Source organism: Nonomuraea sp. NPDC049400, assembly GCF_044466425.1.
In the GTDB taxonomy this organism is placed as follows: domain Bacteria; phylum Actinomycetota; class Actinomycetes; order Streptosporangiales; family Streptosporangiaceae; genus Nonomuraea.
In genome coordinates, this window is record NZ_JBITMP010000043.1 from 1 (window position 1) to 56,167 (window position 56,167).

The 56,167-nt window shown below is 69.5% G+C and carries 54 protein-coding genes and 1 riboswitch (1 of these 55 cut by a window edge); of the genes, 31 read left to right on the plus strand and 23 right to left on the minus strand.

The window, feature by feature from the left end; genetic code table 11:
* The first annotated feature begins 235 nt into the window (after positions 1-235).
* The gene (locus ACIBVN_RS44395; RefSeq protein WP_397146325.1) at positions 236-2,332 is read left to right on the plus strand and encodes a S9 family peptidase; all 2,097 of its coding nucleotides are present in this window, start codon (positions 236-238) and stop codon (positions 2,330-2,332) included.
* On the plus strand, positions 2,329-3,327 hold the full coding sequence (gene mgrA, locus ACIBVN_RS44400) for an L-glyceraldehyde 3-phosphate reductase (protein WP_397146326.1): 999 nt from the start codon (positions 2,329-2,331) through the stop codon (positions 3,325-3,327). The genes ACIBVN_RS44395 and mgrA overlap by 4 nt, the downstream gene beginning before the upstream one ends.
* On the opposite strand, the gene ACIBVN_RS44405 is transcribed toward mgrA, so the two are convergent.
* Entirely contained in the window at positions 3,296-5,671 is a 2,376-nt protein-coding gene (locus ACIBVN_RS44405) for a flippase-like domain-containing protein (RefSeq protein ID WP_397146327.1), read from the minus strand. The genes mgrA and ACIBVN_RS44405 overlap by 32 nt on opposite strands.
* 181 nt (positions 5,672-5,852) lie before the next feature.
* On the opposite strand from ACIBVN_RS44405, the gene ACIBVN_RS44410 reads away from it, so the two are divergent.
* Positions 5,853-7,868: a molybdopterin-dependent oxidoreductase gene (locus tag ACIBVN_RS44410; protein ID WP_397146328.1), complete on the plus strand. Its 2,016-nt coding sequence runs from the start codon at positions 5,853-5,855 to the stop codon at positions 7,866-7,868.
* On the opposite strand, the gene ACIBVN_RS44415 is transcribed toward ACIBVN_RS44410, so the two are convergent.
* Entirely contained in the window at positions 7,846-8,595 is a 750-nt protein-coding gene (locus ACIBVN_RS44415) for an alpha/beta fold hydrolase (protein WP_397146329.1), read from the minus strand. The genes ACIBVN_RS44410 and ACIBVN_RS44415 overlap by 23 nt on opposite strands.
* A 71-nt stretch (positions 8,596-8,666) precedes the next feature.
* Between ACIBVN_RS44415 and ACIBVN_RS44420 the strand changes: the two genes are divergently transcribed.
* Positions 8,667-9,209, plus strand: a complete 543-nt coding sequence (locus tag ACIBVN_RS44420) for a PadR family transcriptional regulator (RefSeq protein ID WP_397146330.1) — start codon at positions 8,667-8,669, stop codon at positions 9,207-9,209.
* On the opposite strand, the gene ACIBVN_RS44425 is transcribed toward ACIBVN_RS44420, so the two are convergent.
* Entirely contained in the window at positions 9,188-9,652 is a 465-nt protein-coding gene (locus ACIBVN_RS44425; protein ID WP_397146331.1) for a GNAT family N-acetyltransferase, read from the minus strand. The two genes, ACIBVN_RS44420 and ACIBVN_RS44425, sit on opposite strands and share 22 nt — an antisense overlap.
* A gap of 75 nt (positions 9,653-9,727) precedes the next feature.
* Here ACIBVN_RS44425 and ACIBVN_RS44430 point away from each other — a divergent pair, with 75 nt between their 5' ends.
* Positions 9,728-10,177, plus strand: a complete 450-nt coding sequence (locus ACIBVN_RS44430) for a hypothetical protein (protein WP_397146332.1) — start codon at positions 9,728-9,730, stop codon at positions 10,175-10,177.
* Between the two features lie 2 nt (positions 10,178-10,179).
* Here the strand turns inward: ACIBVN_RS44430 and ACIBVN_RS44435 are convergent, their stop codons facing one another.
* The 3 genes from ACIBVN_RS44435 to ACIBVN_RS44445 form a co-directional block, all read right to left on the minus strand.
* Positions 10,180-10,575 carry a VOC family protein gene (locus ACIBVN_RS44435; protein WP_397146333.1) on the minus strand — a complete coding sequence of 132 codons (396 nt, stop codon included), beginning with the start codon at positions 10,573-10,575 and terminating at the stop codon, positions 10,180-10,182.
* A 31-nt stretch (positions 10,576-10,606) separates the two neighbouring features.
* A complete protein-coding gene (locus tag ACIBVN_RS44440) occupies positions 10,607-10,921 on the minus strand; it encodes a DMT family transporter (RefSeq protein ID WP_397146334.1) in 315 nt (104 codons plus the stop codon).
* A 32-nt stretch (positions 10,922-10,953) separates the two neighbouring features.
* Positions 10,954-11,012, minus strand: a riboswitch (guanidine-III (ykkC-III) riboswitch).
* 25 nt (positions 11,013-11,037) lie between these two features.
* On the minus strand, positions 11,038-11,847 hold the full coding sequence (locus tag ACIBVN_RS44445; RefSeq protein WP_397146335.1) for a class I SAM-dependent methyltransferase: 810 nt from the start codon (positions 11,845-11,847) through the stop codon (positions 11,038-11,040).
* Between the two features lie 90 nt (positions 11,848-11,937).
* On the opposite strand from ACIBVN_RS44445, the gene ACIBVN_RS44450 reads away from it, so the two are divergent.
* The 4 genes from ACIBVN_RS44450 (at position 11,938) to ACIBVN_RS44465 (ending at position 15,831) form a co-directional block, all read left to right on the plus strand.
* Complete coding sequence (locus ACIBVN_RS44450; RefSeq protein ID WP_397146336.1) at positions 11,938-13,743, plus strand: acyl-CoA dehydrogenase; 1,806 nt, start codon at positions 11,938-11,940, stop codon at positions 13,741-13,743.
* A 209-nt stretch (positions 13,744-13,952) separates the two neighbouring features.
* The gene (locus ACIBVN_RS44455) at positions 13,953-14,543 is read left to right on the plus strand and encodes a hypothetical protein (protein ID WP_397146337.1); all 591 of its coding nucleotides are present in this window, start codon (positions 13,953-13,955) and stop codon (positions 14,541-14,543) included.
* 53 nt (positions 14,544-14,596) lie between these two features.
* Positions 14,597-15,535 (plus strand): MBL fold metallo-hydrolase, encoded by a 939-nt coding sequence (locus ACIBVN_RS44460; RefSeq protein ID WP_397146338.1) that lies wholly within the window; start codon positions 14,597-14,599, stop codon positions 15,533-15,535.
* Positions 15,536-15,606: 71 nt separating this feature from the next.
* Positions 15,607-15,831, plus strand: a complete 225-nt coding sequence (locus tag ACIBVN_RS44465) for a hypothetical protein (protein ID WP_349454212.1) — start codon at positions 15,607-15,609, stop codon at positions 15,829-15,831.
* Here the strand turns inward: ACIBVN_RS44465 and ACIBVN_RS44470 are convergent.
* From ACIBVN_RS44470 to pdhA, 4 genes are all read right to left on the minus strand, one after another.
* Positions 15,828-16,121, minus strand: coding sequence for a Dabb family protein (locus tag ACIBVN_RS44470; protein ID WP_397146339.1), 294 nt, complete (start codon positions 16,119-16,121; stop codon positions 15,828-15,830). The two genes, ACIBVN_RS44465 and ACIBVN_RS44470, sit on opposite strands and share 4 nt — an antisense overlap.
* A 132-nt stretch (positions 16,122-16,253) precedes the next feature.
* A complete protein-coding gene (locus ACIBVN_RS44475; protein ID WP_397146340.1) occupies positions 16,254-17,615 on the minus strand; it encodes a dihydrolipoamide acetyltransferase family protein in 1,362 nt (453 codons plus the stop codon).
* Between the two features lie 13 nt (positions 17,616-17,628).
* Positions 17,629-18,609, minus strand: coding sequence for an alpha-ketoacid dehydrogenase subunit beta (locus ACIBVN_RS44480; protein ID WP_397146341.1), 981 nt, complete (start codon positions 18,607-18,609; stop codon positions 17,629-17,631).
* A complete protein-coding gene (gene pdhA, locus ACIBVN_RS44485) occupies positions 18,606-19,697 on the minus strand; it encodes a pyruvate dehydrogenase (acetyl-transferring) E1 component subunit alpha (protein ID WP_397146342.1) in 1,092 nt (363 codons plus the stop codon). Before pdhA ends, ACIBVN_RS44480 begins: the two co-directional genes overlap by 4 nt.
* Positions 19,698-19,927: 230 nt before the next feature.
* On the opposite strand from pdhA, the gene purS reads away from it, so the two are divergent.
* The 7 genes from purS to ACIBVN_RS44520 all read left to right on the plus strand — a co-directional run bounded on the left by purS (position 19,928) and on the right by ACIBVN_RS44520 (position 28,153).
* On the plus strand, positions 19,928-20,173 hold the full coding sequence (gene purS, locus ACIBVN_RS44490; RefSeq protein WP_349454222.1) for a phosphoribosylformylglycinamidine synthase subunit PurS: 246 nt from the start codon (positions 19,928-19,930) through the stop codon (positions 20,171-20,173).
* 219 nt (positions 20,174-20,392) lie between these two features.
* On the plus strand, positions 20,393-20,779 hold the full coding sequence (locus tag ACIBVN_RS44495) for an ATP-binding protein (RefSeq protein WP_397146406.1): 387 nt from the start codon (positions 20,393-20,395) through the stop codon (positions 20,777-20,779).
* A 126-nt stretch (positions 20,780-20,905) separates the two neighbouring features.
* Positions 20,906-21,586 carry a phosphoribosylformylglycinamidine synthase subunit PurQ gene (purQ, locus tag ACIBVN_RS44500; protein WP_397146343.1) on the plus strand — a complete coding sequence of 227 codons (681 nt, stop codon included), beginning with the start codon at positions 20,906-20,908 and terminating at the stop codon, positions 21,584-21,586.
* A complete protein-coding gene (gene purL, locus ACIBVN_RS44505) occupies positions 21,583-23,832 on the plus strand; it encodes a phosphoribosylformylglycinamidine synthase subunit PurL (protein ID WP_397146344.1) in 2,250 nt (749 codons plus the stop codon). Before purQ ends, purL begins: the two co-directional genes overlap by 4 nt.
* A 120-nt stretch (positions 23,833-23,952) precedes the next feature.
* Positions 23,953-25,965 carry an adenylate/guanylate cyclase domain-containing protein gene (locus tag ACIBVN_RS44510; RefSeq protein ID WP_397146345.1) on the plus strand — a complete coding sequence of 671 codons (2,013 nt, stop codon included), beginning with the start codon at positions 23,953-23,955 and terminating at the stop codon, positions 25,963-25,965.
* A 33-nt stretch (positions 25,966-25,998) separates the two neighbouring features.
* Positions 25,999-26,661, plus strand: a complete 663-nt coding sequence (locus ACIBVN_RS44515) for a Crp/Fnr family transcriptional regulator (protein ID WP_397146346.1) — start codon at positions 25,999-26,001, stop codon at positions 26,659-26,661.
* A gap of 34 nt (positions 26,662-26,695) precedes the next feature.
* On the plus strand, positions 26,696-28,153 hold the full coding sequence (locus ACIBVN_RS44520) for an MFS transporter (protein ID WP_397146347.1): 1,458 nt from the start codon (positions 26,696-26,698) through the stop codon (positions 28,151-28,153).
* Here ACIBVN_RS44520 and ACIBVN_RS44525 read toward each other — a convergent pair.
* Both ACIBVN_RS44525 and ACIBVN_RS44530 read right to left on the minus strand, forming a co-directional pair.
* Positions 28,114-28,860, minus strand: a complete 747-nt coding sequence (locus ACIBVN_RS44525) for a methylenetetrahydrofolate reductase (protein WP_397146348.1) — start codon at positions 28,858-28,860, stop codon at positions 28,114-28,116. The two genes, ACIBVN_RS44520 and ACIBVN_RS44525, sit on opposite strands and share 40 nt — an antisense overlap.
* Positions 28,861-28,870: 10 nt before the next feature.
* Positions 28,871-29,509: a TetR/AcrR family transcriptional regulator gene (locus tag ACIBVN_RS44530; protein ID WP_397146407.1), complete on the minus strand. Its 639-nt coding sequence runs from the start codon at positions 29,507-29,509 to the stop codon at positions 28,871-28,873.
* 72 nt (positions 29,510-29,581) lie between these two features.
* Here ACIBVN_RS44530 and ACIBVN_RS44535 point away from each other — a divergent pair, with 72 nt between their 5' ends.
* Positions 29,582-30,991 carry an MFS transporter gene (locus tag ACIBVN_RS44535; protein ID WP_397146349.1) on the plus strand — a complete coding sequence of 470 codons (1,410 nt, stop codon included), beginning with the start codon at positions 29,582-29,584 and terminating at the stop codon, positions 30,989-30,991.
* On the opposite strand, the gene ACIBVN_RS44540 is transcribed toward ACIBVN_RS44535, so the two are convergent.
* The gene (locus ACIBVN_RS44540) at positions 30,958-32,832 is read right to left on the minus strand and encodes an ABC transporter ATP-binding protein (protein ID WP_397146350.1); all 1,875 of its coding nucleotides are present in this window, start codon (positions 32,830-32,832) and stop codon (positions 30,958-30,960) included. The two genes, ACIBVN_RS44535 and ACIBVN_RS44540, sit on opposite strands and share 34 nt — an antisense overlap.
* Before the next feature lie 35 nt (positions 32,833-32,867).
* Positions 32,868-34,928: a PhoX family protein gene (locus ACIBVN_RS44545; protein WP_397146351.1), complete on the minus strand. Its 2,061-nt coding sequence runs from the start codon at positions 34,926-34,928 to the stop codon at positions 32,868-32,870.
* Positions 34,929-35,042: 114 nt separating this feature from the next.
* Between ACIBVN_RS44545 and ACIBVN_RS44550 the strand changes: the two genes are divergently transcribed.
* A complete protein-coding gene (locus tag ACIBVN_RS44550; RefSeq protein ID WP_397146352.1) occupies positions 35,043-35,480 on the plus strand; it encodes a sterol carrier family protein in 438 nt (145 codons plus the stop codon).
* Here ACIBVN_RS44550 and ACIBVN_RS44555 read toward each other — a convergent pair.
* Entirely contained in the window at positions 35,477-36,487 is a 1,011-nt protein-coding gene (locus tag ACIBVN_RS44555) for a hypothetical protein (protein WP_397146353.1), read from the minus strand. The genes ACIBVN_RS44550 and ACIBVN_RS44555 overlap by 4 nt on opposite strands.
* Before the next feature lie 225 nt (positions 36,488-36,712).
* Between ACIBVN_RS44555 and purF the strand changes: the two genes are divergently transcribed.
* On the plus strand, positions 36,713-38,149 hold the full coding sequence (gene purF / locus ACIBVN_RS44560; RefSeq protein ID WP_397146354.1) for an amidophosphoribosyltransferase: 1,437 nt from the start codon (positions 36,713-36,715) through the stop codon (positions 38,147-38,149).
* Positions 38,146-39,171: a phosphoribosylformylglycinamidine cyclo-ligase gene (gene purM / locus ACIBVN_RS44565; protein ID WP_397146355.1), complete on the plus strand. Its 1,026-nt coding sequence runs from the start codon at positions 38,146-38,148 to the stop codon at positions 39,169-39,171. Before purF ends, purM begins: the two co-directional genes overlap by 4 nt.
* A gap of 159 nt (positions 39,172-39,330) precedes the next feature.
* On the opposite strand, the gene ACIBVN_RS44570 is transcribed toward purM, so the two are convergent.
* Positions 39,331-39,561, minus strand: coding sequence for a DUF3073 domain-containing protein (locus ACIBVN_RS44570; RefSeq protein WP_397146356.1), 231 nt, complete (start codon positions 39,559-39,561; stop codon positions 39,331-39,333).
* A gap of 150 nt (positions 39,562-39,711) precedes the next feature.
* Positions 39,712-40,791, minus strand: a complete 1,080-nt coding sequence (locus ACIBVN_RS44575; protein ID WP_397146357.1) for a Glu/Leu/Phe/Val dehydrogenase — start codon at positions 40,789-40,791, stop codon at positions 39,712-39,714.
* A 107-nt stretch (positions 40,792-40,898) separates the two neighbouring features.
* Between ACIBVN_RS44575 and ACIBVN_RS44580 the strand changes: the two genes are divergently transcribed.
* Together ACIBVN_RS44580 and bldC are read left to right on the plus strand one after the other, a co-directional pair.
* The gene (locus ACIBVN_RS44580) at positions 40,899-41,762 is read left to right on the plus strand and encodes a hypothetical protein (RefSeq protein WP_397146358.1); all 864 of its coding nucleotides are present in this window, start codon (positions 40,899-40,901) and stop codon (positions 41,760-41,762) included.
* Positions 41,763-42,084: 322 nt separating this feature from the next.
* On the plus strand, positions 42,085-42,288 hold the full coding sequence (gene bldC / locus ACIBVN_RS44585; RefSeq protein ID WP_013133571.1) for a developmental transcriptional regulator BldC: 204 nt from the start codon (positions 42,085-42,087) through the stop codon (positions 42,286-42,288).
* A 121-nt stretch (positions 42,289-42,409) separates the two neighbouring features.
* On the opposite strand, the gene ACIBVN_RS44590 is transcribed toward bldC, so the two are convergent.
* Positions 42,410-43,060, minus strand: a complete 651-nt coding sequence (locus ACIBVN_RS44590) for a TetR/AcrR family transcriptional regulator (protein ID WP_397146359.1) — start codon at positions 43,058-43,060, stop codon at positions 42,410-42,412.
* Positions 43,061-43,215: 155 nt separating this feature from the next.
* On the opposite strand from ACIBVN_RS44590, the gene ACIBVN_RS44595 reads away from it, so the two are divergent.
* The 4 genes from ACIBVN_RS44595 (at position 43,216) to ACIBVN_RS44610 (ending at position 47,225) form a co-directional block, all read left to right on the plus strand.
* A complete protein-coding gene (locus tag ACIBVN_RS44595; RefSeq protein WP_397146360.1) occupies positions 43,216-44,265 on the plus strand; it encodes a LacI family DNA-binding transcriptional regulator in 1,050 nt (349 codons plus the stop codon).
* Positions 44,266-44,479: 214 nt separating this feature from the next.
* The gene (locus ACIBVN_RS44600) at positions 44,480-44,728 is read left to right on the plus strand and encodes a hypothetical protein (protein ID WP_349454252.1); all 249 of its coding nucleotides are present in this window, start codon (positions 44,480-44,482) and stop codon (positions 44,726-44,728) included.
* A 95-nt stretch (positions 44,729-44,823) separates the two neighbouring features.
* Positions 44,824-45,636 carry an N-acetylmuramoyl-L-alanine amidase gene (locus ACIBVN_RS44605; protein WP_397146361.1) on the plus strand — a complete coding sequence of 271 codons (813 nt, stop codon included), beginning with the start codon at positions 44,824-44,826 and terminating at the stop codon, positions 45,634-45,636.
* Positions 45,633-47,225, plus strand: a complete 1,593-nt coding sequence (locus ACIBVN_RS44610; protein ID WP_397146362.1) for a beta-N-acetylhexosaminidase — start codon at positions 45,633-45,635, stop codon at positions 47,223-47,225. Before ACIBVN_RS44605 ends, ACIBVN_RS44610 begins: the two co-directional genes overlap by 4 nt.
* A gap of 1 nt (position 47,226) precedes the next feature.
* On the opposite strand, the gene ACIBVN_RS44615 is transcribed toward ACIBVN_RS44610, so the two are convergent.
* From ACIBVN_RS44615 to ACIBVN_RS44625, 3 genes are read right to left on the minus strand one after another with little or no spacing between them, the layout of a single operon-like run.
* On the minus strand, positions 47,227-47,781 hold the full coding sequence (locus ACIBVN_RS44615) for a GNAT family N-acetyltransferase (RefSeq protein WP_397146363.1): 555 nt from the start codon (positions 47,779-47,781) through the stop codon (positions 47,227-47,229).
* A 9-nt stretch (positions 47,782-47,790) separates the two neighbouring features.
* Positions 47,791-48,843: a quinone-dependent dihydroorotate dehydrogenase gene (locus ACIBVN_RS44620; RefSeq protein WP_397146364.1), complete on the minus strand. Its 1,053-nt coding sequence runs from the start codon at positions 48,841-48,843 to the stop codon at positions 47,791-47,793.
* A gap of 6 nt (positions 48,844-48,849) precedes the next feature.
* Positions 48,850-49,500, minus strand: coding sequence for a response regulator (locus tag ACIBVN_RS44625; protein ID WP_397146365.1), 651 nt, complete (start codon positions 49,498-49,500; stop codon positions 48,850-48,852).
* A gap of 19 nt (positions 49,501-49,519) precedes the next feature.
* Between ACIBVN_RS44625 and ACIBVN_RS44630 the strand changes: the two genes are divergently transcribed.
* Together ACIBVN_RS44630 and lpdA are read left to right on the plus strand one after the other, a co-directional pair.
* Positions 49,520-49,894 (plus strand): tautomerase family protein, encoded by a 375-nt coding sequence (locus ACIBVN_RS44630; protein WP_397146366.1) that lies wholly within the window; start codon positions 49,520-49,522, stop codon positions 49,892-49,894.
* Between the two features lie 20 nt (positions 49,895-49,914).
* Complete coding sequence (lpdA, locus tag ACIBVN_RS44635; protein WP_397146367.1) at positions 49,915-51,294, plus strand: dihydrolipoyl dehydrogenase; 1,380 nt, start codon at positions 49,915-49,917, stop codon at positions 51,292-51,294.
* A 75-nt stretch (positions 51,295-51,369) separates the two neighbouring features.
* On the opposite strand, the gene ACIBVN_RS44640 is transcribed toward lpdA, so the two are convergent.
* On the minus strand, positions 51,370-51,834 hold the full coding sequence (locus ACIBVN_RS44640; protein WP_397146368.1) for a DUF1772 domain-containing protein: 465 nt from the start codon (positions 51,832-51,834) through the stop codon (positions 51,370-51,372).
* A 155-nt stretch (positions 51,835-51,989) separates the two neighbouring features.
* Here ACIBVN_RS44640 and ACIBVN_RS44645 point away from each other — a divergent pair, with 155 nt between their 5' ends.
* Both ACIBVN_RS44645 and ACIBVN_RS44650 read left to right on the plus strand, forming a co-directional pair.
* Positions 51,990-52,469, plus strand: a complete 480-nt coding sequence (locus ACIBVN_RS44645; protein ID WP_397146369.1) for a hypothetical protein — start codon at positions 51,990-51,992, stop codon at positions 52,467-52,469.
* Positions 52,470-52,595: 126 nt separating this feature from the next.
* Positions 52,596-53,324, plus strand: coding sequence for a hypothetical protein (locus ACIBVN_RS44650; RefSeq protein ID WP_397146370.1), 729 nt, complete (start codon positions 52,596-52,598; stop codon positions 53,322-53,324).
* Here ACIBVN_RS44650 and ACIBVN_RS44655 read toward each other — a convergent pair.
* Entirely contained in the window at positions 53,321-54,178 is an 858-nt protein-coding gene (locus ACIBVN_RS44655) for a fructosamine kinase family protein (protein WP_397146371.1), read from the minus strand. The genes ACIBVN_RS44650 and ACIBVN_RS44655 overlap by 4 nt on opposite strands.
* 114 nt (positions 54,179-54,292) lie before the next feature.
* Between ACIBVN_RS44655 and ACIBVN_RS44660 the strand changes: the two genes are divergently transcribed.
* Positions 54,293-56,167: the 5' portion of a cellulose binding domain-containing protein gene (locus tag ACIBVN_RS44660; RefSeq protein WP_397146372.1), read on the plus strand. 165 nt of this gene lie beyond the right edge of the window; only the first 1,875 of its 2,040 coding nucleotides appear in the window; the start codon lies at positions 54,293-54,295; the stop codon falls past the right edge of the window.

Here is a 56,167-nt window from a genome sequence, read left to right on the forward strand (position 1 = left end):
ATTGACCCGACTTGCTCGATCTGTGGGAATTAATCCGCGCCCCGCTTCCGGGACAACCCCTCTAACTTACCAGCCCATCCGGAGTGATACGAACATCCACCGGAGTGAAGGAGGAGGAAAAGGGTTGCGCCGTACCGCGTCGGCTCTTCAAGATTAGCAGCGCTCCCGACCCCTCGAGCCGGATCGCAGTCTTCAACGGACACAGATCGATCACGACCGAACATAGACTCCCCACGTGAGCAGCAACATGCCGCCAGAGGCGAAGAAGGTTCCGACGAAGCGCACCCACCACGGTGACACCGTCATCGACGAGTACGCCTGGCTGAGCAACAAGGAAGATCCAGATACCACCGCCTATCTGGAGGCGGAGAACGAATTCCTCAGACAGGAGACCGCTCACCTCTCCGATCTTCAGGAGCAGGTGTTCCAGGAGATCAAGGGCCGCACTCAGGAAACCGACCTGTCCGTGGCCAGCCGTAAGGGCGCCTGGTGGTACTTCTCGCGTACGGAGGAAGGCAAGCAGTACTCCGTCTCCTGCCGCGTCCCCGCGGAGGGCGACGCGCCACCGGTGATCACCCCAGGGGAAAGGCTCGACCGCGAGCAGGTGATTCTCGACGGCAACGAGCTCGCCGGCGACAGCCCGTTCTTCTCGATCGGCACCAGCTCCGTGACGCCCGACGGCACGATGCTGGCCTACTCTGCCGACTACAAGGGCGACGAGCGATTCACGCTCAGGTTCAAGAACCTGGAAACAGGCGAGGTGCTCCCCGACGTGATCGAGGACATCTTCTACGGAGGCGCCTGGTCGGCGGACGGCTCGACGTTCTTCTACACGCGCGTCGACGACGCCTGGCGTCCGTACCAGGTCTACCGGCACACCCTCGGCACCGAGGAGGACGTGCTGGTCTACGAGGAGACCGACGAGCGTTACTGGGTCGGCATCGGGCTCACGCGGAGCGAGAGATACCTGATGCTCGGCGCGGGCAGCAAGATCACCAGTGAGGTGCGCATTCTCGACGCCACCGACCCCACGGGTGAGTTCAAGGTGGTGCGCCCCAGGAAGACGGGCGTCGAATACGGCGTCGAGCACGCGGGCGACTTCTTCTACGTGCTCCACAACGAGGACGCCGAGAACTTCGAGCTGGCCACCGCGCCACTCGACGACCCCGGCAACTGGACCCCGCTGATCGCTCACCGGGACGACACCAGGCTCCTGGAGATCGACGCGTTCTCTGACCACGCCGTGGTGCACTTCCGCCGCGATGGCCTGACCGGTCTGCGGGTCCTCCCCTATCCGAACCTTCCCGGCGTGCAGGACTGGCGCGAGCGGGCGGAGACCGCCGACCGGAATGCGTACGAGATCGACTTCCCAGAGCCGCTCTACGACGTCGGCCCCGCGGGCAACCCCGAGTTCACCACGACCAGGCTCAGGCTGGCGTACACGAGCATGATCACCCCGCCCAGCGTGTACGACTACGAGCTCGACACGCACGTGCTGATCCTGCTCAAGCAACGTCCCGTGCTGGGCGGCTTCGACCCGGCCGACTACGAGCAGTTCCGCGAGTGGGCCACGGCCGAGGACGGCACGAGGATCCCCGTGTCCATCGTGAAGCGCAAGGACGCCGCCAAGCCCGCCCCGACCGTGCTGTACGGGTACGGGAGCTACGAGACCTCCCTCGACCCCGCCTTCTCGGTCCCGAGGCTCTCGCTGCTCGACCGCGGGTTCATCTTCGCCGTCGCCCACGTCAGGGGCGGCGGCGAGATGGGCCGCCGCTGGTACGAGGAGGGCAAGCTCACCAGGAAGCGCAACACGTTCACCGACTTCGTGGCCGTGGCCAGGCATCTGAAGGCGACCGGCTGGAGCGAGCGGATCATCGCCAGGGGCGGCTCCGCCGGCGGCCTGCTGATGGGCGCGGTGGCGAACCTGGCGCCGGAGGAGTTCGCGGGCGTGGTGGCCGAGGTGCCGTTCGTCGACGCACTGAACACCATCCTCGACCCGTCGCTCCCGCTGACCGTGATCGAGTGGGACGAGTGGGGCGACCCGCTGCACAACCCCGACGTCTACGCCTACATGAAGAGCTACACGCCGTACGAGAACGTGGACGACAGGCCGTACCCGCCGATCCTGGCGATCACCAGCCTCAACGACACCCGCGTGATGTATTACGAGCCGGCGAAGTGGATCGCCAGGCTGCGGGCGACGGCGAGCGGCGGGCCGTTCCTGCTCAAGACGGAGATGGGCGCCGGGCACGGCGGCCGCAGCGGGCGTTACGACGCCTGGCGCGAGGAGTCCTTCGCGCTGTCGTGGATCATCGAAAGGGGCACCTCATGACCTACCAGGCCGACGACGGGCGCTACGAGCGGCAGCCGTACAACCGCAGCGGGCGCAGCGGGCTGAAGCTGCCCGCGGTGTCGCTGGGCCTGTGGCACAACTTCGGCGACAACCGGCCGATCGAGAACTCGCGGGCGATCCTGCGGCGCGCCTTCGACCTCGGGGTGACGCACTTCGACCTGGCCAACAACTACGGCGTCCCGTACGGCTCGGCGGAGAAGAACTTCGGGCGCATCCTCCGCGAGGATTTCGCGAAATATCGGGATGAGCTGATCATCTCCACCAAGGCCGGGTACGACATGTGGCCGGGGCCGTACGGCGAGTGGGGCTCGCGCAAGTACGTCCTGGCCAGCCTCGACCAGTCGCTCCAGCGCATGGGCCTGGAGTACGTCGACATCTTCTACAGCCACCGTCCCGACCCGGAGACGCCGCTGGAGGAGACCATGGGGGCGCTCGACCGGGCCGTACGCTCGGGCAAGGCGCTCTACGCGGGCATCTCCAACTACTCGGCCGAGCAGACCACCCAGGCCGCGCGGATCATGCGCGAGCTGGGCACGCCGCTGCTCATCCACCAGCCGTCCTACTCGATGATCAACCGATGGATCGAGGACGGCCTGCTGGACGCGGTGGAGGAGGCGGGCATGGGCTGCATCGTGTTCTCGCCGCTGGCGCAGGGCCTGCTGACCGACCGCTACCTCGAAGGCGTGCCGGCCGACTCCCGGGCGGCCACGAGCCGCTTCCTGAGCGAGGACCGGATCGACCGCGAGCTGGCGCGCGACCTCAACGAGATCGCAAGGGGCCGGGGGCAGACGCTGGCCCAGATGGCGCTGTCGTGGACGCTCAGGGACCCGCGGGTGACGAGCGTGCTGATCGGGGCGAGCAGCGTGAAGCAGCTCGAGGACAACGTGGCCTGCGTGGACGGCCCCGCCTTCACTGAGGACGAGCTCCAGGCCATAGACAAAGTCACAGAGCTTCGTGCCGCTGGAGGTAGGTGAAGGAGGCCCAGCCGGGCAGCACCGGGAGCCAGAAGGTGAGGAGCCGGTGCAGCAGCACGGCCGAGGTGGCCAGCTCGGCCGGCACGCCCGCCACGGTCAGCCCCAGGGCGAGCGCGCCCTCGACCGCGCCCAGCCCGCCGGGAGTGGGTGCGGCAGAGCCGATCGCGTTGGCCGTGAGGTAGACGACGGCGACGGCGGTGAAGCTGATGTCACCGCCGAACGCCGCCACACAGGCGTCCAGGCAGACCACGAACGCGATAGTGATCATGAGCGTGCCCGTGCACGCCTCGATCACCTTGCGCGGCGACTGCAGCACGTCGAGCAGCCGCGGCAGCACGTTCGAGAAGAGTTTGCGCATCCGCGAGGTGACGATCCTGCGCAGCGGCGGCACCCCGAGCACCACCACGACCATCACCGCCACCGCCAGCAGCACCAGGACCAGCCCGCGCGACGGCGTGAACGAGGTGTTGGTGTTGGAGCCGGTGATGTAGGCGAACAGCGCCAGCAGCGCGATGTGGAAGACCAGCATGATCAGCTGCGAGGCCCCCACGCTGGCCACCGCGCTGGCCGGCGAGATGCCGCGTTTCTGCAGGTAGCGGGTGTTGATGGCGACGCCGCCGACGGCCGCGGGCGTGACGAGCTTGACGAACGAGGACGCGAACTGCACGAGCACCGTGCGCCAGAGCGGCAGGTGCTCGGGCACGAACCCTCTCAGCATCAGCGCGGCGGCCACGAAGCTGACGAACGACGCGACCAGCGCCAGCCCCGACCAGGCCCAGTTGGCCGTGGTGACGACCTGGTAGACGTTGACCTGGCTGAGCTGGGAGAGCAGGAAGTAGGCGGCCAGCGTGCTGGCGATGATCGTGATCAGGGTGCGCGGCCTGAACCGCTCGAGGCGTACCTCCTCGACCTTGCCCTGCGGCTTGAGCGCGACGATCTGCTCGCGGATGCCGGGCAGCACGTGCTTGGCCTTCGACAGGGCCGAGCGGGTCTCCCGGGTCAGCGCGATCTGCTGGAGCAGCGGCATGGCGGCGGCCAGCGTGTCCGGCCCCATGACGGCCGCCGCGGCGCGCACCGAGCGCTCGGGGCCGACCCGCAGCGCCAGGTAGGTGAGTAGCTGGGCGACGTCGAGCCTGAGCAGCAGGTCTCCGGCGGCGATCTCGCCGCTGCGCGCGTCGGTCAGCACGACGCGGCCCGCCCGGTCGAGATGGACGCTGTCGCCCGTGAGCCGCCGGTGCGCCAGGCGCTGCACGTGCAGCAGCTCGACCTGCTCCCAGATCTGGGCGAGCAGGTCGTCGTCGATCTGCTCGTCGGGCACCTCGTCGAGCGGGCGCGTCTCGATGTGCTCATATGCGAGCAGCGCGGCCTCGGTGCCGATCTCGCTGGTGCCGAGCAGCCGCGGAGTGCTGGCGCCGGCCGCCTGGGCCGCGTACGCCATGAGCGCCTCCCGTTCGAGCTCCGCGCGTAGCGACCTGATGGCCCTGCGCCGGGTCTCGGAGTGGAGCCTGATCCGCCGCCACAGCCGGTACGGCAGCCCGGCCACCTGCCGGTCACGGTCGAGCACGGTGACGTCGAGGCTGGCGCCGTCCTTGAGCCCGATGGCGTAGCGGCGGCTGCCCTGGTGGTCGTCCTCGATACGGCGGGCCGAGACCACCGGGAACGACAGCTTGCGGAGCGCGGCCACCACTGCGCTCCCCGCCGGCCTGGTGTTGGGGCTGCCGACGCCGTAGAGGGTGGCGTAGCCGATGGCCATGCCGACCAGCACGGTGACGATGGCGCTTGGCAGGGTGATCTGCCTGCCGGAGAAGAACGCGAGGATGTAGAGGGCGATCGTGGTCCACATCAGCATGCGCCACGTGGGCCGGCGCGAGATGCGGACGGCGGTGGCGTACGCGACGACCGAGGTGAGCAGCGTGTTCAGTGGCTCGATCGTCCTGTCGCCGGTCAGCAGCAGGCGCAGGTCGTCGGCGTTGCCCGAGACGAGCCACTGCCCGAGCAGGAACGATCCGGCCATGCCGACGATCGCGGCGATCAGCCCCTCCGCGACGCGCAGGCCGTCGCGGTGGAAGACCCGCTCGACCGCGAACGCGGCGGGCACGATGAGCACGGCCGCGCCGCCGAGGAACGCGGCGACCCTGCTGAGCAGGGGCACCAGCTGCGCGCCCTCCTTGACGTCCTGCTCGAGCCCGATGAGGGTCTGCTTGGCGACCAGCATGAGCAGGATGGCCGCGCCGAGCACGATGAGCGTGGCGAAGAAGCGCAGCAGGTCGGAGGGACGGCGTAGACGCTGGGGCAGCAGCGGCTCTACGACGTAGATGTCGCTTTCCGCGCGTGACTCAGCCACGGCTGGATCCCCCTCCGCGAGGTCCTCCGCGTCATCTCGTTCCCTGATTTCGGCCACCGACAGAGATTCTGCACCTTCCCGGCCCGACCGTACGATCTCCAGATTTCCAGTCTGCTAAATCGTCCCCGCAGTCGTCGCACCGGGCAGGCTACACGGATTTCCACAACATAGTCTGTGAGCCATGTCGGGCGAACTGAGAGTTTTGGGGGCGTGTCCGCTGGACTGCCCGGATACCTGCTCCTGGATAGTCACAGTGGAGAACGGCAAGGCCGTCAAACTACGCGGAAACCCCGACCAGCCCTACACCAGAGGCGCCCTCTGCGTGAAGGTCAACCGTTATCTGGAGCACACCCAGGCGGATGACCGCATCCTCTACCCGCTGCGCCGCACGGGCCCCAAGGGGTCCGGCCAGTTCGAGCGCATCACGTGGGACGAGGCGCTCGAAGAGATCTCCGTACGGCTGCGCGGCATCGTCGAGGAGCACGGCGGCGAGGCCATCTGGCCCTACCTGGGCACGGGCACGCTCGGCTACCTGCAGGGCTGCGAGGGCGTGGCCGGGCGGCGGTTCTGGAACGTGCTCGGCGCCTCCAAGCACTGGCTCAACATCTGCTCGGCGGCCGGCAGCAGCGGCCTGACCCGTACGAACGGCACCGCGGGCGGCATGGACCCGGAGAACTTCGCGCTGGCCAAGCTGATCCTGCTCTGGGGCACGAACACGCTGACCAGCGGCCACCATCTGTGGAAGTTCATCCAGGACGCGCGGGCGAACGGCGCGCATGTCGTGGCCATCGACCCGATCCGCACCAGGACTGCCGACCAGGCAGACGAGTACCTGGCGATCAGGCCGGGCACGGACGCGGCGCTCGCGCTCGGGCTGCTCAACGTCGTGCTGGCGGAGAACGCACAGGACGAGGAGTTCCTGGCCGAGCACACCGAGGGCTGGGAGGACTTCCGCCAGGAAATCCTGAAATATCCGGTCGAGACTGTGGCTGAAATCACCGGCATTCCCGCTGAGTCCATCCACAGCCTGGGGATGCGGCTCGCGCACACCCGCCCCACCGCCATCCGCGCCACCCAGGGCCTCCAGCGTCACGAGGGCGGCGGCACCGCGCTGCGCACGATCGCGGCGATCCCCGGCGTCACCGGCGACTGGCGCCACCCCGGGGGCGGCGTGGCGTACTCGACCAGCGGCCACGTCCACTTCGACATCGACACGCGCGACGACCTGCTGGCCAAGCCGGTCCGCACCCTGGTCATGACCAAGCTCGCGTCCCAGCTGGACGACGTGAAGTGCCTGTGGGTGTACGCGGCCAACCCGGCGGGCTCGAGCCCCGACGCGAACGCGATCAGGCGGCAGCTCGCCCGCGAGGACCTGTTCACGGTGGTCATGGAGCAGTTCCCGACCGACACCGTGGACTACGCCGACATCGTGCTGCCGGCGACCATGCAGACCGAGCACCATGACCTGCACGCCGGGTACGGGCACCTTTACCTGCTGTGGAACGAGCCCGCCGTGGCGCCGCCCGGCGAGTGCCTGTCCACGACGGAGACGTTCCGGCGGCTGGCGGCGCACATGGGGATGACCGAGCCGTCGCTGTTCGACTCGGACCTGGAGCTGGCCGAGCAGCTGCTCTCCAGCGGGCACCCGTCGCTGGAGGGCGTCACGCTCGACCGGCTGCGCAAGGAGGGCTGGGTGCGGATGAACTATCCCAAGCCCTTCACGCCGTTCGCCGAGGGCTTTCCGACGCGGTCCGGCAAGCTGCGCTTCCCTCCGGCGGGCAAGGCGTACACGCCGTCCCACACGACCCTTGCGCGGGGGCGCTCGCCGTACCCGCTGGCGCTGGTCACGCCCGCCTCGCACACGTTCCTCAACACCATCTTCGGCAACAACCCCGAGCTGCGGCGGCGCGCCAAGGACCCGGTGGTGCTGGTCAACCCGGCCGACGCGGCGGCGCGCGGTCTGGTGGGCGGGCAGCGCGTACGCGTGCACAACGACGGCGGGGAGTTCCTGGCGGACGTGGAGATCAGCGACCGGGTGGCCGCCGGGGTGGTGGCCTCGCCGAAGGGCCGCTGGCCGAAGCTCACCCCGGGCGGCGCCAACCCGAACGCGGTCGTGGCGGAGCGGGACGGGGACATGGGCAGGGGCCCCGGCTTCCACGACAACCTGGTCGAGATCAGCCCTTGTGCCGCGCCATGAAGGCATCGATCTTGTCGAGCACCTGCTTCGCGTGCGGGCCGGTCAGCAGGGCCGAGGCGTGCAGGCTCTCCCCCGGGATGACGAGCAGCTCGTTGTCCGGGGCCTCGGTGGCGGCGTCGTGCGCTCGCGTCAGGTCGCCGGCGCCGCCGTAACCGTCGTTCTGCGAGCCGATCTGGAGGAGCGGGACGGTCAGCCTGCCGGCGTTCTCCTGGCTGATCTGGCCTGAGACGGCCACGACGCCGGCCACCTCGGGGCCGAGGCTCAGGGCGGCGGGGACCGCCGTGGTGGCCCCGATCGAGCCGCCGACCAGGAAGACCCGCTCGACGCCCCGCTCCTTGAGCAGGCGTCGGGCCATGGCGACGGCGGTGTCCCCGGGGAAAGCCTGCGAGGACCTGGTGTAGACGAGCACGCGGTAGTGGGGGGCGAGGCGGTCGAAGAGCGGGCGCCAGGAGCACACGGTGCCGCGGCGCTCGTATGTGATCACCACGCCGACGGAACCGGTGCCCCCGATGATCCCGGGCATGCCGCCGTCATAGGTGAAGATCTTGCCGTCGTTCTCGTGATAGCACCCTGAGACGTTGGGGCCGGTGGGCGGCGGTGTGCTCACTAAGACGCTCGTACTGGGGACGGCGGAGCTGCTCGAAGCGGGGGCCGCCCCCGTGGTGCCCCCGCTCCCGCATGCGGTCAGCGCCACCATGAGTCCCAGGACACCGACGAACCCGCGCATGACCGCCCCCTTCCCGGCAAACTATGTCATAACTGACATAGTTGTAAAAGCACTTTATCCTTGGGCAAACCATGACCTCAACGCTCGGATTCGCGATCCTCGCTGTGCTCGCGCGCGGCGACCGCACGGGATACGACCTCGCCGCGGCCATGCGGCGACCGGTCGGCTACTTCTGGACGGCCGGACACAGCCAGATCCACGCCGAGCTGCAGAAGCTACGGACGGGCGGGCTGGTCGGTTTCGAGGCCGAGCATGGGCCTGGGCCGCAGGGCAGGAAGGTCTACCACCTGACGGCCGAGGGCATGCGGGCGCTGCGCGAGTGGGTCACGCAGCCGCCGCGCGAGCGGCCCGAGCGGGACGAGCTGGTGCTGAAGACGTACGCGTCGTGGCTGGCCGAGCCGGAGCTGGTCAGGCGGATGTTCGCCGACCAGCTCGCCGCACACGAGGCGCGGCTGGCCGAGTACGAGCGGCAGGAGGCGTCATTCGACGGGCCACCCGCGTTCGGCGATCCCCGGTTCGGCAACTACGCGACGTTGCGGTGCGGACTGAGCTACGAGCGGCACCGGGCCGACTGGTGCCGGTGGATGCTGGCTCAGCTCAGCGAGAGCTTGTAGCCCACGTGGGAGGCCGTGAAACCGAGGTTGTCGTAGAAGCGGTGCGCGTCCGTACGTGACTTGTCGGAGGTGAGCTGCACCATCGCGCAGCCGCGCTCCCGTGCCCTGTCCACGGCCCACTGGATCATCCGGCGGCCGAGGCCCTGGCCGCGGGCGGCGGCGGCGACCCTGACGGCCTCGATCTGGCACCGCTCCGCGCCCAGCCGCGACAGCCCGGCCAGGTACGTGAGCTGCATGGTGCCCACCACCTCGCCGTCCTGCTCGGCCACGATCAGCTCGTCGTACGGGTCGGCGTCGACCCGCTCGAACGCCGCCAGGTAACGCTCGTCATGCGGGTCGCCCTCGCGCGTGGCGCCGAGATGGTCGTCGGCGAGCATCGCCACGATCGCGGGCACGTCCTCCTTGCGGGCGGGGCGGAAGAGCACTTTGTCTGTTTGCTGCATGTCCGAATGATGTCAGGGACGGCTCAGGGTTCGTCCCCGATGCCCCCGGGTGTCCGGAAATGCAGCATGGATGACATGAACGAAATCAGCCGACGCGATGAGATCTCGCTGTCGGGTGCCGCGCTCCGCGGCGCCCCTTGGAAGGCCGCCGCCATCGGCGGCGGCGCCGTCACCGCGGCCAGCTTCGGCCTGGGCCTGATCACCGGCGGTGGTGATCTGGTGTGGGCGCTGGGCCTGGGCATCAGCCTGTTCGCCCTGATCGCCGCGATCGGCGCGGTCGCCAAGCCGGAGGAGGGCGACCGGGTGACCCGCCAGGCCAGGCTCTGGTCGTTGCGGCACCCGTGGCGGTTCGCGCTGTTGCCCGCGGGCATCACGGCCGTGCTGGACTATCCGGTGCAGCTCGTGCTCGACGGCGAGGGGGTCTTCGGCTCGGCCGTGCACGCCCTGTGGCACGGCGCGCTGGTCTACCTGATCGCCGGCGTCCTGACGCTCGTCATGCAGGGTCGCGCCCGATCCGCCCGGTGAAGTCAGTGCGTGGGGTCAGCCTGCGCCTCCCTCTCCGCCTGACTCCGGCACACGCAGAACTCGTTGCCCTCGGGGTCGCGCATGATCACCCAGCCGGTGCCGTCGGGCTGCCGCTGGTCGTCGAAGACGGTCGCGCCCAGCCCGATCAGCCGCTCGACCTCCTGATTACGGGTCCTGCCCGCGGTCCCGTTGACGTCGAAGTGCACCCGGTTCTTCACGGTCTTGCCCTCGGGCACGCGGACGAACAGCAGGAACGGGTCCTGCTCGGTGCGCAGCATGACCTCGTCGTCGCCCGGCTTGTCGCCCTCGCCGAGTGGCAGCCCGGTGGCCTTGCTCCACCAGCTGGCGATCTCGTACGGGTCGGCGGCGTCGATGGTGACGGCGTGGATTTCGATCACGCAGCCACCTAAGCCGGAGCGGCCCGCGACGTCAAGCGAGAACCCGCAGCCCGACGACCCCGACCAGGATCAGCGCGATCGAGATGAGGCGCGGCAACGAGACCTCGTCCCCCATGGCGATCATGCCGAGCACCGCGGTGCCCGCCGCGCCGACGCCGGTCCAGACGGCGTACGCGGTGCCGACCTCGAGGGTTCTGAGCGCGTACGAGAGCAGACCGAAGCTCAGCACGGCCGTCGCGAGGAACGACAGCACCCACCACACATTGCTGAACCCGTTGCTGAGCTTGAGCGAAAGGGCCATGGCGACCTCGAAGACGCCGGCCAGCACGAGGACGATCCACGCCATGATCGGAACTCCCTTGGGACGAGGCTGTTGCGGATGCGTCGTCTTGGCGTTCCGGGTACGGCGCGTCTCGTCCGGGAGCTGTCAGCTCATCAAGGAGAACGCGCCGCTCAACGGGGTCATTCCCACCAGATCGTGACCCACCGGTCGCGGGGCACCGGCCACATGCCCAGCTCCACCACGGTGTCCGCCACCTCCTGCGCCCTTGACGGGTCGAGGCACACCCGGCGGCACACGCTCGCCGCCAGCTCCTCCAGCGACGTGAATCGTTCCAGCGGGGCCTCCCGCTCCTCCACCTGCACCGCGAAGCCGAGCGCCGCCACCAGCGCCACGCAGTCCTCGGCGATGGGCCGCACCGGCCGGTCCACCCCGTGGAAGTGCTGCCACAGCGGCGTCATCCAGCTCATCGGATGGCGGTGGGGCAACTCCAGCACCACCCGCCCCTGCGTGCGGTCGTCGAGTGCGCGCAGGAAGTCGGCCAGGTCGGGGACGTTGTAGACCACGTGCGCGGCGACGGCGACGTCGACCACGGGCACCTGATCGGCCACGTCGGGCCAGCGGCCCTCGATCGCCGTGACCGGCACCCCGAGCTTCTCCGCCCTGGCCGTCAGCCCCTCCAGCATGGGGGCCGAGGTGTCGACCGCGTACAGGTGGCCGATGCGCTCGTGCAGCGGCAGGGACGCGGCGCCTGGACCCGAACCCACGTCGAGCAGCGTGCCCTTGTCCGGCAGCGCCTCGAAGAGCCGGGTCATGGTGGGGCCGTCGTCGGGCTCGGCAAGCGCTCTGTCGGTACGGGCGCCGAACCGCTCGGGCGAATGGCCCCATGGATCAACGGGGGCCTTGGCCATGATCGCGGGTGGAATGGCCCAGGAATCCAGGCGCTCTCGCCATCTTGCGGCGAGTTGTTCGGCGTCCATGGAGAGCAGCATGCCATGCATAGCACGGGTTACCCGCGGGTAGCATTTCAGAGTAAGGTTACTCGCCAGTACAGAAACCTCGGTTCAAGGAGATCGACACCCATGGGCCACTACAAGAGCAACGTGCGTGACCTGGAGTTCAACCTCTTCGAGGTGTTCGGTAGGCGCGAGATCCTCGGCACAGGGCCCTTTGCGGATGTGGACGAGGATGTCGCCCGCGGCATCCTGGACGAGGTCAGCAGGCTGGCCACCGGCGTCCTCGCCGAGTCCTTCGAGGAGGGCGACAGGCACCCGCCCGTGTTCGACGCGGCGACCGGCTCGGTGACCCTCCCTGATGGCTTCAAGAAGTCGTACAAGGCACTGGTCGACGGCGGCTGGGCGAACCTCGACCTGCCCGCCGAGCTGGGCGGCCCCGGCATCCCGAGGAGCCTGGCCTGGGCCACGGCCGAGCTGGTGCTCGGTGCGAACCCGGCGCTCTACATGTACGGGGCGGGACCCAACTTCGCCTACACGCTGTGGAAGGTCGGCACGCCCGAGCAGAAGCGCTTCGCGGAGCTGGCCATCGAGCGCGAGTGGGGCGCCACGATGGTGCTCACCGAGCCGGACGCCGGATCCGACGTGGGCACCGGGCGCACCAAGGCGGTGCGGCAGGAGGACGGCAGCTGGCACATCGAGGGCGTCAAGCGCTTCATCACCAGCGCCGAGCACGACATGGCCGAGAACATCTTCCACCTCGTCCTCGCCCGCCCCGAGGGCCACGGTCCCGGCACCAAGGGGCTGTCTATGTTCCTGGTGCCGAAGTTCCTCGTAAACCTGGAGACCGGCGAGCTCGGCGAGCGCAACGGCGTCTACGTCACGAACGTCGAGAAGAAGATGGGCCTGAAGGTCTCCACGACGTGCGAGCTCACCTTCGGCGACAAGCACCCGGCGGTCGGCTACCTCGTGGGCGACGTGCACGAGGGCATCAGGCAGATGTTCATGGTGATCGAGCACGCCCGCATGATGGTCGGCACCAAGGCCATCGCCACGCTCTCCACCGGCTACCTGAACGCGCTGGAGTACGCCAAGTCACGCGTGCAGGGCGCGGACCTGACGCGGATGGCCGACAAGACAGCCCCGCGCGTCACCGTGACACACCACCCGGACGTGCGGCGCGAGCTCATGCTGCAGAAGTCGTACGCCGAGGGCATGCGGGCCCTGGTGCTCTACACGGCCACGTTCCAGGACACCCTCCTCGTCAACTCGGACGACCGGCACGCCCACGACATGAACGACCTGCTGCTGCCCATCGTCAAGGGCGTCGGCTCCGAGCGGTCGTACGAGCTGCTCTCCCGCTCGCTGCAGACCCTCGGCGGCTCCGGCTACCTGCAGGACTACCCGATCGAGCAGTACATCCGCGACGCCAAGATCGACTCCCTGTACGAGGGCACGACCGCGATCCAGGGCCTCGACCTGTTCTTCCGGAAGATCCTGCGTAACCAGGGCGCAGCGGTCGGGTCGCTGCTGGCCGAGATCGGCGAGTTCGCCGCCTCGGAGGCGGGCAACGGCCGGCTGAAGGAGGAGCGCAAGCTGCTCGCCGAGGCCGCCGCCGAGGTCAAGGCCATGGGCGACACCATGGCGGGCTGGGCGCTGTCCTCGCTGGAGACGCCCACCGAGGTCTACAAGGTCGGACTGAACACCACCCGGCTCCTGCTCGCGCTGGGCGACCTGGTGATCGGCTGGCTGCTGCTGCGCCAGGCCGAGGTGGCGCTGGAGAAGCTGACCGAGGGCGAGGACCCGTTCTACCTGGGCAAGGTCGCCGCGGCCTCGTTCTTCGCCAAGACCGTGCTGCCCCGGCTGGCCGCCGAGCGGCGCGTGCTGGACGCCACCGGGCAGGAGCTCATGGAGCTCCCGGAGGAAGCCTTCTAGTGCCCTGAGTCAGGAATCTGATCGTCAGTCGCCGGCCCAGGCGGGGCTCATCCGCCAGGGCCGGCGGGCCCGTCGGACAGAAAGCGCAATCCGGCGTGTCCTTCCTGGACAGACGGCAGCCAGGGGCGATTACCTAGCGTTACTGTCTGGATGCGGATGGTTATCCTCCGCATCCAGACATTTCGCAACAGCCATCGAGGAGATCGCTCATGTTCAGGAAACCACTGCGCTCCCTGCCCGCTGACCTCGCGGCGGCCTCGCTCCTGGCCATGATGGCCCTATCTGTCGCGACGCCGGCATCCGCTTCTCCGTCGGAAAACAGGCGCGCGACCAATGTCACCGCGCTCGACTACAACAGCACCGGCTGGAGATTCCTTCAGGTGCCTGCCACGACCGACGTACCGGAGTTCGCCGGCCGGTACTTCGACGACAGTGCGTGGTCGACCGGACAGGCGGGCTTCGGCACTACCAACGGGACCTGCTCGTGGAACAACTCCATCAAGGTCAAGACACCATGGGCCCTGAACAGCGACATACTGCTGCGCCACTGGGTCCACCTGCCGCGGGATGCGCAAGAGGTCCGAATCCAAGGGACGGTGGACAACGATGCGCAGGTCTACCTGAACGGTCAGCTGCTGCAAACCGTCAAGAGCGGCAACTGCAACGCCGGCGCGATCGACGTCGTCGTTCCGGCGAAGTACCTGGACTGCAACAACCTGCTCGCCATCCGCGGACATGACTACGGCGTGGCGAGCTATTTGGACGTCCGCGTCACCTACGTCAAGCCCAGCCCGGCCTGATGCCCTAGGGTCCCTCGGTGCCGTGACGGGACCCGTACGGGTACCGTCACGGCATGAGCTCCAGTACTCATGACCACCCCCTGGCACCTCCTCGCGTCGAAGAGGTGTCCGACGGCGTCTACGCCTACGTCCAGCCCGACGGGAGCTGGTGGATCAACAACACCGGCTTCCTGGCCGGGCGGCGCGGCGTGATCTGCGTCGACGCCTGCTCGACCGAGCGCCGTACGCGGGCGTTCCGCGAGGCCATCAGGAAGGTCACCGACCGGCCGATCACCACGCTGATCAACACCCACCACCACGGCGACCACACGTTCGGCAACTGGCTCTTCCCCGAGGCCACGATCGTCGGCCACGAGGGCGTGCGCGAGCAGATCCTGGCCGAGGGCGTCCCCACGTACCTGCCCGCGTGGTCGCCCGAGGTCGAGTGGGGCGAGATGCAGGTGACGCCGCCGTTCCTCACCTTCACCGACCGGGTCACCGTGCACTCCGACGACCTGCGGTGCGAGGTCAGGCACGTCGGCCACGCCGCGCACACGACGAACGACTCGTACGTGTGGATTCCCGAGCGGCGGCTGCTGTTCTCCGGCGACCTCGTGTTCAACGGCGGCACGCCCTTCGTGCTCATGGGCTCGGTGGCCGGGGCGCTGGACGCCCTTGACCAGCTCAGGGCGCTGGGGGCGGAGACGGTCGTGCCGGGGCACGGAGAGGTGTGCGGGCCGGAGGTGTACGACCGGGTGGCGGCCTACCTGCGGTTCGTACAGGAGATCGCCGTGCGGGGCCGGGCGGCGGGGCTGTCGCCGCTGGACGCGGCCAGGGAGGCTGATCTGGGCGAGTGGGGCGGGCTGCTCGACTCCGAGCGCATCGTCGGCAACCTGCACCGTGCCTACGCCGAGCTCGACGGGCAGCCCCTCGGCGCCCCGATCGACCTGGCCACCGCCGTGCTCGACATGATCACCTACAACGGCGGCAAGCCGCTGTCATGCCTCGCCTGAGAAGGCACGGGTGTGATCGCTGATACCCGGGTATGACCGTGGCTGTACCAGCCGTTTGCGTGGAGGTCGTCATGGGTGTCGGGGTCAGCATCTTCTTCCTCACGCTTGGCGCCATCCTGAGGTTCGCGATCGAGCCCGATGTGTTCGGCAAGAGCGTCCACATGGACGTCGTCGGGCTCATCTTCATGATCGTCGGCGGCATCGGCGTGGTGTTGAGCATCGTGCTGGCGCCCAGGAGGGGGCGCACCTCCGATGACAGGCTGATGCGCCGCGAGAACAACCCGCCGGAGATCTAGAGGCTGAGCTGCACCGCGGCGCGCGTGGCCAGGATCGGCTTGATGTGCTGCGCGATGACCGCCTGGTGCTGCGGGTGGTCGCGGTAGACCAGGTAGTCCTCGACGCTGTCGAAGTCGGCCACCACCCCGTAGTCGTGGTTGCCCTGGTTGATGCCCGCGTCGGCGCCCACCGTGTACGAGCGGAGCTGGGGGATGACGCCGGGCAGCTTGCGCAGCTCGGCCGTCACCGTCTCCTTCTGCTCGTCGGTGGCGGCGTCGGTCCAGGTGAACAGCACGATGTGGCGAATCATGCGATCAACCTTAGCGGTGGTGTATCAAACCCGTCCGACGTGACTCTGTACGTGGTGGGTGCGGGTGTCCCGGGCCTACGGCGATCGCCGGGGGAGGGGTCCTCCCGGCGGTCGCCGTGGCTCTTTCCCCGGCTAGCTCCAGGCCAGCATGCGCAGCGGGTCCTCCAGCATGGCGCCCACGTCGCGCAGGAACATCGAGCCCAGCTCGCCGTCCACGATGCGGTGGTCGAACGAGAGGGCGAGGGTCGTCACCTTGCGCACCGCCAGCTCGCCGTCCACCACCCACGGCATGTCCCTGACCTGGCCGAAGGCGAGGATGGCCGCCTCGCCGGGGTTCAGGATGGGGGTGCCGGCGTCGACGCCGAAGACGCCCACGTTGGTGATGGTGAAGGTGCCGCCCGCCATCTCGGCGGGCTGGGTGCGGCCTGCCCTGGCCGTCTCCGTGAGCTGGGCCAGCTGCTTGGCCAGGTCGGGGAGTGACAGGGCGTGGGCGTCCTTGACGTTGGGCACCACCAGGCCCCTGGGGGTGGCGGCGGCTATCCCCAGATTGACGTAGCGCTTGACCACGATCTCCTGGGCGGCCTCGTCCCACGATGAGTTGATCATGGGGTGCCGTTTTACGGCGGTGAGGACCGCCTTGGCCACCAGGAGCAGCGGGGAGACCTTGACCTCCGCGAAGTCCTGGAAGGTGCGCAGGCGCTGGACCGTCTCCATCGTGTTCGTCATGTCGAGCTGGAGGAACTCGGTGACGTGGGGGGCGGTGAAGGCGCTGGCGACCATGGCCTGGGCGGTCATCTTGCGTACGCCCTTGATGGGGATGCGCTCCTCACGCCCGATCTCGGGCTGCTCGGGCGCTGCCACAGGCTCCTTGGCCTCCGCCGCGGCGTGGACGTCGTCGCGGGTGATGGAGCCCTGGGGGCCGGTGCCGGCGATGCCCGACAGGTCCACGCCGAGGTCCTTGGCCAGCTTCCGTACCGGTGGCTTGGCCAGGACGGATGTCCGGGTGGAGGACGGGGCCGGGTGGTCGTCCACCTCCACGCGGGCCGGGTTGGCCACCGGGGTGGCCGGGATGCCGGTCGTCTCGCGCTTGCGGGGACGGCGCTTGGTGGCGCCGGTCTTGACGCCGTAGCCGACCAGGACCGCCTGGCGCTCCTCCTTCGGGGCCGGGCTGCCGTGGGCGCCGGGCTCGACGGCTCCCTCCGCCGGCGGATTGGGCACCATGTCCTCGGCCGCGGCCTTGGCCTGCTCCGAGGGCTCGGAGGTGTCGACGGCGATGATGGGCGCGCCGACGTCGACCGTCTGGCCCTCGTCGGCCAGCAGATCCGACACCGCCCCGTCCCACGGGATGGGGAGCTCGACGATCGACTTGGCCGTCTCGATCTCCACGACGATCTGGTTGACCTTGACCGGGTCACCCGCCTTGACGTGCCAGCGGACGATCTCGGCCTCCGTCAGCCCCTCACCGACGTCGGGAAGCTTGAACTCGCGTCGCATGATCAAACCCCCCTCAGTATCCGAATGCCCGGTCGACGGCGTCGAGCACCCGGTCCAGGTCGGGCAGATAGTGCTCCTCCAGCCGCGACGGCGGGTAGGGGGTGGAGAAGCCGCCGACCCGGAGCACCGGCGACTCCAGGTGGTAGAAGCACTGCTCCGTGATCCTGGCCGCCAGCTCGGCGCCGAACCCGCTGTTGACCGGGGCCTCGTGGACGACCACCACCCGCCCGTTACGGCGGACGGAGTCCATCACGACCGGCTCGTCCAGCGGGTTGAGCGAGCGCAGATCGACCACCTCGATCGAGCGGCCGTCGTCCTCGGCGGCCGTGGCCGCCTCCAGGCATGTCTTGACCATGGGGCCGTAGGCCAGCAACGTGACGTCGCTCCCCTGGCGGACGACCTTGGCGGCGTGCAGCGGCGGCCACCAGTCCGTGGAGGAGGTGTCGATGTCGGCCTTCTCCCAGTAGCGGCGCTTGGGCTCGAAGAAGATCACCGGGTCGTCGCTGCGGATGGCCTGCTGGATCATGGTGTACGCGTCGGCCGGGTTGGAGCAGGCCACGACGCGCAGCCCGGCGGTGTGGGTGAAGTACGCCTCGGGCGACTCGCTGTGGTGCTCGACCGCGCCGATGCCGCCACCGCACGGGATGCGTACGACCACGGGGAGCTTGATCGCGCCCAGCGAGCGCATCGGCATCTTGGCGAGCTGCGTGATGATCTGGTCGGCGGCCGGGAAGACGAACCCGTCAAACTGGATCTCGCACACCGGCCGGTAGCCGCGCAGCGCCAGCCCGATCGCGGTGCCGATGATGCCCGACTCGGCCAGCGGCGTGTCGATGACGCGGTCCTCGCCGAAGTCCTTCTGCAGGCCGTCCGTGACGCGGAAGACGCCGCCCAGCTTGCCGACGTCCTCCCCCATGATGAGGACCTTGGAATCGTCCTCCATGGCCTTGCGCATGCCCTCGTTGAGCGCCTTGGACAGGCTCAGGATCGTCATTGGGCAAACCCCTCCAGGTACGCGGCGAACTGGGCGCGCTCCTGGTCCATCAAGGCGTGGGGCTCGCGATAGACGTGGTCGAAGATGTCCAGCGGCCCGGGGTCGGGCATGGCCAGGCAGCGCCTGCGCAGGTCGGCCCCGAGCTGGTCGGCCTCGGCGTCGACGGAGTCGAAGAACGACGGGTCGGCGTGCTCGTTCTTGAACAGGTAGGACCTGACCCGCTCGATCGGGTCCTTCAGCTTCCACGCCTCCAGCTCGCTGGCCACGCGATAGCGCGTCGGGTCGTCGGTGGTGGTGTGCGCGCCCATCCGGTACGTGAACGCCTCGATGAGCGTCGGCCCCTGGCCGGTGCGGGCGGCTTCCAGCGCCTTCCTGGTCACCGCCAGGCAGGCGAACACGTCGTTGCCGTCCACCCTGATCCCGGGGAAGCCGAAGCCCGAGGCACGGCGGTAGAGCGGGATGCGGGTCTGCTTCTCCAGGGGCTCGGAGATGGCCCACTGGTTGTTCTGGCAGAAGAACACGATCGGCGCGTTGAACACGCTGGCCCAGATGAACGACTCGTTCACGTCGCCCTGAGAGGTGGCCCCGTCGCCGAAGTAGGCGATCGTGGCCGCGTTCGCGTCGTCACGCTGGATGCCCATGGCGTAACCGACCGCGTGGAGGGTCTGGCTGCCGATCACGATCGTGTAGAGGTGGAAGTTGTGCTCGTTGGGGTCCCAGCCGCCGTGGTTCACGCCCCTGAACAGGCCGAGCAGCTTCAGCGGGTCCACGTCGCGGCACCACGCCACACCGTGCTCGCGGTAGGTGGGGAAGGCCATGTCGGTGTCGGTCAACGCGCGGCCCGAGCCGATCTGGGCCGCCTCCTGGCCCAGCAGTGAGGCCCAGATGCCCAGCTCACCCTGGCGCTGCAGCGCCACGGCCTCGAGGTCGATGCGCCGGACGAGGACCAGGTCGCGGTAGAGCGATCTGACCTCCTCGTCGGTCAGGTCGATGTCATAGTCGGGGTGCTCGACCCGCTCGCCCTCGGGGGTGAGCAGCTGCACGAGCTCCGGAGGTGCGTCTGCACCACGAGAGGCTTCAGCTGTCACTTGCCACTCCTGTGCGTCGTAGGGGCAGGTCTTCGATGGGGTTGCCACCTTAGGCCAGCCGTTCATGCGAGGAACCATATGGTGGTGGTTCGTACGCGTCTGGGGCCATGGTGGCAGACATCACAACCCTCCGCGCAAGCCCCATGTCCTCCCCGTTCCCGTTGTGTCGTCAGCCACACGCGCCGGTAGGCTGTGCTTCCCAGTCACCCACCGCATCCAGGAGGAACGCAGTGGCCCGCGTCATCGTGGACGTCATGTTGAAGCCCGAGATCCTCGACCCGCAGGGCCAGGCGATCGCCAGGGCACTGCCCAGGCTCGGCTTCTCCGGCGTCTCGGCCGTGCGCCAGGGCAAGCGCTTCGAGATCGAGCTCGACGGCCCGGCTGACGAGACGGCGCTCGCCGAAGTCCGTAAGATGGCCGAGACCCTGCTGGCCAACACGGTGATCGAGGACTACAGCGTCCGGGTTGAGGGGTAAGGGAGATAAGATCCCCAGGTTTCCCCCTGGTCGGTTAAAGCCGGGTTCGGGCATGCCACAATGCCACGGGCATGCCAACACTAAATAACAACAGGGTGATTTTGCGGTTAGCCCCGTTTTCACAGGGAAACCTACTCCAGGTGACATTCTGGCGCCCGGAGGAGTCCGGTGGATATTGAGTTCTCGTTGGCACTGCCTCGGGATGCGATCGGCATACCGATGGTCAGGCGAGTGCTGGGCGATGCCATGCGTTCACTGAACGTGAGCGAGACATGCATCGCCGACATGCTGCTCGCCGTCTCCGAGGCGTGCTCAAACGCGGTGCGGCACGGGGGTCCCGCCAACCGCTACGAGGTGACCGCGGCGATCGGCTACGGCCGTTGCGACGTACGCGTCGCGGACAACGGCGAGGGCCTGCCGACGATGCCGCTGCACTTCCCCCCGCCCGACACGGAGAACGGCCGCGGCCTGCTGATCATGCGCTCCGTGGTCGACGAGATCTCCTTCGGCATCACGCCCGGCCGGGGCACCACGGTCCACCTGCGCAAGCAGCTCGCCTGGGACGACGAGGCCAACGCCCGCCCCCGCGAGCTAGCAGCCGTCTGAGCTGGGCATCCGCCAGACCCACGAGCCGATGCGGACCACGCGACAGCACCCGATAACCTGAGTACACCGCCGCCGTTCGACAGACGGTGGCGCGTGCGCGCGCATTCCTCGGAGGGGACGACTGTCATGAGCGCTGCCCGTGTGGGCGTAGTCACGTTTCCAGGAACTCTCGACGACCAGGACGCCGCCAGAGCCGTGCGCCTCGTGGGCGCCGAGGCGGTCCCGCTGTGGCACGCCGACCACGACCTGAAGGGAGTCGACGCGGTCTTCCTGCCCGGCGGCTTCTCCTACGGCGACTACCTGCGCTGCGGCGCCATCTCGCGGTTCGCGCCGCTCATGGAGGAGCTCATCCCGGCGGCGAACGCCGGGCTGCCCGTGCTCGGCACCTGCAACGGCTTCCAGATCCTCTGCGAGGCCCACCTGCTGCCCGGCGCGCTGACCCGCAACGGCTCGCTCCACTACGTCTGCCGCGACCAGCAGCTCAGGATCGAGCAGACCGCGACCGCGTGGACCAACTCGTTCAGCGAGAGCCAGGAGATCGTGCTGCCGATCAAGCACGGCGAGGGCCGCTACGTGGCCTCCGACGACACGCTGGCGGCGCTTGAAGCGGGCGGTCACGTGGTCGTCCGCTACGTCGGCAACCCCAACGGCTCCCTCAATGACATCGCGGGCATCCGCAACGAGGCGGGCAACGTGGTCGGTCTCATGCCGCATCCGGAGCACGCGGTCGAGGAGCTGGTCGGCGCCCCGAGCACCGACGGGCTCGGGTTCTTCACCTCCATTCTCAAGAAGCTGGTGAACGCATGACCGATAGCGTCAAGCGGGCGGCGGAGACGCCCGACGAGCCGATGCCCTTCGCCGAGCTGGGGATGAAGCTGGACGAGTACGACCGGGTCAAGGAGATCCTCGGTCGCCGTCCCACCGGCTCCGAGCTCGCCATCTACAGCGTCATGTGGTCCGAGCACTGCTCGTACAAGTCGTCCAAGGTGCATCTCAAGCAGTTCGCCACCAAGGCGCCCAAGTCCGAGGCGCTGCTGGTGGGCATGGGCGAGAACGCGGGCGTGGTGGACATCGGCGACGGCTGGGCGGCCACGTTCAAGATCGAGTCGCACAACCACCCGTCCTACGTCGAGCCGCACCAGGGCGCGGCCACCGGCGTCGGCGGGATCGTGCGCGACATCATGTCGATGGGCGCGCGCCCGATCGCCGTCATGGACTCGCTGCGCTTCGGCGGCGCGGACGCCGTCGACACGCGCAGGGTGCTGCCCGGCGTGGTCGAGGGCATCAGCCACTACGGAAACTGCCTGGGCCTGCCCAACATCGGCGGCGAGGTCGTCTTCGACCCCTGCTACATCGGCAACCCGCTGGTCAACGCCCTGTGCGTCGGCCTGCTGCGGAAAGACCAGATCAAGCTGGCCACCGCGCCTGGGCCGGGCAACAAGGTCGTGCTGTTCGGCGCGTCCACCGGTCCCGACGGCATCGGCGGTGCTTCGGTGCTGGCGTCGGCGACGTTCGAGGACGAGTCGCACGCCAAGCGGCCCGCCGTGCAGGTGGGCGACCCGTTCATGGAGAAGCTGCTCATCGAGTGCTGCCTGGAGCTGTACGCGGCCGACGTCGTCGTCGGCATCCAGGACCTCGGCGCGGCCGGGGTGTCGTGCGCCACGACCGAGCTGGCCGCCAAGGGCACCGGCGGCATGCACGTCGACCTCAACCTCGTCCCGCTCCGCGACCCCTCGCTCAGGCCCGAGGAGATCCTGATGAGCGAGTCGCAGGAGCGGATGATGGCCGTCGTCAGGCCCGACGACATCCCGGCGTTCATGGCGATCTGCGAGAAGTGGGACGTCCCCGCCACCGTCATCGGCGAGGTCACCGACACCGGCCGCCTGGTCATGACCTGGGACGGCGAGGTCATCGTGGACATCCCGCCGGGCACCGCGGCCGACGAGGGGCCCGTCTACGAGCGCCCGTACCACGAGCCCTCCGGGCAGGCGGCGCTCAACGCCGACACGCCCGAGAAGCTTGAGCGGTCCGCCGACCTGCGGGCCACGCTGCTCCAGCTCCTCGGCTCGCCCAACCTGGCCTCCAAGGAGTGGGTGACCTCCCAGTACGACCGCTACGTCCGCTCCAACACCGTGCTGGCCCAGCCGGCGGACGCGGGCATGGTGCGGATCTCGGAGGCCATCGCCGGCGCTGAGCCGACGACCAGGGGCATCGCGCTGGCCACCGACGGCAACGGCCGCTACGCCAAGCTCGACCCGTACGCGGGGGCGCAGCTGGCGCTGGCCGAGGCGTACCGGAACGTGGCCGTGACCGGCGCCAAGCCCCTCGCCGTGACCAACTGCCTCAATTTCGGCTCCCCCGAGGACCCCGAGGTCATGTGGCAGTTCGCCGAGGCCGTGCGCGGCCTGGCCGACGCGTGCAGGACCCTTGGCGTGCCGGTGACCGGCGGAAACGTCTCCTTCTACAACCAGACCGGCTCGACCGCCATCAACCCCACGCCGGTCGTGGGCGTGCTCGGCGTCATCGACGACGTGGCCCGGCGGGTGCCGTCCGGGTTCACCGCCGAGGGGCTGAAGGTCGTGCTGCTCGGCGAGACGCGCGAGGAGTTCGGCGGCTCGGAGTGGGCGCACGTCGTGCACCGCCACCTGGGCGGGCTGCCGCCGCAGGCGGATCTGGCGGCGGAGCAGGCGCTGGCGACCGTGCTGGTGGAGGCCGCCAGGCGAGGGCTGCTCGAGGGCTCGCACGACCTGTCGGACGGCGGGCTGGCCGTCGCGCTGGCCGAGTCCTGCCTGGCGCGGGGCGTCGGCGCCTCGGTGGTGCTGAGCGGGGACGCGTTCACCGACCTGTTCAGCGAGTCCTCCGCGCGGGCGCTGGTCGCGGTTCGGCCGGAGGCCTACGAGGAGTTCGCGTCGCTGTGCGGGCGGCACGATGTGCCCTGCTACGGGCTGGGCACGACCGGTGGCACGTCGCTGGTGGTCGAGGGCGCGTTCGAGGTGCCGGTCGAGGAGCTGCGGGAGACGCACTCGGCGGCGCTGCCCGCGCTGTTCGGCTGACGATCGCGTAACGAGGGCCGGTACGGGGTTCCGTACCGGCCCTCGTCGCGTGTTGCTCGGTCACCTTTGTGCGTAAAACGACGCATTGGCGGCCGCGATCACCCGTGGATAATCGGGTCTGTGTCGACCCCCTACCTCCCTCCGGCCACTCATCCCGTGCGTGGCGTGGTCTGGGGCATCCACCTGGTGCTGCCGCTGCTGGGCCTCTGGCTCCTGCTGACGCACCCGGACGTCAACATCCCCTGGCAGCACAACCCCAGCCACTTCTGGATGATCATCACGGTGGCCGGGCTCAACGTGGTGCTGGGCGTCATGATCAGCGAGGCGTCGCGGCGGCGGCAGGACGCCCGGCTGTTCCTGGTCTCCATGGTCTTCCTGAGCAGTGCCGGCTTCTTCTTCCTGCACGGGATGGCCACCCCGAAGATCATCCTGTCGACCGGCTCGCTGGGCTTCGACCTGGGCCAGCAGGCGGGGCTCACGATCGCGGCGGCGTTCGCGTGCGCCTCCGCGCTGCCGCTGGGCGAGCGGGCGGCCAAGGCCGTGCTGGCTGCCCAGCACTTCGTCCGCGCCGTGCTCTTCGGCTTCATGGCCGTCTGGGGGCTGGTGTCGCTGATCCCGGGGCTGACGCCGCTCAGCGAGCCGCCGCCCGAGTCGCCGGTCCCCTGGCTGGCCTGGGCGTCCATTCCCGGCCTCCTGCTGTACGGCGCGGCGAGCGTGCTGATGTTCCTGCTGCATCGGCGGCGCCCGTCGGCCATGCTGATCAGCCTGATCACGGCGTACGCGCTGCTGGCCGAGGCCATGGTCGCGGGGATGTCCCAGCTCAACTGGCACCTGTCCTGGTGGATGTGGCACCTCCTGCTCACGCTGGCCTTCGTCTTCGTGGCCTACAGCGCCCACCTGCAGTTCAGGCGGGAGGGGTCGAGCGCGGGACTGTTCGACTCGGTGACGCTGTCGGCGACCGTGGCGCGCATCCAGCAGGACTACGACCGGGCGCTGGAGGAGCTGGTCGAGCACGTACGCCGGGGCGAGCCGCTGGCCGCGACCCGGCTGTCGGGCAAGTTCCGGCTGAACGAGGGCCAGGCGGCGGTGCTCGACCGGGCCGGCGAGGCGCTGGCCAACGAGCGCGAGCTGTCCGAGCGGCTGGCCTCCCTGGTGGCGGTGAGCGCCCAGACCAAGGTGGGGCTGCCCGAGGGCCAGCTGCTGGCCACGGCGCTGGAACGGGTGCGCCAGGCGTACGGTGACGTGAAGATCGGCCTGGTCGCGGAGGGCAAGACGCAGATCGGCTCCCGCGAGTACGAGTTCGCCGGCAACCAGCCCGTCAGGCGCAACAACCTGCTCGCCTTCCCCCTGACGGTCAAGGGCCACCTGGCGGGCGTGCTGGAGGTGCCCGTCGGCCGCACCCCGCAGGACGAGGCGCTGGCCGCCACTCTGGCCGGCCAGTTGTCCATCTCCCTGGAGAACGCCCGCCTCTACCAGGAGCTCGACACGCTCTTCCGGCAGTACATGTCACCCGACGTGGCCAACGCGCTGCTTGCCGACCCGGCGCAGGCGGCACTCGGCGGCGAGCTGAAGGAGCTGACCGCGCTCTTCGCCGACCTCAAGGGCTTCACGAGCTTCTCCGAGAAGGTCACGCCCGGCGAGATCGTCGAGATGCTCAACCGCTACCACACGGCCGCCGTCCCCTGCATCCTCAACAACGGCGGCACGATCGTGCAGTTCGTCGGCGACGCGCTGCTGGCCCTGTTCAACGCCCCCGCCACACAGGCGGGCCACGCCAGGGCCGCGTGCCGGGCCGCGCTGGACATGCAGCGGGCCGCCGCCGAGGTGGCCGAGGAGATGGCGTGGAAGCGGGTGGACGACGTCGAGTGGCCGACGTTCAGGGTGGGCGTCAACACGGGTCCCGCACTGGTCGGCAACATCGGCAGCCCCGAGCTGCGGGGCTTCAACGCGATGGGCGACTGCGTGAACGTGGCGGCCAGGCTGGAGGGCATCGCCGAGCCCGGCACGGTCGTCATCGGGGAGACGACGCTCAGGCAACTGGGGCGTGGCGCGTCGGTGAACCCCCTGGGCCGGCTCAGTCTCAAGGGCAAGGAGGAGCTCGTCGCCGCGTACGTTCTGACTGATTTGCAATAGAAGGGTGACTCTCGTACCGACATAATCGGGCGCATGGAGCCTGAGTCCGGCGAGTTCCTGTCCATGCTCACCGACGAGGAGGTCGCCGCCCTGCGCGCGGCCGGCCGCCTGCGGCGGTGGGATCGCGGCACGACCGTGATCAACGAGGGCGACACGTCCGACTGGGTGCTCGTGCTGCTGGAGGGCCGGGTCAAGTGCTCGTCGCACACGAGCGCCGGCACCGAGGTCGTGCTGGCCGTGCGCGGCCCCGGCGCGTTGCTCGGCGAGATGTCGGCCATCGACGGGTCGCCGCGCTCGGCCACGGTGACCGCGCTGGAGCCGATCTCGGGCATCGTGGTGCGGGACTTCTCCTCGTTCCTGGAGTCCCACGGGCGCATCGCCGTGCTGCTCATGCAGCTCCTCACCGCCAAGCTGCGGGACGCGGACAGGAAGCGCATCGAGTACGGCGCGTTCGACACCACGGGACGGGTCGCCACGCGCCTGCTCGAGCTGGCCGAACGCTACGGCGAGCAGACCAACAGCGGGGTACGCGTGGCGCTGCCGCTGTCGCAGGACGAGCTGGCCGGCTGGACGGGCGCCTCCCGCGAGGCCGTCAGCAAGGCGCTGCGCACGCTGCGCGACCGGGGACTGATCGAGACCGGACGGCGGCGCGTGGTGATCCACGACCTCGACGGACTGCGGAGGCGGGCGCGATGATGCCTGACGTACGCCGTACGTCATAGTGGAGGGCATGGTCGCCGAGGACAGTCGCTTACGTTACGCCTGGCGCGTGTGCGCGGTCACCAGCCTGGGGCTCGTCCTCATCGGCATCGCCGGCAGTACGCTCAACGTCGCGCTCCCGGCGGTCGTGCGGCACTTCCACGCCAGCGCGCTGGAGTCCGGCTGGATCCTGCTGGCGTTCCTGCTGGTCAACACCGCTTCGCTGGTGTTCTTCGGCCGGGTGGCCGACCTGCTCGGCAGGCGGGAGGTGTATCTGACGGGGTTCGCGCTGTTCACGGTAGCCTCGCTGCTGGCCGGGCTGTCGCCGGGCGTGTGGTTCCTGATCGCGATGCGCGTGCTGCAGGCGGTCGGAGCGGCGATGATCCTCGCGAACGGCACGGTGATCATCACGGACGCGTTCCCGCCCGACCGGCTCAGCCAGGGCATGGGCGTCTACATCGGCACGCTGTCGGTGGCGCAGCTGGCCGGGCCCACGCTGGGCGGCCTGATCGCGGAGACGGCCGGCTGGCAGTGGATCTTCTGGGTGAACGTGCCCGCCGGGCTGGTCGCGTTCGGCGTGGGTGCGGCGATCTTACGCAGGATGCCCAGGAGGCCGAAGGAGCCGGTGGACGCGCTGGGCAACGTGCTGTTGTTCGCGGCGCTGTCGGCGGCACTGCTGGCGCTGTCGGAGGCGGGCTCGGGCGGGCTGTCCAGCCCCGTGGTGCTGGCCGGCGCCGGGGTCTTCCTGGTGCTGCTGCCGCTGATCGCGCTGGCCGAGCGGCGCTCGGCCAACCCGGTGCTGGACTTGCGGCTCTTCGCGGGGCGGCTGCTGGCGTACGCGAACCTGGCCTCGTTCTGCAACGCGCTGGCGCGCTCTGCGCTGATCCTGGTGGTGGCGCTGTACTTCCAGGCGGCGAGAGGGCTGGACGCGTTCGCTGCGGGGCTGAGCGTGCTGCCCGTGCCCGTCGGGATCGGGCTGGCCTCGCCGATCACGGGGGTGCTGGGGCGGAGGGTGTCGCCGTACGCGCTGTCCATCGGCGGCGCGTCGATGAGCGCTCTGGGACTCGGCACGCTGATGCTGACGGCCGATCCCGCCACGCCGTACTGGGTGATCGGGATCGGGCTGTTCGTGGCGGGCTGCGGCAGCGGAACGTTCCTGACCGGCAACACCACCCAGGTCATGCGGGCGCTGCCGAGCGGGAGCCTCGGGGTGGTCAACGGCTTCCGCGTCATGATCATGAACATCGGCGTCGCGATCAGTGTCGGCCTGTCACTCAGCGTCCTGACCGCTTCCGTGGGACCCGACCTGCGCGCCCAGGTGTACGCGGGCACGCTGTCCAAGCTGTCGCCGGTGGCGGTGGGGCAGCTCATGGACGGGTTCCAGCACGCGTACGCGGTGCTGTTCGCGGTGGCGCTCACAGGCGCTCTGCTCGCGTCCCTGGCCCGTCCTCAGAGGGCGGCGGCCAGCCTGGACTCGACGTCGCGGTAGCGGGAGACCGGGATGAGGTGGACGCCGTCGAAGGCGCCCGAGTCGCGGATCGCGAGCACCTGCTCGCAGGCCGCCTCCACGCCGGCCATGCGGTCGGCGGCCACCTTGGCGATCAGCTCCTCCGGCAGGTCGATGTCGGGGATCGCGGTGGCCAGGGTGCGGGCGTGGCGCTCGCTGGCCAGGACCATGACGCCCGCGTAGACCGGCACGTCGACCGGGTGGGCGTCGCGCCAGCGCAGCTGCGCCTCCAGCGAGAAGCCGACCTGGAGGAACAGGAAGTCGGCCGTGCGCTTCCAGGCGGGCAGCGAGCGCATCGAGGCCGCCGCGCCCAGGCGGCAGCCCGGGGAGAACTCGCGAGCCTCGTCGATCATCGAGCGCACCGTGAGGTCGCTGGTGCGGTTGCCGCTGGTCGGCTTGTCGCCATAGACGAAGAGGAACTGGTCCACGCCGTACGCCGCCGCCGTCAGCAGGTCGCGCCGGAAGCCGAGCAGGTTGCGGTCGCGCGAGTTGAGGCAGGCGATGCCGCGCCCGCCCATCGCCTCCACCTCGTGGGCCACCGCCACGCTCGACACGGTCGCGCGGCCGATGTGGTTGTCGGGGATGAGGAACGAGTGGGCGATCTTGCTCATCGTGCCGATCTGGTGCCTGACGTGCTTGAGGTCGGGCTTGGTGGGAGGTTCGATCTCGCAGATCAGCTCGAAGGTCACGAGCACGACCCTAACGTCTGGCCGCCAGCGCCTCTATGCCGCTGAGCACGAGCTCGACGCCGAACGTGTCGTACAGCCCCGCGTCCATCCCGCCGACCAGCGGGGCGGCCATCTCCACCAGGTACGGATACTTCTCGGCGGGCAACGACTGCAGGCCCGCCCGCTTGGCCCGGACGATGTACTCCTCGCCGGGCCGGACGTGCACGGGGGCGTCGGCGATGGCGATGGCGCTCTGCAGCAGGTATTTGCTGATCAGGCAGCTCTCCTCCACGCTGAACCCCGCCGTGCGGGCCAGCCCCAGCGCCTGGTCCCAGACGGCCAGATAGTTCGACACCGCGATCACGTCGACCTGCTCGAACACGTGCTTGGCGCACGGATGCACGCGCAGCGTCCCGACGAGGCCCACCATGAGGTCGCGCAGCTGCTCCTGCCACGGGCGATCGTCGGCCGGCTTGGGGGCGAAGCCGGCGATCAGGTGGTCGGCCATGCCGACGAGCAGCAGCTCCTTGTTCTTGTAGTGCCAGTAGAGGGCCATCGGGGTCACGCCCAGGTCGGTGGCCAGGCGCCGGATCGTCACGGCGTCGAGCCCCTCGGCGTCGCCGATCTCCAGTGCCCGCTCCGCGATCGCCTGCGCGGTCAGTTTTCCCATCACGGTTGACAACTATACGCCGTACAAGTTCAACTATACGACGTACAAGTACGGCGTATAGGAGGAAATTTCGTGAGATGGTGGGCGCTGGTCGCGGTGACCTTGGGCACCTTCATGACCTACTTGGACAACAACGTGGGCAACGTCGCGTTGCCGACGATCCAGCGGGAGCTCGGGCTGACGATCTCCGGGCTTGAGTGGATCGTGAGCTCGTACATCCTGGTCTTCGCCGGGCTCATGCTGGTCGGCGGCCGGCTCGCGGACGTGTTCGGGGCCCGCAGGGTGTTCCTCGGCGGGCTGGCCGTCTTCACGCTGTCCTCGCTGGCCGCCGGGCTGGCCGGCTCGGGAGCGGCCCTGATCGCGGCGCGGGCCGCGCAGGGCGTCGGGGCGGCGCTGCTCACGCCCACCGCGCTGACGCTGATCACCCAGATCTTCCCCGACCCGGGCGAGCGCGGGAGGGCCGTGGGCATCTGGAGCGCCGCCGGGGCGCTGTCCATGGCGCTCGGGCCGATCACGGGCGGCTTCATCAGCCAGCACCTGCACTGGGGCTGGATCTACCTGATCAACCTCCCGATCGGGGTGGTGACCTTCGGCCTGGGGATGTGGGCGGTCAGACCCGCCTTCACCCGCGTACGGCACCGCATCGACCTGCCGGGCCTGGCCACCTCCGCCCTCGCCCTGTTCGCCCTGACCTACGCGCTCATCGAAGGCGAGGGCGCCGGCTGGACCTCGCCGGAGATCCTGGCCGCGTTCGGCGTGTTCGCGGCGGCGGCCGTGGCGTTCGTGCTGGTCGAGGCACGGGCCGCCGAGCCGATGATCGCGGTGTCGCTGTTCAGGGCCAAGGTGTTCACCGGCGGGCTGCTCACCAGCGGCATCTGGTCGTTCGGCGTCTTCGGGATCTACTTCTTCAGCGCGCTGTGGCTGCAGAACGTGCTGGGCTTCTCCCCCACCCAGGCGGGCGCGGCGTTCGTGCCGATGGCCCTGGTCATGGCCGTGATCGCGATGTTGTCGCAGCGGATCAGCGCGCGCATCGGCATCGGCCCCGCGGTGGCGCTCGGCATGGCGCTCATGGGGACGGCCATCTACCTGCTCTCCGGCCTGGGCGCCGACGCCGACTACGCGGACGTGGCGCCCTGGTTCCTGCTGTACGGGCTGGGCGGCGGCATGCTGGTGCCACTGACGGCCGCGATCCTCGGCGGCATGCCCAAGGGCAGGTCCGGCGTGGCCTCGGGCGTCCTGAACGTGTCACGCGAAGTGTTCGGGCTGCTCGGCGTCACCGTGCTGGGCGCGATCCTGAGCTCCAGGCAGGGCGGCAGCGACCAGCCGCCGCTGCTCGCCTTCCTGGACGCGTACCAGTTCACTCTGGTCATCGCGGCCGTCGTGGTGCTGGCGGCGATCCCGGTCGCGCTCTACTCCCTGCGAACCCGTGAACACGAGCAGGACGAGCCTCAGGCCGCCGCCACCGTGGGCTCGTCGAACTGAGTGCGGTACAGCTCCTCGTAGCGGCCCCCGGCGGCGAGCAGGTCGGCGTGCGTGCCGCGCTCGACCACGCGGCCGTCCTCGATCACCAGGATGAGGTCGGCGGCGCGGACCGTGGAGAGCCGGTGCGCGATCACCACGGCGGTCCTGCCTTCGAGCGCCTCCCCGAGCGCCGCCTGCACGGCCGCCTCGGAGGTGGAGTCGAGCGCCGCCGTGGCCTCGTCCAGGATCACCACCCTGGGCCTGGCCAGCAGCAGCCGGGCGATCGTCAGCCGCTGCCGCTCGCCGCCCGACAGGCGGTAGCCGCGCTCGCCCACCACCGTGTCGAGCCCGTCGGGCAGCGACTCGATCAGGGCGGCCAGCCTGGCCCTGGTGAGGGCGTCCCAGAGCTCCTCCTCGCTCGCCTCGGGCCTGGCCAGCAGCAGGTTGGCCCTGATCGTGTCGTGGAACAGGTGGCCGTCCTGAGTGACCATGCCGAGCGTGTCGCGGATCGAGTCGGCGGTCAGGTCGCGTACGTCCACGCCGCCGAGGCGTACCGCGCCCGAGTCGACGTCGTACAGCCTGGGCAGGAGCTGCGCGATCGTGGACTTGCCCGCGCCGGACGAACCGACCAGCGCCACCATCTGGCCGGGCTCGGCCGTGAACGAGACGCCGTGCAGCACCTCGACGCCGCCGCGCGAGTCGAGCGTGGCGACCTCCTCCAGCGAGGCGAGCGAGACCTTGTCGGCCGAGGGGTAGGCGAAGCGCACGTCGTCGAACTCGACCGACACCGGGCCGTCCGGCACCTCGCGGGCGCCGGGCCTGTCCTGGATGAGCGGCTTGAGATCGAGGACCTCGAAGACGCGCTCGAAGCTGACGACCGCGCTCATGACGTCAACGCGGGCGCTGGCCAGCGCGGTCAGGGGCGCGTAGAGGCGGGTGAGCAGCATGGCCATCGACACGACCGCGCCGGGCGCGAGCTGGTCGCGCAGGGCGTAGAAGCCGCCGAGCCCGTACACCAGTGCCAGGGCGAGCGCGGAGACCAGCGTCAGCGCGGTGACGAACGCCGACTGGGTCATGGCCGAGCGCACGCCGATGTCGCGCACCCGCCTGGCCCTGCGCGCGAACTCGGACGACTCGTGCGCGGGCCGGCCGAACAGCTTCACCAGCGTCGCGCCGGGCGCCGAGAAGCGCTCGGTCATCTGCGTGCCCATGGCCGCGTTGTGGTCGGCCGCCTCGCGCCGGAGCCTCGCGATCCTCGTGCCCATCCGCCGGGCGGGCAGCAGGAACACCGGGAGCAGCAGCAGCGCGAGCAGCGTGATCTGCCAGGAGATGCCGATCATCGCGATGAGCGTCAGCACGAGCGTCACGACGTTGCCCGCCACGCTGGACAGGGTGTCGGTGAAGGCCCGCTGCGCCCCGATCACGTCGTTGTTCAGGCGGCTGACCAGCGCTCCGGTGCGGGTTCTCATGAAGAACGCGATCGGCATCTTCTGCACGTGGTCGAAGACGGCCGTACGCAGGTCGAGGATCAGGTCCTCGCCCAGGCCCGCCGACAGCCACCGGTTCAGCAGCCCGAGCCCCGCCTCGGCGAGCGCCAGTCCCGCGATCGCCAGCGCCACCACGACGACCACGTCCAGGGGCTCGCCCCGGAAGATCGCGTCCACCACCCGGCCCGCGAGCAGCGGGGATCCCACCGCTAATCCCGCCATCACCACGCTGAGCAGCAGGAACAGAGTGATTCTCCGGCGGTGCGGCCGGGCGAAGCCGCCGATACGGCGGAGCGTCGCCCTGGTGACAGGGCGACGCTCCTTGTGGTTGTTCATCGAGTACAGCTGGTGCCAGGCGGTCGTCTCCATGCTCATGGCATGGAACGGTATTACCTCAAGTTAACTTGACGTCAAGCGCCGATCTTCTTGCCCTGGCCGTGCCAGACCACGGCGACCGACGGTCGCGGCTGGGCGCCGTCGGGCCAGCGGCTGGAGGGGTTGTCCGGGCTGGCGCCGTCGGTCTCGCCCGGGTGCTGCACCGCCACGAACACGCTGCGCTGGTCCTGGGTGACCAGCGGGCCGCAGGTCTCCGCCCCGACCGGGACGGTGAGGAACTGGCGCAGGTGGCCGCGCTCCCGCCCGCGCACCGGCATCACGAACATGCCGTCGTTGCTGCCGAGCTGGTTGCCGTCCGTGGAGATCCACAGGTTGCCGTCCCTGTCGAACGTCACGTTGTCCGGGCACGAGATCGGCGAGACCTTGGTCTTGTCGTAGCCGGCGAAGTAGGTGGTGGGGTCGTTCGGGTCGCCGCAGACCAGCGGGAGCGACCAGGCGAAGGTCTTCTCGCCCGCGTCGTTCCGCTTCTCGACGATCTCGAGGACGTGGCCGTGCTTGTTCGACGGGCGCGGGTTGGCCTCGTCCACCTGGGCCGCGGTGCGGTTGGTGTTGTTGGTCAGCGCCACGTACACGCCGCCGGTGACGGGGTTGCGCTCCATGTCCTCCGGGCGGTCCATCTTGGTCGCGCCCACCTTGTCGGCGGCCACGCGCGTGTAGACGAGGACCTCGGCGGCGGTCATGCCGTCCACGAACGACTTGTCGCCGGAGACCAGCGGGATCCACTCGCCGGAGCCGTCGAACTCGCCGTCGGAGGGCAGCTTGCCGCTCCCGTCGATCTCGGTCTTCGGGCTGTCGCCGGTGAACTTGGCCACGTACAGGGTGCCCTCGTCCAGCAGCGTCCGGTTGTGCCGGTCGAAGCCCGGGATGTAGCGGTCCTTCGAGACGAACTTGTAGATGTACTCGAAGCGCGAGTCGTCACCCATGTACACGACCAGGCGGCCGTCGCGGGCCAGCGTCGTGTTGGCGGCCTCGTGCTTGAACCGGCCGAGCGCGGTCCGCTTGATCGGCGTGGAGTCCGGGTCGAACGGGTCGATCTCCACGATCCAGCCGAACCTGTTGGCCTCGTTCGGGTGCTTGGCCAGGTCGAAGCGCTCCTCGACCCGGTCGAACCTGCGGTTGCCCGACGGCGTGCCGGTGGTGATCGTGTAGCGGGAGATGTACGGCTTCTGCGCCGCGGGCACCTTGTCGCCGTTGACGAAGTACTGGTCGAAGTTCTCCTCGGCGGTCAGCACGGTCCCCCACGGGGTGGTGCCGCCCGCGCAGTTGTTCAGCATGCCGATGGGCTTGCGGCCCTGGGGGTCGGCGGCCGTCTTGAGCAGGTCGCCGCCGGCCGCGGGGCCGGAGAAGGTCATGGAGGTCTGGGCGGTGATGCGGCGGTTGTAGCGGCGGCGTCCCTTGGTGACCAGCTTCCACTCGCCGGCGCCGTTCGCCCGCTCGATCTCCACGATCGAGCCGCCGTGCGCGGCCAGCCCGATCTTGATCTGCTCCTCGGTCGCGGCGGCGCCGCCGGCGTAACCGCGGAACATCAGGCTCTCGTCGGTGTACTCGTGGTTCACCCAGAGCAGGGCGCGGTCGCGGCCCATCGGGAAGAGCGTGACGTAGTCGCAGTTGTAGCCGAACTGCTTGTTCTGCGCGTCGGCGCTCTGGTTGTCGAAGTCGAACGCGGGCGCGTCGGGCAGCACGGGGTCGCCCCAGCGCACGACCACGGAAGAGCGGTAGCCGTCGGGGATGGTCAGAGCGTCATCGGTGTTCGGCGCCACCGGGGTGAAGCGGATGTCGCCGGTCTGCCAGCCCCTGGCCGCGGCCGCCGCCTCCGGCTCGTCGGCCATGGCCGGCGTGGCCCCCGCGATGCCGGCGCCGGCCACGAGGGCGCCGAGCGCGCCGGCGCGCAGCACGCCGCGCCGCGACAGCGCCTCCTTCACCACATCGCCGAAGTAGGCGTTGCCGGTCGTGTTGGCCACGTCATGCGCGCACGCGTTGCCGCAGCGGAACTGACAGGTCAGCGCGGAGCGACCGCCTTTGTGCGGGGTCGAGAGCAACGGCAGCAGCCGCCCGCCCGCGTTGGGGTTCGCCACAGGTCCTCCATCTTTGTGCGCGGTTGTACCGCCGGGAGGTTACGGTCACTGGCGAAACCTGAGGTGAACGACGACCTCCGTCTTGATGAACGCTTCCAGGGAGACAATGGTGGGGTGCCATCACGCAAACCGGATCTGGAAAAGCTGAGATCAGCGCTCGACGGCCAGCTCGTCGCCCTTGACGAGCCGCCCTACGACGGTCCCGCGTCATCGCTCCCCGACGCGCTCGTGGCCGCCGTGCTGGCCGCCTACGACCGCGGGATCCAGCCCGAGCGCGACGCGGCCAGGCAGGCTGTGCGCCATCTGCTCGACAGGCTGGCGACCGCCGCGCCGGGCAGGACCGTCGAGGTACGCGTCCCGCCGTACGCCGCCGTCCAGGCCATCGAGGGCCCCCGCCACACCCGGGGCACGCCGCCGAACGTGGTCGAGACGGACGGGCGCACCTGGATCGAGCTGGCCCTGGGCCGGCTGACCTGGGCAGAGGCCATGGCGAAAGGCCTGGTGTCGGCCAGCGGGGCGCGGGCGGACCTGTCGGAGCATCTGCCGCTCTAGCGGTTGCCGGTCATCCAGGGGAACTTCTGCTCGAAGCACCTGTCGGCGAGCTGGCCGGGCAACTGCGCGCATTCCTGGACGACGTTCCAGAACCAGATGGCCACGATCGCGAAGAGGACGAGCGAGAGCGCGCTGATCACGATGCCGGCTATGGCGCGGCCCTTGCCGGCGCGCTTGGCGAGCGCCACGCAGCCGAAGACGATCGACAGGATGGCGGTGATCAGTCCGGTGAAGCAGACGAACACCAGGAACGGGCTGGCCACGCCGAGCACCAGCGACGCGGTGGCCAGGCCGCTGCCGGGCTGTGCCTGCTGGTACGGGGCGCCGTAGGGCGCTCCCGCGGGTGGCGGGCCGTAGCCGGGCGGGCCGCCGTACGGGCTGGAGGGCATGGTGCCGGGGACGGTCGGCTGCTGGTCCTGTGGCGTGCCGTACGCGCCGTGGTACGGCTCTCCGCCGGGCATGCCCTGGCCGGGCGGCTGGCCTCCCCCTGGCGGCGGAGTGACGCCCCCGGGCGGGGTCGCCCCGGACGGCGCGCCTTGTCCCGGTGGGGTGCCTTGTCCCGGTGGGGTGAAGGACGGCTGCTCGCCCTCCTCGTAGCGCGACGGCGTCGGCTTGGCCGGCGGCTCCCCCTCGCCGGGGGCGCCTCCCCAGCCGGGGTACGCCGGCGTGGCCCCGGGGACCGGGAACGCCTGGGTCTTCTCGGCGTCGCCACCGACGGGCGGCGGGGTCTCGGGCGAAGTCGGCAGATCGGGATGGGCCGGCTCACCGCCCGGTCTCGGCTCGTGCGTCGGCGGCACGTCAGGCGGCGGGACCACGGGCGGCACGGGGGCGATCGGCTCCTCACCCTCCTCAGGGCGCTCTCCGCCCTGCCCAGGACGCTCGTCCTCAGCAGGCTCCCCCTCGCGCCACCAGTCAGGCGCGTGCTGGCCGGGCTCTTCCTCTTCCCGACGGCCTTCGCGCGGGTCCTGCCCCGGGCGGGGCTCGTTCGGGTCCCCAGATGTGGTCACGTCTGCGTCTCCCCGACGGGTCTGCATGCCGGATACTTCACCCTTTCGCGGAGGGGGTCGGCTAAACCAGGCGACACGGTAAAAGGCCGCCCATACTTCCGTCTCCATCCGCCAAAACGGCAGGCGACGGCCGTCCGCCTGTACCTGGGATCCGCCGCGAACCACAGCCGCTGATATCGCCCCCGGGTGTGCGAGCACAGAAGCCGTCAACCTAGACTGAGGCATGTGCTGAAGGGCGACGGCCGGCTCGGCCATGACCTGGACCCCCATGACCGCGCTCCCAAGGACGCCTGTGGCGTCTTCGGCGTCTGGGCTCCGGGCGAGGAAGTTTCCAAACTCACCTACTACGGGCTGTACGCGTTGCAGCACCGCGGCCAGGAGTCCGCGGGCATCGCGGTCAGCGAGGGCAGCCGTATTCTCGTCTACAAGGACATGGGCCTGGTCTCCCAGGTCTTCGACGAGTCGGTGCTCAGCACCCTGCGCGGCCACCTGGCCATCGGCCACTGCCGCTACTCCACCACCGGGTCGAGCGTGTGGGAGAACGCGCAGCCCACGCTGAGCTCCACCGAGGTCGGCGGGCTCGCGCTCGCCCACAACGGCAACCTCATCAACACCCCCGAGCTGGCCCAGCGCCTGGCTCCGGGCTCCATCCGCGCGACGACCGACACCGAGGTCCTGACCACGCTGCTCGCGCAGGACCGCAGCCGTTCCGTCGAGGACACGGCGGCGGAGCTGCTGCCGCAGGTCAAGGGTGCCTACTCGCTCGTGTTCATGGACGAGAAGACCCTCTACGCCGCCCGCGACCCGCAGGGCATCCGCCCGCTGGTCCTGGGCCGGTTGGAGCGGGGCTGGGTGGTGGCCTCCGAGACGGCCGCGCTCGACATCGTGGGCGCCACGTTCATCCGCGAGATCGAGCCGGGCGAGCTGCTCACCATCGACGAGAGCGGTGTCAGGTCGCGCAAGTTCGCCCTGGCCGAGCCGAAGGGCTGCCTCTTCGAGTACGTCTACCTCGCCCGCCCCGACACCACCATCGCCGGGCGTGGCGTGCAGGTCACCCGGGTCGAGGTCGGCCGCGTGCTGGCCCGCGAGCACCCGGTCGAGGCCGACCTGGTCATCCCCACGCCGGAGTCCGGCACCCCCGCCGCCGTGGGCTACGCCCAGGAGAGCGGGATCCCGTACGGGCAGGGGCTGGTCAAGAACTCCTACGTGGGCCGCACGTTCATCCAGCCCTCGCAGACCATCCGCCAGCTCGGCATCCGGCTGAAGCTCAACCCGCTGCGCGAGGTGGTCGAGGGCAAGCGGCTGGTGGTCGTGGACGACTCGATCGTGCGCGGCAACACGCAGCGGGCCATCGTCCGCATGCTGCGCGAGGCCGGCGCGCGGGAGGTGCACGTACGCATCTCCTCGCCGCCCGTGGCCTGGCCGTGCTTCTACGGCATCGACTTCGCCACCAGGGCGGAGCTGATCGCGGGGTCGCTGACCGTCGAGGAGATCCGGGCCTCGCTCGGCGCCGACACGCTCGGCTACATCTCCCTGGAGGGCCTGACCAAGGCCACCACCATCCCCGCGGAGCGCCTGTGCAGGGCCTGCTTCGACGGCTCCTACCCCATTCCCATCGACCAGGACAATGTGGGCAAGTTCGTGCTGGAGAGCAAAGCGTGAGTACCTATGAGGCCGCCGGAGTGGACATCGCCGCGGGCGAGCGCGCCGTCGACCTGATGAAGGACAAGGTGGCCGCCTCGCGGCGGCCCGAGGTCGTCGACGACGCCAGCGGGTTCGCCGGGCTGTTCGACGCCTCGGCGCTGCTGCTCTACCGGCGGCCGCTGCTCGCCACCTCCACCGACGGCGTGGGCACCAAGGTCATGATCGCCCAGCGGTACGGCAAGCACGACACGATCGGCATCGACCTGGTCGGCATGGTCCTCGACGACCTGGTGGTGTGCGGGGCCGAGCCGCTGTTCATGACCGACTACATCGCCTGCGGGAAGGTGGTGCCCGAGCGCGTCGCCGAGATCGTCGGCGGCGTGGCCGAGGGCTGCCGCCTGGCGGGAGCCGCGCTGGTGGGCGGCGAGACGGCCGAGCACCCGGGTGCGATGGGGCCGGACGAGTACGACCTGGCCGGGGCGGGCACGGGCGTGGTCGAGGCCGACGCCATGCTGGGGCCCTCGCGGGTCCAGGCGGGCGACGCCGTGCTGGGGCTGGCCTCCTCCGGGATCCACTCGAACGGCTACTCGCTGGTGCGCCACGTGCTGCGCGAGGCCTCGCTCTCCCTCGACGCGGTGCTGCCCGAGCTGGGCCGGCCGCTGGGCGAGGAGCTGCTCGAGCCCACCAGGATCTACTCGCTCCACTGCCTGGAGCTGGCCAAGGCCGTCGACGTGCACGCCTACGCGCACATCACGGGCGGCGGCATCGAGGGCAACCTGTCGCGTTCGCTGCCGGGGCATCTGGACGCCGTGCTGGACCGGTCCTCGTGGACGCCGCCGGCCGTCTTCGGCGTGCTGGCCGGGCACGGCGACATCGCGCAGGCGGACCTGGACCGCACGTTCAACCTCGGGGTGGGGATGGCCGCCGTGGTGGCCGCCGACTCCGCGGACGAGGCCGTCCGGGTGCTCGCGGCCCGGGGCGTGGACGCCTGGGTGATGGGTGAGATCGTCCCCGGGAACGGACGGGCGCGCTACCGGTAAAACGAGCTGAGCCCCCGGCCCATCGACGGGCGGGGGCTCAACGCGTGAAGAACGACCACGTGACGAAAGCCCCACGGTTGCCCGTGGGGCCCGACGAGCATGGGCGAAGATCCGGCGCGGCCCCGCGCCGGGCCTTCGTCACATCAACCAGAAGGACGGCTACCTACGACCGGAAGGACGGCCATCGTCGTCGTCTCCGGCGCCGTAGTCATCGGCGTAATCGGCATAGCGATCCGCCAGCTCATCGTTGAGGTCGTCGGCGTCGTCACTGCGGCTGGAGTCTCCGACCCCGAGTTCGTCGCGAAGACGGTCAAGATCCGTGCCACCGCTGTTGTACTTCAGCTGGCGAGCAACCTTGACCTGCTTGGCCTTTGCTCGGCCGCGCCCCATTGGCTCGACCCCCTCGTGTGGGGTCGTCCCCGACCCCTCGTCGCTAACGCACCACACACTGACGCCGCTCTCTTTGGGCGTCAGCCTATCGTTCGCCTATTACCGTACCTGTTTTGTGCCCAGCTCGGTACGCCGTATGGGCGCGGGGCGTCAGCGGCCCAGCCAAATGCCCCGAATACGCCCGACTTCCGACATTCTGCGCTCGGCTAGCCTATCCGCTGCGACGGCGGGAGGAACGCCCTCATCGGCCGCGATTCGGAAGATCTTCAGAGTCGTGTCATAGATCTGGGTCGCCTTCGACCTGGCTCTCTCCATGTCGAAGCCCTCGATCTCGTCCGCGACCTGGATCACACCCCCGGCGTTGACGACGTAGTCGGGCGCGTACAGGATGCCGCGCTCGGCGAGCTGCTTCTCCACGCCGGGATGGGCGAGCTGGTTGTTGGCCGCGCCGCAGACGATCTTCGCCCGGAGCCTGGCGACCATGGCGTCGTCGAGGACGCCCCCCAGCGCGCACGGCGAGAACACGTCGATGTCGGAAGCGGTCAGCTCCGCCACGTCGGCCACCACGTCCACCTCCGGCCTGCGCTGGCGCACCCGCTCGACCGCCCTGGGATCGACGTCGCAGATCACCACCTCGGCGCCGTCTTCGCGCAGGAGCTCGACCAGGCGGTGGCCCACCTTGCCGACCCCTTCGACGCCGACCCGCCTGCCGTGCAGCGACGGCGTGCCGTACGCGCGCTCGGCCGAGGCCCGCATGCCCTGGAACACACCGAAGGCCGTGAGGATGGAGGAATCACCCGCCCCGCCGTGCGCCAGGGTGCGGCCGGTCACGAAGCGGGACTCGCGCGCGACGACGTCCATGTCCTCGCTGTAGGTGCCCACGTCGCACGCTGTGATGTAACGGCCGCCGAGCGACTGCACGAACCGCCCGTACGCGCGCAGCAGCGCCTCGCTCTTGTCGCGTGCCGGGTCGCCGATGATGACGGCCTTGCCGCCGCCCAGGTCGAGGCCGGCCAGCGCGTTCTTGTAGGCCATGCCCTTGGCGAGGTTGAGCACGTCGGCCAGGGCCGCGCTCTCGCTCTCGTACGGGTAGAACCGCGTGCCTCCCAGGGCCGGGCCCAGCGCCGTGTTGTGGATGGCGATGATGGCACGCAGGCCGCTCTGCTCGTCGGCGCAGAACACGACCTGCTCGTGGACGTCCTTGTGGGACGAGCCGAAGACGTCGGTCACTGTGGTGACTCCCTGTCCGGTCCGCCGCACCTTTGCGGCGGAGATCACGTCTCAGCGTAGTAAGCCTCAACGGTGCACGCAGGTTCGCTTCGTGACACGATGCCTCCGTGCTGCCCTATGCCGCCTACCTCCGCGTCTATGAGCCACTGACCGCGTTCGCCGAGTCCGAGCGCAAGGTGTGGGCCGACTACGCCGACTCACGTGACCGCCCGCGACGCGCGAACGCGCTCAATGCGGAGCACGACGAGTCGGTGATGCGCCTTCTCGGCATGCCCCCTCAACCCGTTCCCGCCCAGGAGAGCCCCAACGCCTATCTGAGGCGCGTTGAGGACCGTCTATACGTATGCCCTTGGCAAACCCGTCTGCGCTCGTGGCTGGCCTTCTCAAGGCTGCGTGGCACCACTCCTGTGAAACTGATGGACCGCCTTGTGCCCAAGGCGATCGCGGACCAGACCGTGGACGACTTCGACCGGTACAAACGGCAGGCCGGTTCGTCCGCGTTGCGCACCCACATTCGCACCACGGCGTGGCATGTGCCGCCATCGTGGTTCGTGCCGTTTGATGGGAACGAGCGCTGGCTGGTGCTCGGCTCCTCCACTCCTGGACAGGACGTGACGACGACTACCGGACGTAACCTGATCTACGTCACCTCCATGGCACAGGCCAGGAGGCGGACGGCTCGCGCGCTCGGCGTGCTGCGCAGGCACCTGGGGGATGTCGCGGCCAACTTCGACGTGGAGGACGTCGCCAGGTGGCTGGAGGAGTTCCATCCCCACTCTCTGGTCGAGCTCGACTACGGCGGGCTCGTTCACCTCATGGACGACGACGCCCTGCAGGCGGACCAGTCGGTCGCCGAGCTGGCGGCCGCTCTGACGGGCCTGGACACGGGTCAAGAAGAACTTGCCTACGCCATGTACCAGAGGGTGATCCTCCGGTGGAAGTCAATGCAACAGCTGGAATCTGCCAACTGAGGCCCAATACGACCGTCTGACCTGCATGAGTAGGTCACGTCTCGCGGCTGCTCTCTTCTGCGAACTGAGTAGTTTGCCGTTTTCACTGCGATACCACGAACCGTGTCGCTAGAATCACCGAGCGTGACATCCCCATGGGGGCGGGCAGTTGGGTCAAAGAAGGGCTCGCCAATCGCTCTGCGTGGCGGTATGGTCACATCGGGTGATGCCGCATATGGCTCGGAAAAGCCGCACGCTCTGCGCCATAGGGGGACATCCGTGACACGCGCAAAGGCAGTCACAGGATCGCTAAGCCGGTCCACACGGAGGAGAGGCCGCACAAATGTCAGCTCGTACACCCGAGGCCGAGCCACTGCTCACGCCCGCCGAGGTCGCGACCATGTTCAGGGTCGACCCCAAGACCGTTACGCGGTGGGCAAAGGCGGGTAAGTTGACGTCGATTCGCACCCTCGGCGGTCATCGGCGTTACCGGGAGACCGAGGTCCGGGCACTGCTCGCGGGCATTCCGCAGCAGCGCTCGGAGTAAGTGAGGGGTCGTCACGAACCTCAGGGGGGTTTGGTGAGCCAGGCCGACGGCCTGGTCCACCACTGTGACGACAACGTCGCACGGGAGAGGTGGCGCCGCCCGCCCGGCGCCATTCTTCTCGCTACACCAAGCGTTCGAGCAGCCTGGACACGTCGCCGTCGTGCGCGGCGGCCACGCGGAGCAGCGCGACCATGTGATCGACGAGCAGCTTCTCCAGCGTCGGGCGTTCGATGTCGCGATGCTCGAGCCAGTCGAGGCCGGCAGTCTCCACTGAGGCGATCCACGACCGCACGGTCATGCGGAGCACCGGGCTCGGCTCGTCGACGCTCATCTGCTTCTGGATCAGGCGGAAGAGGCGCTGGCGCACCCCGTCGACGATCTCACCGACCTCGCCCGCCCTGTTGGCGGGACCGCCACGCAGCAACGCGGCGAAACCGGTCGCGTGCTCCTCGACGAAGTCGAAGTAGCGTCTGAGCCCCGAGGCCAGCTCGTCGAGCGGCCTGCCGCCCTCTTGAGGACGCAGCCGGGACTCCAGCTGCTCCGCCGCGCTCCTCAGCGCGGCCACATAGAGCTCCTGTTTGCCACCGAAGTAGTGGTAGACCAGGGCCCGCGAAGCTCCTGCCGCGGAGGCCACGTCGTCGATCGAGACGTCTTCCGCGTCGCGGGTGCTGAACAGCTCGAGCGCGGCCGCCATCAGCTCCTCGCGACGCCGGTCGACGCTGAGCCTGCGCCGCGCCGGCCGTGCCGTCTCGGCTGACTTCCCGGGTGTCACACCTGCACAGTAGCCGACGCCATGCCATCGGCTGACGTGTGGATATCCGGTCAATATCGGCATCCCTGAGTCAATCAGTGACGGAGGCCGTACCCTGCGGCTAACTCGATCGTTTGGTCAGACAGGTGCCCATATCCGCATCGCGGGGGAGACACATGTCAGGACCGCCCGTCAACACTTCAACCATTACTGAGCTCAGAGAGGTAGACACACTGCCTCGGCCCAGACCGACCATTCGCAACGTCGCCGAACGAGCCGGCGTCTCGAAATCGCTGGTCTCTCTCGTACTGCGCGGATCCCCGCACGTGAGCGAGCACCGGCGCCAGGCCGTGCTGCAGGCCGCCCGCGAACTCGGCTACCGGCCGAACGCGGTCGCGCGGAGCCTGGTGGAAGGCCGTACGCATCTGGTGGGCGCGCTCGTCGCCGACCTGCACAATCCGTTCTACGCCGAGTTCCTCGACGGCCTGCAGGAGAGCCTGCACGGCGACGGGCTGCGCATGCTCATCGGGAACAGCCAGTGGGACCCGGCCTTCGAGGACGAGGCCGTCGAGGCCTTCCTCGAGCTCCGGGTGGACGGGCTGGTCCTCCTGGGCATCGCGCCGACCAGCGAGACGCTGATCGAGGCCACCGCCTACACCCCGACCGTCGTCGTAGGGGAACGTGACATCGAGCTCGACGGCGTCGACATCGTGGTCGACGACGACCAGCTCGGCGCCCGACTGGCCATCGATCACCTGGTCGAGCTGGGCCACAAGCGCATCGCGCACATCGAGGGCCGCCGGTCGTCGCGCTGCGAGGGCTACCTCGTGGCGATGCGCAGGCACTCGCTGGCGCCGTACATCATGGTCGAGGCCGCGGACTCGACCGAGGAGAGCGGCAAGGAGGCGGCGCTCGCGCTGCTGACCCGCGATCCGAGGCCCACGGCGATCTTCGCCGCCAATGACGTGGTGGCGCTCGGCGTGCTGGCCGCCGCGGGCGAACTGGGCCTGAGCGTCCCGGGCGACCTCTCGGTCGTCGGCTACGACAACACGCACCTGGCGGCCTCGCATCACGTGTCGCTCACCTCCGTCGACCAGGCCCGCCGCTCCATGGGCAGGTCTGCGGCGGCGCTGCTGAGCGACCGGATCGGGGATCCCGCCAAGGTCTCCCGCATGCGGGAGATCCACCCCGAGCTGATCGTGCGACGGAGCACGGGCCCCGCCTGAGACGAATGAGAAATCTGCAAAGCTGACTGCCGCCGAGACGAGGATCACGCAAGCGACGGTAGGGCGGCAGTCTGCTGGGCAGGTTTCTTGTTCGCAGAGCCCCAAAGCTGGGTCAAGCCGCGCGGAGACCTGGCCGCGCGGCTGTTTACTCGTCAGGGTCATGCTAATTGTGGCCGGATTCACTCCGGTCACGATCTGATCCGGGGGAACAGTTATGCGTGATCCGGAACTGGTGTCTTGCGCCCAGCGCGCGGCGGCCGAGCTCGAGCGTGCCTGGGGGCACTGGCGGGCGGGAAGGGGCCGGGGCAACGACGGCACCGCGGAGTCGGTCGCCAGCTACGTCGCCCACTCCCTCGACCACCCATGGGGGCGGCCCCGCGTCGTCCTCGGGCTCGACGCCGAGGACGCACGGGAGCTGGCCGCCCTGCTGGAGCGGCAGGAGGTCGGCGAGCACGTCTGGTGAGGGCGTGCGCTCGCAGAGGACGTACGGCCCCCTCCACCCCGCCGTCATCGGCATAAAACGGGTTTGTGCGCCGGGCTTGTCGTAAGTTGGATGCCATGCGTGCTCTGCCAGCCTCAGTACTCGCCGCTTGCGGCCTGATCGCCTCCGCGTGTGGCGGCACCGGATCCGGTGGCGCCGCCGCAGGTCAGGCCGCTCCCGCGACCGTCGTGGAGCAGGCTCCCGCCAAGCAGGCCCCGCCAAGCGCCAAGCCGCTCGACGGCAAGGTCGTCGTGATCGACCCCGGCCACAACGGCGGCAACTACCGCGATCCGAAGGCCATCAACCGCAAGGTCAACGTGCTGACCCAGTGGAAGGCCTGCGACACGACGGGCACCCAGACCAACAGCGGCTACACCGAGGCCGCCTTCACGTGGGACGTCTCACAGCGGCTCGTCAAGATCCTCGAAGAGCGCGGGGCCAAGGTCAAGCTGACCAGGACCGGCAACGACGGCGTCGGCCCCTGCATCACCCAGCGGGCCGCGATCGGCAACAAGGCCGAGGCCGACGCGGCGATCTCCATTCACGGCGACGGGTCGGCCCCGGGCAACCGCGGCTTCCACATCATCATGCCGAAGAAGATCAACGGCCCTGTGGACAAGGTCGTGGGCGCCTCGAGCAGGCTGGGGATCGACGTACGAAACGCCTACGCCAAGGGCACCGGCATCCCGTACTCCAACTACATCGGCCGCAACGCGCTCGACTACCGCAACGACCTCGGCGGGCTCAACCTGTCCACGGTGCCGAAGATCTTCATCGAGTGCGGCAACATGCGCAACGCCGGCGACGCGGCCAAGATGCAGGATCCGAAGTTCCGGCAGAAGGTCGCGGTGGCGTTGGCGAACGGATTGCAGCACTATCTCAAAGCATGATTCCTCGCCCAGAGCTGCTCACCGAGCTTTCCGGTTCCTTCGAGCTGACCTCGGGCGCGACCGTGTCCGGCGACCTGGTCGACGCCGTACGCCTCGCGCTGCCCAGGCTGGACCTGCGTCCCGGCGACTCGGGTGAGATCGACGTACGACGGGATCCGGGGCTGGGCGAGGAGGCGTACCGGCTGACGGCCGGCTCGCGGGGCGTGGAGATCATGGCCGGCGGGCGTGCGGGGGCCTTCTACGCGGCGCAGTCACTGCACCAGTTGCTGCCCGGCGCCTCCTACCGCTTCTCCACCGCAGCCTCGTGGCCCGTGCCCGGGGTGCGGATCGAGGACGCGCCGCGGTTCGCCTGGCGCGGGCTGCACCTGGACGTGGCGCGGCATTTCTTCCCCAAGCGGGAGATACTCCGCCTGATCGACCTGATGGCGGTGCACAAGCTCAACCGCCTCCACCTCCATCTGGTGGACGACCAGGGGTGGCGGGTGGAGAGCCGGGCGTACCCGCTGCTGCACGAGGTCTCCTCGCACCGTCCGCGCACGATGACCAACTTCCACCGGGAGCCGGTGGCGTACGACGAGGTCCCGCACGGCGGCTACTACACGCTCGACGACCTGGCGGAGATCGGCGCCTACGCCCGCGCCCGCTGCGTCACGATCGTTCCCGAGATCGACGTGCCGGGGCACGCGTCGGCGATCCTGGCGGCGTACCCGGCGCTCGGGGCCACCGGGGAGCCGTACGACGTGCTCGACCGGTGGGGCATCTCCTCCGCGATCCTGTCGCCGCTGCCGCCGACCGTCGAGTTCCTGACCACGATCTTCGACGAGCTGATCGGGGCGCTCGGCGAGACGCCCTACGTGCACATCGGCGGCGACGAGGTCGTGCTGGACCACTGGAGCGAGTCGGCGGAGATCGTCGCGTACCGTGACTCGCTCGGGCTGGCTTCCTCCAACGACCTGCAGGCGTGGTTCCTGCGGCGGCTCGCGGACGCGCTGGCCGAGCGGGGCGCGCGGGCCGTGGTGTGGGACGAGGCGTTCGTCAGCGGCGGGCTGCGCCAGGACACCCTGGTCATGCCGTGGCGGGGCATGGGCGTGGGCCGGCGGGCCGCCGCGGCGGGTCACGACGTGGTGGCGACCCCGGTGTTCCCGCTGTACTTCGACTACGCCGAGTCGTCATCCGCCGACGAGCCGATGGCCATCGGGGACGCGATCACTGTCTCCGACGTGGCCGCCTTCGACCCCGCGCCCGCCTCGTGGACGGACAGGGAGCGTGCCCGGGTCGTGGGGATGCAGGCGCAGCTCTGGACCGAGCGCGTGCCGGACGCCCGTACGGTGGACTACCGCCTGTGGCCGCGGGCCTGCGCCCTGGCGGAGGTGGCCTGGGCGGGGTCGTCCTCTGACAGCTTCACCGGGCGGTTGGAGGAGCACCTGGGGCGGCTGGACGCGATCGGGGTGGAGTACCGGCCTCTCGCCGGGCCGCACCCGTGGCAGCGGCGGCGCCCGCACCGGCCCGGCGTGGTGAACGTCTCCGACGTGATGGCCCGCATCGACGCCATGACCCACGACGCGGAGTCGACCCGGCCGAGCCTGTGACTCAGGGTGCCGGGCGGTCGTTGAGAATGCGCTGGAAGAGGCGGTGGTCCTGCCACCTGCCGTCGATCGCGAGGTAGCGCTCCGCGGTGCCGTACGGCTCGAACCCGGCCTTGAGCAGCACGTTCTGCGAGGCCACGTTGTCCAGCAACGTGCTCGCCGCGATCCTGTGCAGCCCGAGCTCCTGGTCGGCGATGCGGCACACCTCCCGCACGGCCGCGGTGGCCAGGCCGCGGCCGGTGTAGTCGCCGTCGATCCAGTAGCCGAGGTCGGCGCTGAGCCAGGGGCCGCGGACGATGCCGCTGAGCGTCATGCGGCCCACGATCTTGTCGCCGTCCACGAGCACCCAGGGCATCGTGCGGCCCTCCGCCTGCTGCTCCAGCAGGTCCTTGAGCCGCATGGCCTGGCCCGGCAGGGTGAAGAAGTCCGCCGGCCTGCGGGGCTCCCATGGCTTCAGATGGTCACGGTTGCGGATGTAGGCGTGCAGGAGGGCCTCGGCGTCCTGCACGGCGGCAGGTCGCATGACGACGCCGTCCGAAAGTGGTACGTCTTCGATCACCTGCCTAGATTAGGCCGTGCGGCCGATGGCGTCGGTGATGGACTTCAGTCCGTGGCGGCGTACGCGTCTGGAGAGCTGGCGGTGGATGCGCGAGGCCCAGAGCGGGCCGCCGTAGATCCAGCCCGTGTAGCCCTGGACCAGGGTCGCCCCGGCCAGCAGGCGCTCCCAGACGTCGTCCACGTCCTCCACGCCGCCCACCGACACCAGCGTGAGGCGGTCGCCGACCTTGGCGCGCAGGCGCCTGAGCACCTCCAGCGAACGGCCCTTGAGCGGACGGCCCGACAGCCCGCCCGTCTCGCCGCCGTGCCTGATCGTGGTGTTGGTGGCGATGATCCCGTCCAGGCCCAGCTCCACCGCCAGGTCGGCGACCGCGTCCACGTCCTCGTCGGCGAGGTCGGGCGCGATCTTAACCAGCAGCGGCGTGGAGCGGGGCGTCGCGTCCGCGACCTCCTTGACCGCGGTGAGCAGCGGCCGCAGCAGCGAGACCGCCTGGAGGTCGCGCAGGCCCGGCGTGTTGGGCGAGCTGACGTTGACCACGAGGTAGTCGGCCAGCGGGGCGAGCTCCTTGGCGCTGGCCACGTAGTCGGCCACGGCCCCCGACTCGGGCACCACCTTGGTCTTGCCGATGTTCACCCCGACCACGACGGGGACGCCGCGGGCGCGGCGCAGCCTGCGGGCGGCGGCCGCGGCTCCGGCGTTGTTGAAGCCCATCCGGTTGATCAGGGCGCGCTCCCGCACCAGCCTGAACAGGCGCGGGCGCGGGTTTCCCGGCTGGGCGTGCGCGGTGATCGTGCCGACCTCGACGTGGCCGAAGCCGAGCGCGGCGATGGCCTCGGCACACGCGGCGTCCTTGTCGAAGCCGGCGGCCAGCCCGAGCGGGCCGGGGAAGTGCACGCCGAACGCGGTCACCCGCAGGGCCGGGTCGTGCGGGGCGAGCGCCCGGTGGAGCAGCCGCTTGAGCACGGGCAGCCGGGCGAGGAGCGCGAAGGCGCTCACGGTGAGATGGTGCACGGCCTCGGCGTCGAAACGCCGCAAGACCTGCGTGAACACGAGGCGATACATCACGGGTCAGGCTACCAACCCGGCCTCGTGGGCGATGATCGCGGCCTGCACGCGGTTGCGCACGTCGAGACCGGTGAGGATGGCGCTCACGTACGCCTTCACCGTGCCTTCGACGATGTGCAGCTCGCGGGCGATCTCGGCGTTGGACATGCCCGCGCCGAGCAGGGCGAGCACGTCGCGCTCGCGGTCGGTGAGCGCCTCGATGCGGTCGCGGGCCCTGGCGCCCTTGGCCATCCTGCCGCCGGCGAGCTGCGCGATCACCCGCTGCGCGACCTTCGGCGACAGGTACGCCGCCCCCTCGGCCACCGCGTGGATCCCGGCGATCAGCTCGCGCGGGTCGCCCGACTTGAGCAGGAACCCGCTCGCCCCCACGTCGAGCGCCTTGGCGATGTAGTCGTCCTCCCCGAATGTGGTCAGCATCACCACGGCCGTCCGCGGCGCGACCCTGCGCAGCTCCCCCGCCGCGGCCAGCCCGTCGAGCCTGGGCATGCGGATGTCGAGCAGCGCCACGTCGGGGCGGTGGCTGATGGCCAGATCGACGGCCTGCCTGCCGTCGCCCGCCTCGGCCACCACCTCCAGCGACGGGTCGGACTCGAGTATCGCCCTGACCCCGGCGCGGATCATGGCCTCGTCGTCGGCCAGGAGTATGCGGATCACGACCTCTATATTGGCCGATATGGCACAGGTGAAGGTGTACGGGCGCAGGGACGTGTGGGCAGGACGGCAGCGGGAGATCTCCGATCTGGTGCAGTCGTGCCTGGTGAGCGCGTGGGGTCTGCCGCCGGAGAAGCGGTTCCACCGGTTCCTGCTGCTGGACGGGGACGACTTCGTCTGCCCGGCGCGCAGTGACAATTACCTCATCATCGAGGTGATCTGCTTCACCGGGCGCAGCGACGACGCCAAGCGGGCGCTGATCCGGGAGATCTACGACAAATCCGGCTACGACCCGGAGGACGTGGAGATCACCATCATCGAGATGCCCAAGACGAACTGGGGCATCCGCGGGGTGCCCGCCGACGAGCTGACCCTCTCGTACAAGGTCGATGTCTAGCGGACGGTATGGTCCGACTCATGAGCACTCACTATGACGTCGTCGTCCTCGGCGCGGGTCCGGGAGGGTACACGGCCGCGGTCCGCGCCGCCCAGCTCGGACTGCGCACCGCGGTCGTCGAGGAGAAGTACTGGGGTGGCGTCTGCCTGAACGTGGGCTGCATCCCGTCCAAGGCGCTGCTGCGCAACGCCGAGCTGGCCCACATCTTCAACAACGAGGCCAAGACGTTCGGCATCAGCGGCCAGGTCAGCTTCGACTACGGGGCGGCCTTCCAGCGCAGCCGCAAGGTGGCCGACGGGCGGGTCAAGGGCGTTCACTACCTGATGAAGAAGAACGCCATCACGGAGTACGACGGGCGCGGCACGTTCCTGGACGCGAACACGATCCAGGTGAACGGCGAGACGATCACGTTCTCCCACTGCATCATCGCGGCGGGGGCGACCACTCGTCTGATCCCCGGCACGCAGTTGTCGGAGCGCGTGGTGACGTACGAGGAGCAGATCCTCACCGAGGAGCTGCCGCGCAGCATCATCATCGCGGGCGCCGGCGCGATCGGGGTGGAGTTCGCGTACGTGCTGCACAACTACGGCGTCAAGGTGACGATCGTGGAGTTCCTCGACCGGATCGTGCCGCTGGAGGACGAGGAGGTGTCGGCCGAGCTGGCCAAGCGCTACAAGCGGCTCGGCATCGAGGTGCTGACCTCGACCCGCGTGGACGCCATCGAGGACTCCGGCGCCTCCGTCAAGGTCACCGTCACCAGGGGCGACCAGACGCAGGTGCTCGAGGCCGACAAGGTGCTGCAGGCCATCGGGTTCCAGCCGCGCGTCGACGGCTACGGTCTGGAGAAGACCGGCGTGGCGCTGACCGACCGGGGCGCCATCGCGGTGGACGGGCGCTGCCGTACGAGCGTGCCGCACATCTTCGCCATCGGCGACGTGACCGCCAAGCTCATGCTGGCGCACGCCGCGGAGTCCATGGGCATCATCGCCGCCGAGACGATCGCCGACGCGGAGACCATGGAGCTCGACTACGTGATGATCCCGCGCGCGACGTACTGCCAGCCGCAGGTGGCGAGCTTCGGCTACACCGAGGCGCAGGCACGTGACCTGGGCTACGACGTGAAGGTGGCGAAGTTCCCGTTCACGGCGAACGGCAAGGCGCACGGGCTGGGCGACACGGCCGGGTTCGTCAAGATCATCAGCGACAACACGCACGGCGAGCTGCTCGGCGCCCACCTGATCGGACCCGAGGTCACCGAGCTGCTGCCGGAGCTGACGCTGGCCCAGCAGTGGGACCTTACGGTGCACGAGGTCGCGCGCAACGTGCACGCGCACCCCACGCTCGGGGAAGCCGTCAAGGAGGCGATCCACGGCCTGGCCGGCCACATGATCAACATGTAGCGGCCGGGAACACCGCCGGAGGTGGACAGGCATTTCCGGGTCTCGCCCGGCGATGCCTGTCCGGCACCACGGCGATCACTCCCAGAGGTAGAGCGCCGCGCCCAGGAGGGCCACGGCGAGTGCGCAGGCCCAGCCGCGGACGCTGTTCCAGCGGGTCCAGCGGGGCGAGTAGCCCGGCCAGTCCACGCTGCCCGCGTCGAGCGCGTTGTTCAACGGCACGTTGACCACGGCCGTCACCACGATCGAGCCGAGGAACCCGGCGACCGCGGCCGCGATGGCGAGGACGCCCGGCAGGCCGGCACCGGCCAGCAGCAGGAGGATCCCGGCGGCCAGCGCGACGACCGGCGACAGCGTGAACGTGGGCAGGAACCTCGGGTTGAGGATCTTCCTGTTGACGCTGCGCATGGCGGCGGCCGCCTGGTCCTTGTCGATGGCGTCGAGAGCCGGCGTCACCGCCGTCGAGAACGCGAAGTACAGGCCGGACATCAGGCCGTTGAGCACGAGGGCGAGGATCGCCACGATGGCCGCAAGTAAATCCATGCCGCAATGATCCTCCGCAGGCTTGATCACTTCCACGGAGTTTGGCATGGGCGCTTTCTCACGAGATCTTCAGAATTCGTACAGGAACCTCTGAAAGAGCCGGGAGAGCTTGGAGCCGACCGGAGATCCGCTCGCACCCGGATGGTGATCCCCGCATGGCCTCGACTTCGACCTCGACCACGCCAGAACTGGCTGCCCGCCCCAGCCTGGTCCGCCTCGGCCTCCTGGGACTGGTCGCGATCGGCATCCTGGGCGCCGCTCTCGAGCTCGCCTTCGAACGCCACTGGCAGAGCCCGGTGCAGCTGATCCCGTGGGCGGCTCTGGCGCTGCTCGGGCTCGCGCTCGCGCTGCTCGTCCTGCGTGACTCCCCTCGGACGACCACCGTGGTACGCGTGATCGCGCTGGCCGTCCTGCTCGCGTCCGCGTATGGCGTCTTCATGCACGTGTCCGTCAACCACGGCGCGGGCGCGGCCGATCCCGCGTGGGACACGCTCTCCCCGCTCACCCAATGGTGGTACGCGCTCACCAAGTCGGTCGGCCACGCGCCGCCGCTCGCGCCCGGCATGCTCGCCCAGAGCGCGCTCCTGCTCACGCTGGCCACGCTGACGTCCCGGCACCGTATGAACGGCCGTTGAACGCCCTTCTGCAAATTTCGGAACCTTTCCCGCATTTTTCGCGTCACACCCAAACAGGCGACTGTGACTTGTGAGGCTGGTGAGGTTCCAGTGACGTTAAGACGGATATTCATAGCGGCTGTGGCGATGGGCGCCACAGTGGTCAACGGGGCGGCGGCCGAGGCGGAGCCCCGCCCGGCGACTCCGGCGGTCACCGCGTCCACCCCCGCCGTCACCAGGCCGGCGGCGGTCGAGAAGGAGCCCGAGTGCCTTCGGCTCAAGGGCGCGGAGGCGTGCGTGGGCCCGGACGGGAGCGATCGGCCGGGCATCACGATCGAGGACACGGCGAACGACGACTTCCATCCCGCCGTCGAGTACTACCTCAACGGCTACCTGGGCACCAAGTACGTCATCCACAACCTGGGACGAGGGGGCGAGATCCGCGGTAACCGAGAAATCGGGAGGATCGTGACGTTCCGGGCGGCGCTTTACGAAGGGAATCATCGGGTCAAGTTCGGCCGGTGGAAAACCGTACGCAATATGACGAAATATCCGATTAAGCGGGAAACTCGGGTCACGCCCGCCGAGGCCCGGGCCCGATCCAAGACCTGCACCTCCACCAGGGGCGCCGCGACCGTGTGCTTCGGCGAGCAGAACACGTTCGTCTTCGCCTGCGACACGGGCGCCGACAAGTACCAGGCCCGCGCCCAATACTTCATCGCCGGAGACCCGAGCGCGCGTTTCGAGATCCACCAGCTGGCCGGGGTGAACACCTGCGGCAAGGCCGAGCACGGTGACCTGGCCGTCAGCATGTACCGCGCCTCGGTGTACAACCACAACCGGAGGGTCGCCACCAGGCTGTACAAGTACAACTAGGCGAAGGGCCTGATGATCTCGCGCACGACCGCGGCGCACTCAGGCGCGTTGTCGTCGTGCGCGATGCTGCTCAGCAGCTCGCGCAGGTGGAACACCGGCATGCGGTCCCGCCACCCGTCGGCCAGGCGCGCCGTGTCCGCGTACACCTCGAAGAACCGGTCCGCAGCAGGCGGGCGCGGCGAGAACCAGAGCATGCTGAGGTCGGCCTCCGCCCAGCTGTAGGAGACGGCCGGATCGATCAGCGCCGGGCCGCCGGTCCGGCCGCAGAGGATGTTCTCGAGCCACAGGTCGCCGTGCGTCAGCACCGGTGACTGTGGCGGGAGCAGCTCGGGGAGCGCGGCGCAGAGACGTTCGAGCGCCCGGCGCTCCTCGCGGTCGAAGGCCGCCTCCACCAGCGGCTCCGGCAGCCAGCGCAGGATCCTGCGCTGGGCGAAGAAGGCGTGCCCGTCCTCGTCCCAGGTGTTGTCCTGGTGCAGCCGCCCCAGCCAGCCGTCCCGGTGCCAGCCGAACCGGTCCGCCGTGGCGGTGTGGAGGGTGGCGACGGTGTGCGCCAGCCTCTCCCAGAAGCGCTCGTCGTCGTCGCGGCGCGGCGGCAGGGGTTCGAGCACGAGCAGATCGGCGGTGGCCGCCAGCACCTCGGGAGTGGTGGCGCCGCCCAGCTCGCGCAGCGCCCGCAGCCCTTCTGCCTCGACCTCGAACAGGTCCTGTACGGGCGTGCGCAGGGTCTTCGCGAACACGCGCGTTCCGTCGCGCAGGGTCGCGAGGCCCGCCAGCGCCACCACTCCCCCATTGGCCGTCTCCGCGGACACGGCGTCGAATCCGGCTTCCCGCAGCCGTACGAGTAGAAGATCCACAGCTGAAAGTTTCACCATTGTTTGACGGTTTGGCGAGACCCACTCATGATCATGGTGCCTCCTGGTCAGGAGGAGGCATCGAGTGAATTCCGCTGACCATGGCGAGGTACGCCGATGCCCCGAACGTTGTTACGAGCCGCGTCCGCCTTACTGCTGACGCTGACCGCACTGAACGCCCCCGTGGCGTACGCCGACGACGTCACCCCCGTCGCGGTGACCGTCAACACGCGCGCCGCTCTCGCGACCGTCCCCGAGACCGGCATCGGTTCCAACCATGCGATCTGGGACACGAACCTGGGCACTGACGAGACCGCCGACCGGCTCAAGGACGCGGGCGTGAAGCTCCTGCGTTACCCGGGCGGCTCCTACTCCGACATCTACCACTGGGCCGACCACACCGCTCCGGGCGGCTACGTGGCTCCCAACACCGACTTCGACACCTTCATGCGCGGGGTACGGCGTACCGGGGCGCAGGCGATGGTGACCGCCAACTACGGCACCGGCACCGCCGAGGAGGCGGCAGCCTGGGTGCGCCAGGCCAACGTCACCAAGGGCTACGGCATCAAGTACTGGGAGATCGGCAACGAGAACTACGGCAACGGCCACTACGGCGCCGCCTGGGAGGCCGACAACCACGCCGACAAGAGCCCGGCCGAGTACGCCCGCCACGTCGTGGCCTACGCGGACGCCATGAAGGCGGTCGATCCCACCATCAAGATCGGCGCGGTGCTGACCACGGCCGCCAACTGGCCCGACGCCATCGTCGCCGACGGCGACAGCGGCAGCTGGAACAAGGTCGTCCTGTCGACCGCCGGCCCGAAGATCGACTTCGTGATCGTGCACTGGTATCCGGGCGCCCTGGACAAGACCGGACATGTATCCGACATTGTCCAGCTCACCCGGCAGCAGATCGCGAAGTACGCGGGGACCGGCTCCGAGCGGATCGGCATCGCCATGACCGAGTTCAACACCGGGTCGAACAGCAACGGCACGAACACCCAGCCCGGCGCGCTGGCCGCCGCCGACTCGTACGCGACGCTGCTGGCGAACGGGGTGTTCACGGTCGACTGGTGGAACGTGCACAACGGCATCGGCACCGTCTCACAGGTCGAGGGGCACACCGACTACGGCGACTTCGGCCTGCTGTCCAGCGGGACGTGCACGTCCGACGGCAGCGTCTGCGAGCCGGCGCTCAACACGCCCTTCGCGCCGTACTACGCGCTCCAGATGGTGAGCAAGTTCGCCCGCCCGGGTGACCAGTTCGTCCGGGCCGCGACCGACCAGGCGAAGGTCAGCGCGCACGCCGCCCGCCGGCCCAACGGCGACCTGGCGGTCATGCTGATCAACACCTCGTCGGACACGTCATACCCCGTCGCGATCGACTACACGGGCTACAGCCCGGCCTCGGGGGCGCCCACCGTACTGACGCACACCAACGGCGCCACCGCCATCACCACCTCGAGCACCGGCAGCGCGACGAGCCAGACGCTCCCGCCGCTCTCCCTGACCACGCTCATCCTGCGCCCCGCCACACCCCAGAGCGGCGGCCCGGGCGCGCCAGGGCAGCCCACGGCCGCTCAGGTGACCGACAAGACCGCCACGATCTCCTGGCCCGCCGCCTCCCCCGGCTCCCGCCCGATCGCCAAGTACGAGCTCCACCGCCAGAACGGAGCCGTCAGCGAGCAGCTCGGGGAGACCACCGGGACCTCGTTCACGGTGCACAACCTCAAGCCGGGCACCCGCTACACGCTCAACGTGATCGCCAGGGACAGCGGCGGCGGCCTCTCCTGGGCCTCGCCACCGCTGACGTTCACCACCGGCACGCCCGCGGCCAGTTCCTGCTCGGTACGGCTCACCGTACAGACCGACTGGGCCAGCGGCTACGTCGGCGCCATCGACATCACCAACAACGGCGCCCCGATCAACGGCTGGACCCTGAACTTCAGCTGGCCCAGGACGTGGCAGAGCCTGGGCAGCGGCTGGAGCGCC

Bases quoted from the DNA above. Each gene is read 5' to 3' on its own strand.
- mgrA (WP_397146326.1), top strand. From the start codon at position 2,329: ATGACCTACCAGGCCGACGACGGGCGCTACGAGCGGCAGCCGTACAAC.
- ACIBVN_RS44410 (WP_397146328.1), top strand. From the start codon at position 5,853: ATGTCGGGCGAACTGAGAGTTTTGGGGGCGTGTCCGCTGGACTGCCCG.
- ACIBVN_RS44415 (WP_397146329.1), bottom strand. From the start codon at position 8,595: ATGCGCGGGTTCGTCGGTGTCCTGGGACTCATGGTGGCGCTGACCGCA.
- ACIBVN_RS44420 (WP_397146330.1), top strand. From the start codon at position 8,667: ATGACCTCAACGCTCGGATTCGCGATCCTCGCTGTGCTCGCGCGCGGC.
- ACIBVN_RS44425 (WP_397146331.1), bottom strand. From the start codon at position 9,652: ATGCAGCAAACAGACAAAGTGCTCTTCCGCCCCGCCCGCAAGGAGGAC.
- ACIBVN_RS44430 (WP_397146332.1), top strand. From the start codon at position 9,728: ATGAACGAAATCAGCCGACGCGATGAGATCTCGCTGTCGGGTGCCGCG.
- ACIBVN_RS44440 (WP_397146334.1), bottom strand. From the start codon at position 10,921: ATGGCGTGGATCGTCCTCGTGCTGGCCGGCGTCTTCGAGGTCGCCATG.
- ACIBVN_RS44445 (WP_397146335.1), bottom strand. From the start codon at position 11,847: ATGCTGCTCTCCATGGACGCCGAACAACTCGCCGCAAGATGGCGAGAG.
- ACIBVN_RS44450 (WP_397146336.1), top strand. From the start codon at position 11,938: ATGGGCCACTACAAGAGCAACGTGCGTGACCTGGAGTTCAACCTCTTC.
- ACIBVN_RS44455 (WP_397146337.1), top strand. From the start codon at position 13,953: ATGTTCAGGAAACCACTGCGCTCCCTGCCCGCTGACCTCGCGGCGGCC.
- ACIBVN_RS44460 (WP_397146338.1), top strand. From the start codon at position 14,597: ATGAGCTCCAGTACTCATGACCACCCCCTGGCACCTCCTCGCGTCGAA.
- ACIBVN_RS44465 (WP_349454212.1), top strand. From the start codon at position 15,607: ATGGGTGTCGGGGTCAGCATCTTCTTCCTCACGCTTGGCGCCATCCTG.
- ACIBVN_RS44470 (WP_397146339.1), bottom strand. From the start codon at position 16,121: ATGATTCGCCACATCGTGCTGTTCACCTGGACCGACGCCGCCACCGAC.
- ACIBVN_RS44475 (WP_397146340.1), bottom strand. From the start codon at position 17,615: ATGCGACGCGAGTTCAAGCTTCCCGACGTCGGTGAGGGGCTGACGGAG.
- ACIBVN_RS44480 (WP_397146341.1), bottom strand. From the start codon at position 18,609: ATGACGATCCTGAGCCTGTCCAAGGCGCTCAACGAGGGCATGCGCAAG.
- ACIBVN_RS44495 (WP_397146406.1), top strand. From the start codon at position 20,393: ATGGTCAGGCGAGTGCTGGGCGATGCCATGCGTTCACTGAACGTGAGC.
- purQ (WP_397146343.1), top strand. From the start codon at position 20,906: ATGAGCGCTGCCCGTGTGGGCGTAGTCACGTTTCCAGGAACTCTCGAC.
- purL (WP_397146344.1), top strand. From the start codon at position 21,583: ATGACCGATAGCGTCAAGCGGGCGGCGGAGACGCCCGACGAGCCGATG.
- ACIBVN_RS44515 (WP_397146346.1), top strand. From the start codon at position 25,999: ATGGAGCCTGAGTCCGGCGAGTTCCTGTCCATGCTCACCGACGAGGAG.
- ACIBVN_RS44520 (WP_397146347.1), top strand. From the start codon at position 26,696: ATGGTCGCCGAGGACAGTCGCTTACGTTACGCCTGGCGCGTGTGCGCG.
- ACIBVN_RS44530 (WP_397146407.1), bottom strand. From the start codon at position 29,509: ATGGGAAAACTGACCGCGCAGGCGATCGCGGAGCGGGCACTGGAGATC.
- ACIBVN_RS44540 (WP_397146350.1), bottom strand. From the start codon at position 32,832: ATGAGCATGGAGACGACCGCCTGGCACCAGCTGTACTCGATGAACAAC.
- ACIBVN_RS44570 (WP_397146356.1), bottom strand. From the start codon at position 39,561: ATGGGGCGCGGCCGAGCAAAGGCCAAGCAGGTCAAGGTTGCTCGCCAG.
- bldC (WP_013133571.1), top strand. From the start codon at position 42,085: ATGTCAGCTCGTACACCCGAGGCCGAGCCACTGCTCACGCCCGCCGAG.
- ACIBVN_RS44595 (WP_397146360.1), top strand. From the start codon at position 43,216: ATGTCAGGACCGCCCGTCAACACTTCAACCATTACTGAGCTCAGAGAG.
- ACIBVN_RS44600 (WP_349454252.1), top strand. From the start codon at position 44,480: ATGCGTGATCCGGAACTGGTGTCTTGCGCCCAGCGCGCGGCGGCCGAG.
- ACIBVN_RS44605 (WP_397146361.1), top strand. From the start codon at position 44,824: ATGCGTGCTCTGCCAGCCTCAGTACTCGCCGCTTGCGGCCTGATCGCC.
- ACIBVN_RS44610 (WP_397146362.1), top strand. From the start codon at position 45,633: ATGATTCCTCGCCCAGAGCTGCTCACCGAGCTTTCCGGTTCCTTCGAG.
- ACIBVN_RS44620 (WP_397146364.1), bottom strand. From the start codon at position 48,843: ATGTATCGCCTCGTGTTCACGCAGGTCTTGCGGCGTTTCGACGCCGAG.
- ACIBVN_RS44630 (WP_397146366.1), top strand. From the start codon at position 49,520: ATGGCACAGGTGAAGGTGTACGGGCGCAGGGACGTGTGGGCAGGACGG.
- lpdA (WP_397146367.1), top strand. From the start codon at position 49,915: ATGAGCACTCACTATGACGTCGTCGTCCTCGGCGCGGGTCCGGGAGGG.
- ACIBVN_RS44640 (WP_397146368.1), bottom strand. From the start codon at position 51,834: ATGGATTTACTTGCGGCCATCGTGGCGATCCTCGCCCTCGTGCTCAAC.
- ACIBVN_RS44645 (WP_397146369.1), top strand. From the start codon at position 51,990: ATGGCCTCGACTTCGACCTCGACCACGCCAGAACTGGCTGCCCGCCCC.
- ACIBVN_RS44650 (WP_397146370.1), top strand. From the start codon at position 52,596: ATGGGCGCCACAGTGGTCAACGGGGCGGCGGCCGAGGCGGAGCCCCGC.